Origin of the sequence: Saccharospirillum sp., assembly GCF_040881935.1 — a bacterium.
Lineage (GTDB): Bacteria > Pseudomonadota > Gammaproteobacteria > Pseudomonadales > Natronospirillaceae > Saccharospirillum.
Genome location: NZ_JBBECH010000030.1, coordinates 59,439 through 117,109 on the forward strand (window position 1 = coordinate 59,439; position 57,671 = coordinate 117,109).

The 57,671-nt window shown below is 56.9% G+C and carries 48 protein-coding genes and 1 tRNA gene (2 of these 49 cut by a window edge); 45 read left to right on the forward strand and 4 right to left on the reverse strand.

What is annotated here, in order from left to right; all coding sequences use genetic code 11:
* The 18 genes from WEB54_RS04695 to WEB54_RS04780 form a co-directional block, all read left to right on the forward strand.
* Nucleotides 1-314: the 3' end of an AMP-binding protein gene (locus tag WEB54_RS04695; protein ID WP_368053718.1), read on the forward strand. The gene continues 1,348 nt to the left of window position 1, outside the view; only the last 314 of its 1,662 coding nucleotides appear in the window; the start codon falls outside the window, past its left edge; it ends in the stop codon at nucleotides 312-314.
* 132 nt (nucleotides 315-446) lie between these two features.
* Complete coding sequence (gene hrpA, locus WEB54_RS04700; RefSeq protein WP_368053720.1) at nucleotides 447-4,373, forward strand: ATP-dependent RNA helicase HrpA; 3,927 nt, start codon at nucleotides 447-449, stop codon at nucleotides 4,371-4,373.
* Nucleotides 4,370-5,329 (forward strand): alpha/beta fold hydrolase, encoded by a 960-nt coding sequence (locus tag WEB54_RS04705; protein ID WP_368053531.1) that lies wholly within the window; start codon nucleotides 4,370-4,372, stop codon nucleotides 5,327-5,329. Before hrpA ends, WEB54_RS04705 begins: the two co-directional genes overlap by 4 nt.
* A 111-nt stretch (nucleotides 5,330-5,440) precedes the next feature.
* Nucleotides 5,441-6,076 (forward strand): cytochrome c biogenesis heme-transporting ATPase CcmA, encoded by a 636-nt coding sequence (ccmA, locus tag WEB54_RS04710; RefSeq protein WP_368053722.1) that lies wholly within the window; start codon nucleotides 5,441-5,443, stop codon nucleotides 6,074-6,076.
* Nucleotides 6,073-6,750 (forward strand): heme exporter protein CcmB, encoded by a 678-nt coding sequence (ccmB, locus tag WEB54_RS04715; protein WP_368053528.1) that lies wholly within the window; start codon nucleotides 6,073-6,075, stop codon nucleotides 6,748-6,750. The genes ccmA and ccmB overlap by 4 nt, the downstream gene beginning before the upstream one ends.
* 108 nt (nucleotides 6,751-6,858) lie before the next feature.
* Nucleotides 6,859-7,560 (forward strand): heme ABC transporter permease CcmC, encoded by a 702-nt coding sequence (gene ccmC / locus WEB54_RS04720; RefSeq protein WP_368053526.1) that lies wholly within the window; start codon nucleotides 6,859-6,861, stop codon nucleotides 7,558-7,560.
* Nucleotides 7,560-7,736, forward strand: a complete 177-nt coding sequence (ccmD, locus tag WEB54_RS04725) for a heme exporter protein CcmD (protein ID WP_368053524.1) — start codon at nucleotides 7,560-7,562, stop codon at nucleotides 7,734-7,736. Before ccmC ends, ccmD begins: the two co-directional genes overlap by 1 nt.
* Complete coding sequence (gene ccmE, locus WEB54_RS04730) at nucleotides 7,733-8,227, forward strand: cytochrome c maturation protein CcmE (RefSeq protein WP_368053522.1); 495 nt, start codon at nucleotides 7,733-7,735, stop codon at nucleotides 8,225-8,227. Before ccmD ends, ccmE begins: the two co-directional genes overlap by 4 nt.
* Before the next feature lie 8 nt (nucleotides 8,228-8,235).
* Nucleotides 8,236-10,188 carry a heme lyase CcmF/NrfE family subunit gene (locus tag WEB54_RS04735; protein WP_368053520.1) on the forward strand — a complete coding sequence of 651 codons (1,953 nt, stop codon included), beginning with the start codon at nucleotides 8,236-8,238 and terminating at the stop codon, nucleotides 10,186-10,188.
* Nucleotides 10,185-10,718, forward strand: coding sequence for a DsbE family thiol:disulfide interchange protein (locus WEB54_RS04740; RefSeq protein WP_368053518.1), 534 nt, complete (start codon nucleotides 10,185-10,187; stop codon nucleotides 10,716-10,718). The genes WEB54_RS04735 and WEB54_RS04740 overlap by 4 nt, the downstream gene beginning before the upstream one ends.
* Before the next feature lie 10 nt (nucleotides 10,719-10,728).
* Nucleotides 10,729-11,166, forward strand: a complete 438-nt coding sequence (locus WEB54_RS04745) for a cytochrome c-type biogenesis protein CcmH (RefSeq protein WP_368053516.1) — start codon at nucleotides 10,729-10,731, stop codon at nucleotides 11,164-11,166.
* Nucleotides 11,167-11,171: 5 nt separating this feature from the next.
* The gene (ccmI, locus tag WEB54_RS04750) at nucleotides 11,172-12,386 is read left to right on the forward strand and encodes a c-type cytochrome biogenesis protein CcmI (RefSeq protein ID WP_368053514.1); all 1,215 of its coding nucleotides are present in this window, start codon (nucleotides 11,172-11,174) and stop codon (nucleotides 12,384-12,386) included.
* 576 nt (nucleotides 12,387-12,962) lie between these two features.
* Nucleotides 12,963-16,466, forward strand: coding sequence for a chromosome segregation protein SMC (smc, locus tag WEB54_RS04755; protein ID WP_368053726.1), 3,504 nt, complete (start codon nucleotides 12,963-12,965; stop codon nucleotides 16,464-16,466).
* Nucleotides 16,467-16,480: 14 nt separating this feature from the next.
* A complete protein-coding gene (zipA, locus tag WEB54_RS04760) occupies nucleotides 16,481-17,671 on the forward strand; it encodes a cell division protein ZipA (RefSeq protein WP_368053728.1) in 1,191 nt (396 codons plus the stop codon).
* Nucleotides 17,664-19,712: an NAD-dependent DNA ligase LigA gene (gene ligA, locus WEB54_RS04765; protein WP_368053730.1), complete on the forward strand. Its 2,049-nt coding sequence runs from the start codon at nucleotides 17,664-17,666 to the stop codon at nucleotides 19,710-19,712. Before zipA ends, ligA begins: the two co-directional genes overlap by 8 nt.
* 51 nt (nucleotides 19,713-19,763) lie before the next feature.
* Nucleotides 19,764-20,201 (forward strand): hypothetical protein, encoded by a 438-nt coding sequence (locus WEB54_RS04770; RefSeq protein ID WP_368053732.1) that lies wholly within the window; start codon nucleotides 19,764-19,766, stop codon nucleotides 20,199-20,201.
* Nucleotides 20,198-20,506 (forward strand): YheU family protein, encoded by a 309-nt coding sequence (locus tag WEB54_RS04775; RefSeq protein WP_368053734.1) that lies wholly within the window; start codon nucleotides 20,198-20,200, stop codon nucleotides 20,504-20,506. The genes WEB54_RS04770 and WEB54_RS04775 overlap by 4 nt, the downstream gene beginning before the upstream one ends.
* Nucleotides 20,507-20,607: 101 nt before the next feature.
* The gene (locus WEB54_RS04780) at nucleotides 20,608-21,087 is read left to right on the forward strand and encodes a DUF2489 domain-containing protein (protein ID WP_368053736.1); all 480 of its coding nucleotides are present in this window, start codon (nucleotides 20,608-20,610) and stop codon (nucleotides 21,085-21,087) included.
* Between the two features lie 231 nt (nucleotides 21,088-21,318).
* On the opposite strand, the gene WEB54_RS04785 is transcribed toward WEB54_RS04780, so the two are convergent.
* Together WEB54_RS04785 and WEB54_RS04790 are read right to left on the reverse strand one after the other, a co-directional pair.
* On the reverse strand, nucleotides 21,319-21,795 hold the full coding sequence (locus WEB54_RS04785; protein ID WP_368053738.1) for a hypothetical protein: 477 nt from the start codon (nucleotides 21,793-21,795) through the stop codon (nucleotides 21,319-21,321).
* A gap of 95 nt (nucleotides 21,796-21,890) precedes the next feature.
* A complete protein-coding gene (locus WEB54_RS04790; protein ID WP_368053740.1) occupies nucleotides 21,891-22,778 on the reverse strand; it encodes a recombination-associated protein RdgC in 888 nt (295 codons plus the stop codon).
* 135 nt (nucleotides 22,779-22,913) lie between these two features.
* Between WEB54_RS04790 and rrtA the strand changes: the two genes are divergently transcribed.
* Entirely contained in the window at nucleotides 22,914-23,522 is a 609-nt protein-coding gene (gene rrtA / locus WEB54_RS04795; protein WP_368053742.1) for a rhombosortase, read from the forward strand.
* Here rrtA and WEB54_RS04800 read toward each other — a convergent pair.
* Nucleotides 23,457-24,365: a LysR family transcriptional regulator gene (locus WEB54_RS04800; protein WP_368053745.1), complete on the reverse strand. Its 909-nt coding sequence runs from the start codon at nucleotides 24,363-24,365 to the stop codon at nucleotides 23,457-23,459. The genes rrtA and WEB54_RS04800 overlap by 66 nt on opposite strands.
* Before the next feature lie 359 nt (nucleotides 24,366-24,724).
* On the opposite strand from WEB54_RS04800, the gene leuC reads away from it, so the two are divergent.
* The 21 genes from leuC to WEB54_RS04905 all read left to right on the forward strand — a co-directional run bounded on the left by leuC (nucleotide 24,725) and on the right by WEB54_RS04905 (nucleotide 50,108).
* Entirely contained in the window at nucleotides 24,725-26,158 is a 1,434-nt protein-coding gene (gene leuC, locus WEB54_RS04805) for a 3-isopropylmalate dehydratase large subunit (RefSeq protein WP_368053747.1), read from the forward strand.
* Nucleotides 26,155-26,802, forward strand: a complete 648-nt coding sequence (gene leuD, locus WEB54_RS04810; RefSeq protein ID WP_368053749.1) for a 3-isopropylmalate dehydratase small subunit — start codon at nucleotides 26,155-26,157, stop codon at nucleotides 26,800-26,802. Before leuC ends, leuD begins: the two co-directional genes overlap by 4 nt.
* Before the next feature lie 9 nt (nucleotides 26,803-26,811).
* Nucleotides 26,812-27,906, forward strand: a complete 1,095-nt coding sequence (gene leuB, locus WEB54_RS04815; RefSeq protein ID WP_368053751.1) for a 3-isopropylmalate dehydrogenase — start codon at nucleotides 26,812-26,814, stop codon at nucleotides 27,904-27,906.
* Nucleotides 27,907-28,031: 125 nt separating this feature from the next.
* The gene (gene asd, locus WEB54_RS04820; RefSeq protein ID WP_368053753.1) at nucleotides 28,032-29,144 is read left to right on the forward strand and encodes an aspartate-semialdehyde dehydrogenase; all 1,113 of its coding nucleotides are present in this window, start codon (nucleotides 28,032-28,034) and stop codon (nucleotides 29,142-29,144) included.
* A 371-nt stretch (nucleotides 29,145-29,515) separates the two neighbouring features.
* Nucleotides 29,516-32,284: a FimV/HubP family polar landmark protein gene (locus tag WEB54_RS04825; RefSeq protein ID WP_368053755.1), complete on the forward strand. Its 2,769-nt coding sequence runs from the start codon at nucleotides 29,516-29,518 to the stop codon at nucleotides 32,282-32,284.
* An 81-nt stretch (nucleotides 32,285-32,365) separates the two neighbouring features.
* Nucleotides 32,366-33,211, forward strand: coding sequence for a tRNA pseudouridine(38-40) synthase TruA (gene truA, locus WEB54_RS04830; protein WP_368053757.1), 846 nt, complete (start codon nucleotides 32,366-32,368; stop codon nucleotides 33,209-33,211).
* A 252-nt stretch (nucleotides 33,212-33,463) separates the two neighbouring features.
* Entirely contained in the window at nucleotides 33,464-34,138 is a 675-nt protein-coding gene (locus WEB54_RS04835) for a phosphoribosylanthranilate isomerase (protein WP_368053759.1), read from the forward strand.
* Complete coding sequence (trpB, locus tag WEB54_RS04840; RefSeq protein ID WP_368053761.1) at nucleotides 34,135-35,349, forward strand: tryptophan synthase subunit beta; 1,215 nt, start codon at nucleotides 34,135-34,137, stop codon at nucleotides 35,347-35,349. The genes WEB54_RS04835 and trpB overlap by 4 nt, the downstream gene beginning before the upstream one ends.
* Nucleotides 35,350-35,405: 56 nt before the next feature.
* Nucleotides 35,406-36,215 (forward strand): tryptophan synthase subunit alpha, encoded by an 810-nt coding sequence (gene trpA, locus WEB54_RS04845; protein WP_368053763.1) that lies wholly within the window; start codon nucleotides 35,406-35,408, stop codon nucleotides 36,213-36,215.
* Between the two features lie 33 nt (nucleotides 36,216-36,248).
* Nucleotides 36,249-37,112, forward strand: coding sequence for an acetyl-CoA carboxylase, carboxyltransferase subunit beta (accD, locus tag WEB54_RS04850; RefSeq protein WP_368053765.1), 864 nt, complete (start codon nucleotides 36,249-36,251; stop codon nucleotides 37,110-37,112).
* The gene (folC, locus tag WEB54_RS04855; RefSeq protein ID WP_368053767.1) at nucleotides 37,096-38,346 is read left to right on the forward strand and encodes a bifunctional tetrahydrofolate synthase/dihydrofolate synthase; all 1,251 of its coding nucleotides are present in this window, start codon (nucleotides 37,096-37,098) and stop codon (nucleotides 38,344-38,346) included. Before accD ends, folC begins: the two co-directional genes overlap by 17 nt.
* 49 nt (nucleotides 38,347-38,395) lie before the next feature.
* Nucleotides 38,396-38,959 (forward strand): SPOR domain-containing protein, encoded by a 564-nt coding sequence (locus tag WEB54_RS04860; protein ID WP_368053769.1) that lies wholly within the window; start codon nucleotides 38,396-38,398, stop codon nucleotides 38,957-38,959.
* Between the two features lie 90 nt (nucleotides 38,960-39,049).
* Complete coding sequence (locus WEB54_RS04865) at nucleotides 39,050-39,541, forward strand: CvpA family protein (protein ID WP_368053771.1); 492 nt, start codon at nucleotides 39,050-39,052, stop codon at nucleotides 39,539-39,541.
* Nucleotides 39,542-39,544: 3 nt separating this feature from the next.
* Entirely contained in the window at nucleotides 39,545-41,065 is a 1,521-nt protein-coding gene (gene purF, locus WEB54_RS04870; RefSeq protein WP_368053773.1) for an amidophosphoribosyltransferase, read from the forward strand.
* A 68-nt stretch (nucleotides 41,066-41,133) separates the two neighbouring features.
* Nucleotides 41,134-42,333 (forward strand): O-succinylhomoserine sulfhydrylase, encoded by a 1,200-nt coding sequence (locus WEB54_RS04875; RefSeq protein ID WP_368053775.1) that lies wholly within the window; start codon nucleotides 41,134-41,136, stop codon nucleotides 42,331-42,333.
* A 43-nt stretch (nucleotides 42,334-42,376) separates the two neighbouring features.
* Nucleotides 42,377-43,300: an AAA family ATPase gene (locus tag WEB54_RS04880; protein ID WP_368053777.1), complete on the forward strand. Its 924-nt coding sequence runs from the start codon at nucleotides 42,377-42,379 to the stop codon at nucleotides 43,298-43,300.
* Nucleotides 43,301-43,312: 12 nt separating this feature from the next.
* Nucleotides 43,313-44,272 carry a DUF58 domain-containing protein gene (locus WEB54_RS04885; RefSeq protein ID WP_368053779.1) on the forward strand — a complete coding sequence of 320 codons (960 nt, stop codon included), beginning with the start codon at nucleotides 43,313-43,315 and terminating at the stop codon, nucleotides 44,270-44,272.
* A complete protein-coding gene (locus WEB54_RS04890) occupies nucleotides 44,269-46,251 on the forward strand; it encodes a DUF3488 and DUF4129 domain-containing transglutaminase family protein (protein WP_368053781.1) in 1,983 nt (660 codons plus the stop codon). Before WEB54_RS04885 ends, WEB54_RS04890 begins: the two co-directional genes overlap by 4 nt.
* Before the next feature lie 466 nt (nucleotides 46,252-46,717).
* A complete protein-coding gene (locus tag WEB54_RS04895; protein ID WP_368053783.1) occupies nucleotides 46,718-48,178 on the forward strand; it encodes a glyceraldehyde-3-phosphate dehydrogenase in 1,461 nt (486 codons plus the stop codon).
* 230 nt (nucleotides 48,179-48,408) lie between these two features.
* Complete coding sequence (gene gltX / locus WEB54_RS04900; RefSeq protein ID WP_368053805.1) at nucleotides 48,409-49,890, forward strand: glutamate--tRNA ligase; 1,482 nt, start codon at nucleotides 48,409-48,411, stop codon at nucleotides 49,888-49,890.
* Nucleotides 49,891-50,032: 142 nt separating this feature from the next.
* Nucleotides 50,033-50,108: transfer RNA gene (locus tag WEB54_RS04905), tRNA-Ala, on the forward strand.
* 369 nt (nucleotides 50,109-50,477) lie between these two features.
* Here WEB54_RS04905 and WEB54_RS04910 read toward each other — a convergent pair.
* The gene (locus tag WEB54_RS04910) at nucleotides 50,478-52,283 is read right to left on the reverse strand and encodes a glycerophosphodiester phosphodiesterase family protein (RefSeq protein ID WP_368053785.1); all 1,806 of its coding nucleotides are present in this window, start codon (nucleotides 52,281-52,283) and stop codon (nucleotides 50,478-50,480) included.
* A 205-nt stretch (nucleotides 52,284-52,488) separates the two neighbouring features.
* On the opposite strand from WEB54_RS04910, the gene WEB54_RS04915 reads away from it, so the two are divergent.
* The 5 genes from WEB54_RS04915 to WEB54_RS04935 form a co-directional block, all read left to right on the forward strand.
* On the forward strand, nucleotides 52,489-53,277 hold the full coding sequence (locus tag WEB54_RS04915) for a hypothetical protein (RefSeq protein WP_368053787.1): 789 nt from the start codon (nucleotides 52,489-52,491) through the stop codon (nucleotides 53,275-53,277).
* A gap of 423 nt (nucleotides 53,278-53,700) precedes the next feature.
* Complete coding sequence (locus WEB54_RS04920) at nucleotides 53,701-54,813, forward strand: extracellular solute-binding protein (RefSeq protein ID WP_368053789.1); 1,113 nt, start codon at nucleotides 53,701-53,703, stop codon at nucleotides 54,811-54,813.
* A gap of 127 nt (nucleotides 54,814-54,940) precedes the next feature.
* Entirely contained in the window at nucleotides 54,941-56,041 is a 1,101-nt protein-coding gene (locus tag WEB54_RS04925) for an ABC transporter ATP-binding protein (RefSeq protein WP_368053791.1), read from the forward strand.
* A complete protein-coding gene (locus tag WEB54_RS04930) occupies nucleotides 56,034-56,921 on the forward strand; it encodes an ABC transporter permease (protein ID WP_368053793.1) in 888 nt (295 codons plus the stop codon). Before WEB54_RS04925 ends, WEB54_RS04930 begins: the two co-directional genes overlap by 8 nt.
* A protein-coding gene (locus WEB54_RS04935) for an ABC transporter permease (RefSeq protein WP_368053795.1) crosses the window boundary here: on the forward strand, nucleotides 56,918-57,671 show its 5' portion. It continues 59 nt past the right edge of the window; only the first 754 of its 813 coding nucleotides appear in the window; it begins with the start codon at nucleotides 56,918-56,920; its stop codon lies off the right edge, out of view. Before WEB54_RS04930 ends, WEB54_RS04935 begins: the two co-directional genes overlap by 4 nt.

Here is a 57,671-nt window from a genome sequence, read left to right on the forward strand (position 1 = left end):
AGATCGTCGACCGCAAGAAAGACATGATCGTGGTGTCCGGCTTCAACGTCTACCCGAACGAAATCGAAGACGTGCTGACACGCCACCCGAAAGTGGTTGAATGCGCCGCTGTCGGGGTGCCGAGCGAGAAAACCGGTGAAGCGGTCAAAGTCTTTGTGGTCACCAACGGCCCGGTCGAGGAAAAAGAACTGTCGGATTTCTGCCGTGAAGGCCTGACCGGCTACAAGATACCCAAGCAGTTTGTATTCCGTGACGAACTGCCCAAGACGAACGTGGGCAAGGTGCTGCGCCGCGAGTTGCGCGACGCCGAATAATAGCACTGGTCTGAGAGACGCAAGCCCCGGGCGTGCCGGGCTTGCGTCTTTTCTGTTTCTGCGCTGCTTGCTGTTTTACGTTCCCCATCCAGATGCCTATAATGCCGTCCCTTTTGGCTGACAGGTCTATACATGCCGTCCAGTGCAGTATCAACCGCGGAACTGACCCCCGATCTGGTTCAGCAGAACCTGTCGCAGTGTCTTGTCCGTGACCGGCATTACCTGATACAACGCTGCAAGACTTGGCGTCAGCAGCTAAAAAAAGGGGAGGTATCGCCTTCCCTGGTTGCCGCTATTGAAAAAGCATTTACCCGTTCCCGTGAGAGGTTTGATGCGCGCGTACTGCGTCTCCCTGAGATTCGCCTGAATGAGACCTTGCCGGTATCCGAGCGGGCCGAGGATATTCTTGCCGCCATCACTGAACACCAGGTGGTGGTGATTGCCGGTGAGACCGGCTCGGGCAAGACCACACAGATTCCCAAGCTGTGTTTGCGGGCAGGCCTGGGCCGGGCCGGGATGATTGGTCATACCCAGCCTCGCCGGCTGGCGGCGCGTTCGGTTGCAGACCGGCTATCTGAAGAGTTAAACGTTGAACTCGGTCAGCAGGTGGGGTATCAGGTTCGCTTTACTGATCAGTCCAACGACGACACCCTGATCAAGCTGATGACCGACGGTATTTTGCTGAACGAAATTCAGCAGGATCCGTTTCTCAATAAATACGACACCCTCATCATTGATGAAGCCCACGAGCGCAGTCTGAACATCGACTTTCTATTGGGTTATTTGAAGCAGTTGTTGCCGCGTCGGCCGGACCTGAAACTGATCATCACCTCGGCGACCATTGATGTTGAGCGTTTCTCGGAGCATTTCAGCCAGGCACCGGTGATCGAAGTAGCGGGGCGCAGCTATCCGGTTGAACATCTGTACCGGCCGATGAGCCCGGATGAAGATGACTACGCTTCAGACCTGCCCAGTGCCGTGCTTAATGCCATTGAAGAGATAGAGCAGCGTGAACGCGCTGGTAAAACAGCGCACAGCGGCGGTGATGTGCTGGTGTTTCTGCCGGGTGAGCGGGAGATTCGGGAGACGTTTAACATCCTGAAGCGCGCTCAGTTACGACACACCGAATTGCTGCCGCTGTACGCTCGTTTAAGTGCCAGTGAACAACAGCGGATCTTTGCCAGCCACAGTGGCCGACGCATTGTGTTGTCGACCAACGTCGCCGAAACCTCGCTGACGGTGCCGGGTATTCATTACGTCATCGACAGCGGCCTGGTGCGCATCAGTCGCTACAGCTACCGCTCCAAAATCCAGCGCCTGCCGATTGAGCCGATTTCCCAGGCCTCGGCCAATCAGCGGGCGGGGCGATGCGGTCGTATCGCGCCGGGCCTGTGCATTCGGCTCTATGACGAAGAGGAATTCCAGCAACGACCTGCCTTTACTGACCCGGAGATACTGCGCACCAATCTCGCGTCGGTGATACTGCAAATGCTGCATATGCGGCTCGGCCAGGTAGAGGATTTTCCGTTTCTGGAACCCCCCGATAGCCGGATGATCCGCGACGGTTATACGCTGCTGACTGAATTGGCGGCGGTGACCGACAAAGGCCATTTGACGCCACTTGGCAAAGAGCTGGCACGGCTGCCGGTCGACCCGCGCCTGGGCAGAATGGTGATTGAAGCCAACCGCCAGAAATCGCTGAGTGAAGTGTTGGTGATCGCAGCGGCGCTGTCGATCCCAGACCCGCGTGAGCGACCGCAGGACAAACAACAGGCGGCCACCGAAAAACACGCTCAGGATAAAGACAAAGACTCCGATTTTCTGGCGTTCTGGAACCTCTGGCAGCGCTACGAAGAACAGCGCCAGACACTCAGCCAGGGCCAGTTGCGCAAGTTCTGCAAAACGCAGTTTCTGAACTACCTGCGCATGCGCGAATGGCGTGATATTCACCGCCAGTTGCATCTGCTGGCCAAATCGCTCGGGTTTCGCTTGAATGATCAGGTAGCCAGTTACGAGCAGGTCCACAAGGCGCTGGCCTCGGGTTTGCTGTCGCAGATCGCGACCTACAAGGAAGAGAAACTCTACACCGCCGCCCGGGGGCGCCAGTGTCGAATTCATCCTTCATCCGCGTTGTCTCGCAAAGGGCCCAAATGGTTGGTTGCGGCTGAACTGGTAGAAACCACTCAGGTGTTCGCGCGCACCGTGGCGCGCATCGAACCGGCCTGGCTCGAACCGCTGGCCATGCATTTGATAAAACGCAACCACACCGACCCGCACTGGGAAAAGAAGCGTGGTCAGGTCGTCGCCAAAGAAACGCTGATGCTCTATGGCCTGCCCATCGTTGCCCAGCGCTCGGTGCATTTCGGGGCCATTGACCCGCCGTTGGCACGTGAGATTTTTATCCGCTCGGCCTTGGTAGAGGGTGAATTTCAGACTAACGCCCCCTTCTTCCAGCGCAACCGGGCCATGTTGGCGGAAGTGACCGGTCTGGAAGACAAGACCCGCCGCCGCGATATTCTGGTCGATGACGATCAACTGGTGGCTTTTTACGACCAGCGCATTCCGGCCGACATCGTCAATGCCGCCGGTTTTCACGCCTGGCTCAAACAGCAGCCCAAAGACGCGCTCGATCTAACCCCGGAAGCACTGATGCAGCATTCGGCGGATCAGGTTAACGAGCAGCAGTACCCGGATTTTATAACCGTCGGGCGCATGAAACTGCCCCTGAAATACCAGTTCGAACCGGGAACAGAAGCCGATGGTGTCACCATGACAGTACCGGCCGGTGCGCTTGCTCAGTTGCCAGCCGGTCGGTTGGAATGGCTGGTGCCGGGCATGCTGCGCGACAAAATCATTGCGTTGATCAAGGCATTGCCGAAATCTTACCGGCGCAATTTTGTGCCGGTTCCGGATTTTGCCGATGCGCTGATGAACAGCCTGGCACCGGATGACACCCCGCTGACCAGGGCCATCGCCGAGCGGTTGTTCCGTATGACCGGTATTCGCGTGCCGCAAGATGAATGGCAACCCGACAAACTCGAAGCCCATCACCGGTTCCGCTTCAACGTGGTTGATGACGCCGGTAAAGTCATCGCCTCGGGTCGCGATCTGGATGCCCTGAAATCCCCGGCCAATGTTCAGGCGGCCAAAGACCGGGCGAGCGCGACCAAAACCCGGGCGGAGGATTCAGGCCCGGCTCATTACACCGACTGGTCGTTTGCTGGTTTGCCCGAAGTAGAGCACCGCATTCAGGCGGGCATTCACATTGATGTGTTCCCGGCGCTGGTCGACAAAGTCAACGCAGTCGCGTTGGAGTCGTTCACGCAGCAACCCTGGGCCGAACAACAGCATCGCCAGGGTTTACGGCGCCTGGCCTGGTTTCAGCTGGAACAGCCACTGAGCTACCTGGCCAAACGTCTGCCAGCCTTCAAGGAAAGTGCCTTGCTGTTTGCGCCCTATGGCAAGGCAGAGCCACTGCGTCAGGACTTGCTGTGGGCCATACTGGCGCGAACGCTGGACCGTGGTAAACCCTTGCCGCGAACGCAGACGGAGTTTGCTGCCTGGGTCGAAGCCGGCCGTGGCGATCTGGTAGAGCAGGGCGAACAGCTGGCGCGTCAGGTGCATGAGGTGCTGCATCGTCACCACCAGATACGTAAACAATTGAAAGGACGCGTGACCTTTGCCACAGCCTTCATTTACGCTGACATCGCCGGGCAATTAAATCATCTGGTCTACCCCGGTTTTATCAGCGCAACACAGGCTGACTGGTTTGCCGAATTACCACGGTATCTGGACGGTGCCGATCGGCGTCTGAACCGGGCGGGCGGTGTACCTGCCCGGGAGCAGTTTTTGGTGGATGAACTCGCTGGCTTTTGGCAACGTTACCAGATCAAGCAGCGCACCTTGACAGAACAGCAAATGGTTAGCCCGGCGTTGACGGAGTTTCGCTGGTTGCTGGAAGAATATCGGGTCTCGCTGTTTGCGCAGACGCTGGGTACCAAGGTACCGATCTCGGCTAAACGACTGGAAAAACAATGGCAACAGGTACTCGCTGAATGAAACACGGCATCAAGGAATATCGACTGAAAGTGCCGACCTGGCAGGGCGGCCAGTTGTTTGTTCGTCAGTTTCTACCAGAGGCACCCCAGGCGATGGTCGTGCTCTTGCACGGCCTTGGTAATAAGGGCGATGTGTTTTGCCACCAGGGGCACGGGTTGGCACAGTTTCTGGCCGATATGGGCTTTCACTGCCTGGTACCCGACCTGATCGGCCACGGCCAAAGCTGGCCACATCTGAGCCGCAGACTCGACCACGACGCCAACCTGATTATCCGTGAAGACTTGCCCCGGCTCATGGCCGAAGCCCGTCGCCAGGCCGATGGCCTGCCGATTTTTCTGGTTGGCCAGGGCTTTGGCGGCGTACTGCTAGCCTCGGCTTATGCCCGTGAACCGGGCGTTCGCCCCGGTGTGCTGGGCATGATTCATCTGGGTACGCGGCGCAACGCTACTCTGGGTGGGGTTCACCATTCAGCGCTGGGCCGCCTGATCACCGAATCGATACTGCCAGCGTTAGGCGCGATAAAAGGCGCGGTTCCCATGCGGTGGCTGGGCAAAGGCACGGAACCGGAATACCTGGCGTTGTATCGGGATTTTTTGCGCTGGTCCAACGGCCCCTGGGTATCGAATGACGATACCGATTTCAATTATTCAGACGCCGCCAAACACCTCAACTGGCCACCCAGCCTTTACCTAGCCCGACGCAACGGGGGCTACACCGACCACGTAGCCGATGTACGCGAGTTCATGCGCGAACTGGGCACCCACAATGGCCGCCTCTGGGTACTGGGCCAACGCGACGGCAACCTGCGCAACTACAGCGCCCAATCCATGTTAATCCACGACGACGCCTGGGTAGACCACTTCCCAGTGCTGCTCGACTGGATCAACGAGCGTCTGCGCCAACTACCCAAGGGCGTACGAATCCGACATCTGGTGTCGGTGGATAGCTCCAGTTAGTAGACGCACCCGACAGCCCTCGCTGGTTCTGTGGTTAACTAACATAGTCAGGCTTTCGTATTCCGGCCCCCGAGTAGGTATAATCCCGCGACCTTTTTTCAGAGACAGACCATGGCCCGAGTGTTGTCCGCAGTGGGACTGGATTGCGAGCGTGATGACCGGCATCTTTTCAGGGATTTGTCGTTTGACGTGGCAAGTGGTGAGATTCTGCATCTAACCGGCCCGAACGGGTCGGGTAAGACGACTCTGTTGCGTCGTTTGGTGGGCATTAGTTCGGTGGTTGAGGGCGCTGTAAACTGGTTTCCGGATTCGTCGGAAGCCACCGCAGAACCCTGTGAAAAGATTTGGTATATCGCCCATAGGCCCGCAGTGACGTTGTTACAATCACCGCTCGAAAATATGGCGTATGCGCTCGCATTACATGGCATTCGGGTGCCCGAATCGGTCGTTTGGGACGCTCTGGGAGCCGTCGGTTTGCGAGGCTTTGAAGATGTGCCCAGTCATCAGTTGTCGGCCGGGCAGCAGCGGCGAGTGGCTCTGGCCAGGCTCTACTTGCCGCTGGAACCGGAACAAGTGCGTGCCTGGGTGTTGGACGAACCATTGACGGCGTTGGATGTTAACGCGGTCGATCGTCTGAAGGCTCGTATTCTGGCGTTCGCACAGAGTGGCGGCGCTGTCATTATGACCAGCCACCACGGCCTCGACAGCGCAACGGTGCGAACACTTGAACTGGGGGCTGCGTCATGACGTTCCTGCCATTGCTCAGGTCGGTGTTCCGGCGGGAAATGCAGCTTGCGTATCGGCGTCGCTCAGACCTCGCCAATCCCCTTCTGTTTTTCCTGATCGTCGTGGTGCTGTTTCCGCTGGGTGTGACGCCAGATATGTCGACATTGGCAGGCATGGCTCCCGGTGTGTTGTGGGTCGGTGCTCTGCTGGCCAATTTACTGTCACTCGATCTGTTGTTTCGCAGTGACTACGAAGACGGCTCGCTGGAACAGATGCTGTTGGCATCACTGCCACCAACGTCACTGGTGCTCTGTAAAGTCTGGGTACACTGGCTGGTGACTGGGCTGCCACTGACGATAATGGCACCACTGTTGTCGGTGATGCTGGGCTTGCCGGAGAGTGCCATACCGCTGTTGATGCTGACATTGGCGCTGGGAACCCTGAGTTTAAGCCTCATTGGCAGTATTGGCGCCGCTTTAACGGTAGGTTTGCAAAAGGGTGGCTTGTTGTTGACCCTGCTCATCATGCCGCTTTTTGTGCCTGTTATCATATTTGGAACCGGTGCCGTCCAGGCCCAGGTGGCCGGTTTGCCCTGGCTGGCGCAGCTCGCCATGCTGGCTGCGATGACGACCGGGTCGCTGGCCCTGGCACCACTGTTGACCGTTGTTGCTCTCCGCATTGCGGTGGGCGATTGAATTCGAACAGGCTGCCCGGTAGAGCCGGGCAGTGGGAGTACCTCTAGCATGTGGCAAGCCTTTGTCAGGTGGTTTCACAAATGGTCATCGCCGAAATGGTTTTACACCATGAGTCAGCCCTGGAGCTTCTGGCTGGGCTGGGCGGCAACGCTGATCATTGCCGTTGCTCTGGTCTGGGGGTTGATGTTCGCGCCGGTTGAACGCTTGCAGGGCAACAGCTACCGGATCATCTTCATTCATGTTCCTTCGGCGTTTCTGTCTCAGGCCATTTATGCCGCCATCGCGGTGTTGGGTCTGGTTGGCCTGGTCTGGAAGATGAAGCTGGCGTTTTTTGTCGCCAAACAATGCATACCTGTAGGCGCCAGTATGGCGTTGCTGGCGTTAGTCACCGGAGCTATTTGGGGCAAACCCACCTGGGGCACCTGGTGGGAGTGGGATGCGCGGCTTACCTCCATGCTGGTCCTGCTTTTGCTCTATTTCGGCCTCTGGGCACTGCACAACGCCATGGAACGCCCTGAAAGCGGCGACCGCGCCGCAGCGATTCTCGCTTTGGTGGGCGTGGTGAACTTGCCAATCATCAAGTTTTCAGTGGAGTGGTGGAATACCCTGCATCAGCCGGCCACCCTGAAGTTTACTGAAGCGCCACCCATGCACACGAGCATGCTGATTCCCTTTTTAATGGCCATTCTGGGGTTTTACCTTGCCAGTATGGCCTGGGTACTGATGCGTACCCGGCTCGAAATCCTGCAGCGCGAGCGCAAGTCGCGCTGGGTTGAAGAAGAGCTGAATCGATTTGCAGAGGGCCAGTAATGGGCGCTTTTGATTCTTTTACGGCCTTTCTGGCCATGGGTGAACATGGCTTTTACGTCTGGTCTGCCTATGCCGTGGGGGCGGCGGTGATGGCGTTCAATGTTATTAGCCCGCGCCTGCATCGCCAACGGTTGATTTCCGATCACAAACGCCGCTTGCGGCGGGAGCAACGATGAATCCAAAACGTAAACAACGACTGATGCTGATTTTACTCGGGACCGGGGGTGTTGCGGTCACTGTATTGCTGGTGTTGTTTGCTCTGGGGCAAAACATGAACTTCTTCTATTCACCTTCGGATATTGCCCGGGGTGAAGCGCCGCTGGATCGTCAGATTCGGGCCGGGGGCATGGTGCGTGAAGGGTCGGTACAGCGGCAAGGCGAAACCCTGAAAGTCCAGTTTGTGGTGACGGATTTTGCAGCTGACGTCACCGTCGAATACGACGGCATTCTGCCCGACCTGTTTCGCGAAGGTGACGGCGTCGTCGCCATTGGCCGACTGAACGATGCTGGCATCGTCGTCGCCAGTGAAGTGCTGGCCAAGCACGATGAAACCTATATGCCGGTAGAAATTACCGATGCTCTGGAGCGTGCCGAACAGGCATCGAACGCGACCGGCGGTGACGCTACTTCGCGCGATACCCAACCCACCAGCCGCTACGGTTACTGAGGAGTTTTATGTTACCGGAATTTGGACAGTTTGCGCTGATCCTGGCGTTTTTGATGGCCATTGGATTGGCTGTTATGCCGCTGTACGGCGTCGTTGCAGGACATCCTGGCTATCAGCGTACGGCGCCAGCCTGGACCTGGGGGCTCTTCGTGTTTCTCTGCCTGGGGTTTGGTCTGCTGGTCGCCAGTTTTGTTAACGATGACTTTTCCGTGCGCATTGTGTCTGAAAACTCCAATACCCGGCTGCCCTGGTTCTACAAGATCTCAGCCACCTGGGGCAACCACGAAGGCTCCATGTTGTTGTGGATTCTGATGCTCGCCGGTTGGGCCGTGGCCGTCAGTCTGTTTGCCCGCAGTCTATCGCTTGAACTGAAAAGCGCTGTGCTGGGGGTTATGGGCATCATCGCCGTTGCCTTCCTGCTGTTTTTGCTGCAAACCTCCAACCCCTTCGATCGTTTATTGCCGATACCCCCGGGTGACGGGGCTGACCTGAACCCCCTGCTGCAGGACATAGGGCTGATTCTGCATCCGCCAACACTTTACATGGGCTATGTGGGTTTTTCGGTGGCCTTTGCCTTTGCCATCGCCGCGCTGATTACCGGCCGCTTTGATGCGGGCTGGGTGCGCTGGTCGCGGCCCTGGACTAACGTCGCCTGGGCGTTTCTGACCGTCGGCATTGCGCTCGGCAGCTGGTGGGCTTATTACGAACTTGGCTGGGGCGGCTGGTGGTTCTGGGACCCGGTCGAGAATGCGTCCTTCATGCCATGGCTGATCGGCACTGCACTGATACATTCCCAGGCGGTGACCGAAAAACGCAATTTGTTCAAATCCTGGACGTTGTTGCTGGCTATTATGGCGTTCTCGTTCAGCTTGCTGGGGACTTTCCTGGTACGCAGTGGCGTGCTGACCAGTGTGCATTCCTTTGCCACTGACCCCGAGCGCGGCATTTTTATTCTGATGATTCTGCTGCTGACTGTTGGTGGTTCATTGCTGTTGTACGCCTTACGCGCTTCACAAATTCGGGTGGCGGGTGAATATCGCTTGCTGTCGCGGGAAACCTTCCTGCAGTTCAATAACATCATTCTGGTCGTCATCACCTTTATGGTATTGCTGGGGACGTTGTTTCCGCTGTTGTTTGACGCGCTGAATCTGCGCAAAATTTCAGTAGGTGCGCCGTATTTCAGCGCCATGTTCAATTTCTTTATGGTGTTTCTGCTGTCACTGGTGGCTGTCGGTCAGTTGTTGCGCTGGAAGCGACACCCCGCTCAGGATCTTTCTACGCTGCTGAAAACGGGTATTCCCATCGCCATTGTGGCCGGGTTGGTGTTGCCGCTGTTGGTGTCTGGACGCTTTCACTGGCAGGTCTGGCTTGGCCTGGCACTGGCGTTTTGGCTGCTGGCAGGTCTGGTGCGCTTGCTGATCGACCGGTCGCGTAATGCCAGTAACCCCTGGCGGGCCCTGGCACGTGCCGGAGGCGGTTTCTGGGGCATGTGGCTGGCGCATCTGGGGCTGGTATTTGCGGTGATTGGCGTGGTGCTGGTGTCCAACTACGAAGTCACTCGCGACTACCGCATGGGGCCGGGTGACCGGGTCAGCATGGGTGACTATCAATTCGAATTCCAGGGCACACGACAGGTCAGTGGGTCTAACTTCCAGGGTGATGAAGGCATTTTGAATGTGTTCAGGAATGACCGGCAGGTGGCGAGTCTTGCGCCAGAAAAACGGTTCTACACCGTTCAGTCGAGCACCATGACCGAGGCCGGTATCGACGGTGGCCTGTTCCGTGATCTCTATGCTTCCATGGCGGAGCCGTTGGATGACAGCCGTCAGGTCTGGTCGTTACGCTTGCAGGTGAAACCCTTTGTGCGCTGGATTTGGCTTGGGGCGCTATTGATGGCGCTGGGTGGTGTGGTCGCCGTGCTGGATCGGCGCTATCGCAGAAAACCGGGGGTGACACTATGAGCAAGCGGTTTGTCTTTTTTCTGCCTCTCGTAGCTATCGCCGTTATGATGGCACTGTTCGCATTTGCCTTGTTGACCGGGGTTAACCCCCAGGAAATGGATTCGGCCCTGGAAGGGCGGGCGATGCCTGAATTCAGGCTCACCGACGTCAACGACGACGATCGAACCCTGACCGAAGAAGACCTCGCTGGCGAACCTTATCTGATGAATTTCTGGGCGACCTGGTGCCCCTCGTGCAAATTTGAACACCCCTATCTGAACAGTCTGGCCAGTGAAGGGGTGCGCATCATTGGCGTCAATTATAAGGACGACCGGGAGCTGGCCGTTGACTGGCTGCGCGATTATGCAAACCCCTATGAGATTGATGTCTACGATCCCAACGGAGATCTGGGGTTTGAACTGGGCGTAACCGGTGCACCGGAAACCTTCTTTGTCGATTCATCCGGTACGATTCAGCACCGGTTTCAGGGCCCGATAGATTCGGCCCTGTGGGACAACAAATTAAAGGCCGTATACGATGCGATGGAGTAACCGACTGATAATGGCAGGCCTGCTGCTGGTGTCGCTGTTTGCCATGGCCGAGCAGCAAAGTTTGGTATTCGACAACGACACCTTGCGCGAACGGTACCAGGAACTGACTGAAAAATTGCGCTGCCCGAAATGTCAGAACCAGAGCATCGCCGGTTCTAACTCGCCCATTGCTGACGACATGCGCAACAAAACCTACGAATTGCTGCATCTGGGCTACAGCGACGATCAAATCGTGAATTACATGGTCGATCGTTACACCGAATTCGTTATTTATCAGCCACGCCTGAACTGGGGTACGGCCTGGCTCTGGGTTGGCCCGATTCTGGCGCTGTTGCTTGGCGCGATGTTGGTGACCTGGCTGGCCCGCCGCTCGGGAGCCGGGGAACCGGATAAACTCAGTGACGATGAACGAATGCGTCTTCAGGCCCTGCTGGAAAAGGATTCTTAACCCCTATGTCCCTCTTTGTATTTGGCGTATTGCTGGTGCTGGCTTTGGTGTTTGTTGCAACCCTGGGGCGGCGGCGGAGCGACGCTCTGGAACGGGATTCAGTTACCGAGTCGATTCAGATCCACAAAGCCCGGTTGCAGGCCCTGGATGAAGAACACCAGCGCGGTGACCTCGAAGTCACCGATTACCAGCAATTCAGGGCGGAAACCGAACGGGCTCTACTGGAAGATACCCGCAAAGCCGGTGATGCCGAACCCGGGCGAGCGGTACCGATGGCGGTGGTGGCCGTCACGGGCCTAATAATGAGCGGTGCTGCCTGGGGGTTGTATAGCTATTGGGGGGCTTCGGATGCGGTCGCCGTGCGGAAAAACTTTGTAGCCCTGGCAACGGACCCAAACCCGACCGAAGCCCAACTGATGGAAACGCTCGATGGCTATGAAGCCCTGCTGCAAAACCAGCCTGACGACATGGAAGGCTGGTTTCGGCTAGCCAACATGCAAATGGAACTGGGGCAGTACAGCCGGGCTCAGCCAACGCTGGAACGGGTGCTGACACTGCTGCGTGACGGTGCCCGCAATGCGGAAGACGAGTCGATGATACTGGCGTATCTCGGGCAGACACTGTGGGCGCAGCAGCAGGCCGAACCCGCCCTGGCTCGGTTTCGGGAGGCGCTGGAATACAACGCCCAGAATACCCTGGCACTGGGCTTTGCCGGTCGTCTGACGTTTGAATTGGAAAATTACCGAGATTCCATCAATTACTGGACCCGGCTTAAACGGCTGGCGGGTGAAACCGCAGACACACGCCTGATCGAAGAGTTTATTAGCCGTTCCCAGGCTGCCCTGGCGGCGCAAGGCATTGATTACGAAGCCGATTTGGGGCCCAGTATTGAAGTCAGCCTGACGCTGCCAGCTGCCTGGGAAGGGTTGCCGGAAAGCGCCGTATTGTTCGTGTTCGCACGACCCGTCGATAGCCGCATGCCGCTGGCGGTCAAACGCTTGCCGGTGTCTGCCCGGGAACTGACCGTGGTGTTAACCGATGCCGACGCCATGGGCGGCATGGGTGGGCTGAGCGGCCAGCAAAAAGTAGCGGTTTCGGCCCGGGTCTCCTTTGAGGGCGTTGCTGAACCGGCGGCTGGCGATTGGGTCGCCAACGACGTGACGCTGGACTTGGCCGATAAGACCACCATCGCCGTCAACCTGAACGTGCAGCAGCCCTGAGCGAGGCAGGCAGAGGTGCCGGGTGATTTTCGGGTGACCGGGATCACATTTTCAGGTGAAATCTAAGTCCTTGATCTGGCACTAAAAATCGCCGTCGGGAGACGGTTTCAACCGGCCGCGATTGACGCTAGAATCGAGCCTATTAACTCAAGTTTCGGAGTTCGGTTGTACATTGGTGCCATGAGTCCGTGTCAGGCACCGGGTGTACCTATCCGGGGTCGGCGTGAACCCATCTATGGGGCCTAGACTGCAGCATCCCTGCTGCAGACTACCCCGGATAGGTACCCCCAGCACCTGGCACTCAATTGGTTGCGAACTGTGAAACTCAGGCAGTAACCCAAGTTTCGGAGTTCGCGGAAGTGACAAGCAGCGGCTGCCGGGGGTGCCCCTGTGGGGTAGTCCGCAGCAGGGATGCTGCGGCCTAGGCTCCATGGACGGATTTACGCCGACCCCACAGGGGCGCCCCCGGTAGCCGTTGCGGACCAATGCCACCGAACCGACCCGAACTTGAGTATTAATTCGATCGTGGGGCCTGGCATGATGCCGGGCCCGCTAGCACTGGACTGACATCGCCCTATGCGATTGAAAAGCATTAAAATGGCCGGGTTCAAATCCTTTGTTGACCCGACCACCATTCCGTTCCCGACCAATTTGTCGGCCATTGTCGGCCCGAACGGCTGTGGTAAGTCCAACACCATCGACGCGGTGCGCTGGGTGATGGGTGAATCGTCCGCCAAGCACCTGCGTGGCGAGTCGATGACGGATGTCATCTTCAATGGCAGTAATGCCCGCAATCCGGTAGGCCAGTGCTCGGTCGAGCTGGTGTTCGATAATTCGGACCATTCCCTGACAGGCGAATATGCGGCCTTCAACGAAATCGCCATCCGTCGCCGGGTAACGCGAGACGGCCAGTCCACCTATTTCCTGAACGGCACCAAATGCCGCCGTAAAGACGTCACCGACCTGTTTCTCGGCACCGGTCTGGGTGCGCGCAGCTACGCCATTATTGAACAAGGCATGATTTCACGGCTGATTGAAGCCAAGCCGGAAGACCTGCGCAACACCATCGAAGAAGCGGCGGGCATTTCCCGGTACAAGGAGCGCCGCCGTGAAACCGAAAACCGGATGCGCCGCACCCGCGAGAATCTGGAACGCCTGACCGACATTCGCGAAGAGCTGGAACGCCAGCTGCAACACCTGCATCGCCAGGCCCAGTCAGCCGAGAAATACAAGGAATTCAAACAGGAAGAGCGCACCACCCGGGCCCAGCTGGCCGCCTTGCGCTGGCAAGGGCTCGACCGGGAAGTATCCGAACAGGACATGCGCATCGCCGAGTTTGAAACCCGGTATGAGAGCTTTGTCACTGAACAGCGTCGTATCGATGCCGACATTGAAGCACTGCGTGAGGCACACCACGCTGCTACCGAAGCCTTCAACGACGTTCAGGCGCAGTATTATCAGCTGGGTAACGAAATCGCCCGCTTCGAACAGACCATGCAGCATCGCCAGGAGCAGAGCCACCAGCTGGTGCAGGATATTCAGGACGCCGAGCGAACCCTGCAGGAGGCCACCCAGGCCAGCCAGTCTGACAGCGACCGGGTGGAAGAAGCCCGGGAATTGCTGGAAATGCTGGCGCCCGAGCTGGAAGCTGCAGAAGAACAGGTGGGCCTGGCCGCCGATGAACTGGCCGATCTGGAACGGCGCCAGCAAGATTGGCAGAGCCGCTGGGATCAATTCAACCAGAACGCCCAGGGCCCGAAACGCCAGGCAGAAGTCGCCCAATCCCGTATTCAGCACCTGGAACGCGTGATCGAGCAGTTGCACCGCCGCCAGGAAACCCTGTACCGCGAGCGCGATCAACTGGCCGCCGACCCGGAAGCCGAGAACCTGGAAGCCCTGATCGATCAGACCGATGAGCTGGAAATGCGGTCTGAGCAATTTCAGACGCGCATGGACGAACTGGCCGAACAGCAACAAAGCAGCCGCGAGCAAGCCGAGGCCAAACGACGCGAGCACGACACCGTGCGCCAGCAACTGCAGCAAAAGCAGGGCCGCCAGGCCACATTGCGGGCACTGATCAAAGCCGCCATAGGCGATGAAGCCCAGGGCGTGCGTGACTGGCTGGCCAGTAACCAGTTGCGCGAAGCGCGCCGTCTGGCGCAGGAACTGAGTGTCGAACCCGGCTGGGAAGCGGCAGTCGAGGCTGTATTGGGCGATCGCCTACAGGCCATCGCCATCGATTCACTGGACTCGGTCAGCGGCGCCATCAGCCGGTTTCAGGACGGCACTCTGACGTTACTGTCGACCGAACGAGCCCGCGATGTAGGCGAGGCTGGCCAGTCACTGTTACGCAAGGTTCAGTGTGATCGGGATCTGTCGCCCTGGCTCGCCCCGGTGTATACCGCGAACAGTCTGGAAGAAGCGCTGTCTCGCCGTGACAGCCTGGCTCCACACGAAAGTCTGATTACTCCGGATGGCGTGTGGATCAGCCACAATTGGCTGCGAATTCAGCGCGGGGAGGGCGGCTCCGACGGGTTGCTCAGCCAGCAACAGGAACTGGAAACGCTGGTCGGAGAGCTCGATGAACTCGAAGCCGTCGAGGAAGACCTGGACGTCAGTCTGAATATGGCGTTGATGCAACAGAAAGCCATTGAAGAAGAGCGAGAGCAGGTACAGCGTGATAACCAGCAGCTGTCACGGCAACTGGCCGAGGCCAAGTCGGAACTCAGCGGTCGCCGGGTGCAGGCGGAGCAAATGCGCGAGCGCCGGGCACGCCTTCACGAAGACATTCGGGAAGTTGAGACCCAGATGGCCGCTGAGCGCGAAACGCTGGCCATGGACCGTGAAGAACTGCAGCAGTCGCTGGATTTAATGGAAGAGGATGTGGATGAACGAGAAGCGCTGATGGCCGAGCGCGAGGAACACCGCATCACCCTGGATGAAAAACGGGATGCTGTGCGTCAGGCACGGGATGCCCAGCATCAATTGCAATTGAAATACCAGACATTACAGACGGAAGTAAACTCGTTAACCGGGGCACTGGAGCGCGCCGCTCAGCAGAAGGAGCGGGCAGAGGAGCGGCTGGAGCGTCTGAAAGCGCAAATGGATGATCGCCAGGACCCACTGGATGATCTGCGCGAGACGCTGGAGATCAAGCTTGAAGCCCGGCTGGAACTGGAAGAATCGTTGCAGGAAAAGCGCTCGGCGATGGAGAGCTCAGATGCCGACATGCGCTCACTGGAGCAACAGAGAGTGGTCGCCGATCAGCAAGCCATGGCGGTGCGTACCGAGCTTGAACAGCATAAGATGGCGGCTCAAACACAGATTACCCGGCGTGCGACGCTCGCCGAGCAACTGGCTGAACAGCAGTTTGATCTCGATACGGTGATCGCCAATCTGCCCGAAGAGGCCAACGAGACACAATGGGAAGAGGCTTTGGAGCGACTGGCCGCCAAAATTCAGCGCCTTGGGCCGATCAATCTGGCCGCCATTGAAGAGTACCAGACGCAAAGTGAACGTAAACGTTACCTGGATGAGCAGGATCAGGACTTGCAGCGAGCGCTGGAGACACTGGAGAATGCCATTCGTAAGATTGATCGTGAAACCCGGACCCGGTTCAAGGAAACCTTCGACCGAGTAAACCAGGGGTTGCAGGAGCTGTTTCCCAAGGTGTTCGGCGGTGGCCATGCTTATCTGGAACTGACCGGCGACGACCTGCTTGATACCGGTGTAGCCATCATGGCGCGGCCACCGGGTAAGCGGAACAGCACGATTCATTTGTTATCCGGGGGTGAAAAGGCGTTGACCGCCATTGCCCTGGTGTTCAGTATTTTCCGGCTGAATCCGGCGCCGTTCTGTATGCTGGATGAAGTCGATGCGCCGTTGGATGACGCCAACGTCGGACGCTACGCAAAATTGGTGGAGGCCATGGCCGAACACGTACAGTTTATCTACATCACTCACAACAAGATCGCGATGGAAATGGCCCACCAGTTGATGGGTGTAACCATGAATGAGCCGGGCGTGTCGCGCCTGGTATCCGTGAACGTCGAGGAGGCTGCCGAACTGGCAGCCTTATAACCGGGGGCAGGCGAATGGAATTGCGTGAAGTACTGATTATTCTGGGCATCGTGCTGATTGCCGTGATCGTCTGGGACGGGCTGCGCCGCATGAAACTGCGCATACCCAAGACCCGCCGCCCGATCACAGACCTTGGGCCGGACCCGGAAGAAGAAAAGAAAAAGGCCGAACTGGCGCGTGAATTGCCCAATGGCGGCGCCCGGGTGCGCGACATGACCGAGCAGGAACGCGAGGTCATCAGCTCGAAACTGAATTTGCGGGAACGAGTGCCGATGCTGATGGATTCGGTGGACGCTGAGCCCGAGCCTGACGCAGGTGTTCCTCCAGCGGCCAGCCAACGGGCTGAACAGCAACCTCTGGATTTCGATCGGGAGCCCGACCCGAAAGAGCGCGCCGCGACCAAAGTGCCCGGGTCGGGTGCTGCCGATGGTGATGATTCGCACCGGCCAATTTCTGCAAAAGACGACGCCGAGCAGTGGGACACCAGCTGGCATTTCAGCGCTGTCGATGATGAAGACGAACCCGACCGGGATGCAGTGGCGAAAGCTGAACACGACACTGAGAAAGATGACGCGGTTGACGAACCCCGTCCCGACGACACCTATCGCGAAGCAGCGCAACAGACTTCTGACGACGAAGACGAGGCTGATACCGGCTACCGGCAGCCTGAACCGACTGAGTCAGGTGTTGACACTGTTGAGGAGAACCCTGAGCCCGCTCAGGCTGCGACAACACGGGAAACGCAGCAAGAACCCGAATACAGGGAAGACACCCGTCCGGTCGAAGCACTGGTGATCATGCATGTCATGGCGCGCGACAAAGGTGAGATTGCCGGTGATGTCTTGCTGGAACTGCTGCTGCGGGCCGGGTTGCGCTTTGGCCCGCTGGATATTTTCCATTATCGCAATCCTCAGGGGCAGATGGAGTTCAGCCTGGCCAATAGTGTACAGCCAGGCACGCTGAACCCGGATGCCATGGACCAGATGGCTACGCCGGGTGTTACCCTCTTTATGCAGCTGCCATTGCGCGCCGACATGATGACCTCGTTCGATCACATGTACGAAATGGCGGTGTACCTCAGTAAGAACCTGGATGCGGATTTGCTCGATGAGGAACACAGCACGGTCACGCCGCAACGGGTTGAACACTACCGCGAACGGCTGCGCAACTTTGCCCGGTCGCAACTGATTCAGGCCCATGAATGATCAAGTTTCCAGCATGACTGACAGCGCTATTCCGGACAATCTCCGCGAACTTCTTGAAAAAATTCGACGGCTTGACTACGAGTACTATGTGCTCAACGAGTCCAGCTTGCCTGATTCTGAATACGACCGGATGATGCAGCTGTTGATCGAATTGGAAGCGAAGCATCCTGAGTGGGTGCTTCCGGATTCCCCCACACAACGTGTAGGTGGGCAGCCCCAGGCGGGTTTTACCCAGGTGCAGCACGAAGTGCCCATGCTGTCGCTCGACAATGCCTTCAGCGACGACGATATGGCCGCCTTCTACAAACGGCTTCAAGACCGAATGAACACCACCGGGTCGCTGGAGCTGGCCTGTGAACCCAAACTCGATGGCATTGCGGTTAGTCTGTTGTATGAAGACGGTCGACTGGTACGCGGCGCGACGCGTGGCGATGGCACCACCGGCGAAGACATCACCGCCAACGTGCGTACCATTCGCAGCATTCCGCTAACCCTGCGTGGAGATGACTGGCCCAAGGTGCTGGAAGTGCGCGGTGAAATCTATATGCCCCGGGCCGGGTTTGAACGCATGAATGATCAGGCGCGGGAGCAGGGCGACAAGGTGTTTGTTAACCCGCGCAATGCGGCCTCGGGCAGTTTGCGTCAGCTCGACCCGCAGTTGACGGCGAAGCGGCCGCTGGAAATGTGTTGCTATTCAGTGGGCCGCGTCGACGGCGGCACCTTGGCTGACACCCATTTTGATACCCTCAACGCCCTGGCGGGCTGGGGTTTGAAAATCAACCCGGAAAGTCGTGTGGTCACCGGGCTCGATGAGATGCTGGCCTTTTACCAGTACTTACTGGCACGGCGGGATGAGCTGCCCTACGAGATAGATGGCATCGTCTTCAAGATCAACAGCTTTCAGTTGCAGCAGCGGCTGGGCTTTGTTTCGCGCGCACCACGCTGGGCCATCGCCCGCAAATTTCCGGCCCAGGAAGAAATGACCCGGTTGCTGGATGTCGAGTTTCAGGTAGGCCGCACCGGTGCGCTGACCCCGGTCGCCCGCTTGGAACCAGTCTTTGTTGGCGGCGTGACGGTCAGCAATGCCACCTTGCACAACATGGACGAAGTCGAACGGATAGGCGTTCATATTGGCGATACCGTCATCGTACGCCGTGCCGGGGATGTGATCCCGCAGGTAGTGCGGGTGATAGAAGATCAACGCCCGGCAGACGCCCGGCCGGTACAACTGCCTGAGGCCTGTCCGGTCTGTGGCTCGGCGGTTGAGCGGGTAGAAGGTGAAGCGGTATCCCGCTGCACCGGCGGCATTCACTGCGACGCCCAGCGCCGCGAAGCGCTGAAGCATTTTGTATCGCGCCGCGCATTGGACATTGAAGGCCTGGGCGAGAAACTGATCGATACGCTGCTTGAAAAAGGGCTGCTGCACACACCGGGTGACATCTTCGAACTGACCGCCGACCAACTGGTTGAGCTGGATCGCATGGGCGAAAAATCGGCCAGTAAGGTGATTGCCGCCATCGAAGCTGCCAAGCAGACCACATTGCCGCGCTTTCTCTATGCGCTGGGTATCCGAGAAGTCGGTGTAACAACGGCCGCTAACCTGGCCCAGCATTTCGGGACACTTGAAAAACTCTGGAGTGCCAGCGAAGAGGATTTGCTCGAGGTCGACGATGTCGGCCCCAAGGTCGCCGCGCATGTAGAGCATTTTTTTGCAGAACCCAATAATCGCCTTGAAATCGAGCGTCTGGTGGCGCTGGGCCTGACCTGGCCAGACCCCAAACCGGTGTCCGCTTCGATGCCGTTGTCGGGCCAGACCTGGGTGGTGACCGGCAAGTTGGAAGCGCTAAGTCGCGATGAGGCTAAGGATTATCTGCAGCGTCTCGGCGCAAAAGTAGCTGGCAGCGTTTCAGCCAAAACTCACCAGTTGGTGGCCGGGCCGGGCGCGGGCAGCAAATTGAAAAAAGCCACCGACCTGGATGTACCGGTGATGGATGAAGCGGAATTTCTTGAGGTTTTAAGGGAGCACCAATTATGGCAATAACGGCCGGCGTACACGCCGCATCGAACCGGTTGCCGCGGGGGAGCTGCTGATATGGATCAGGAAACCCTGGTGTATGGCGTTATTCGCGATGTAGCGTCCAACGACGCCCGGTTTTTGTTGAGCAGCCGGCTGGTCAATTGCGACGCCATCCTGAGCTTAACCGATCTCGACAGCTTTCCGTACCTGACCACCAGTATGTTCTCGATTCCCACCGAAGAGCTGGAGCAAGGCACTTACCAGACCCAGGTGATTCACTTTGCGGCCTCTTACCAGGCGGTGGAATATCACTGGGAAGCCTGGATCGCCAAATTTGAACAACTGCTTAAGCGCATGTATTGGGTGTCGGCCACTGTGTACCTTGAAACAGAGCTGTCTGGCAACCATACCTTTCAATGGGACAGCCCGGGTGCTTACCACGCACCCAGTGATGATCTGTCTGTGCACTGTGAATGGGAGCATGAAGTGGCTTTTGGGCACGCCCGACTATGATTATTCCGGCTGAACAACTGGCACCGGAAACACTGGATTCCATCGTTCGCGACTGGCTGATGCGCCAGGGGGAAGACTGGGGCCTGGTTGACGGTGGCTTGGACGATGCCATTCCACTGGCCCGGGCACGGGTGCTTGATGGTGATCTGGTAATTCTGTGGAGCGAGACCGAAGAAACATTGAACATCATGCCACGCGACGAAATCCGCCGCAGTGATCAGAAAGAGGCCTGGGAAGACCAGGCCACAACCGGTTCGGATGAGCGCGATGTCGATCAAACCGGCGATTACAGTCAGGAAGGTTAGCCGTTCTATCTCGACTGAACTGACCTTTAGAGCATGCCGATACGTACTCGCGCTAAAGCCTTCATCCACCACTCATACACCCTGAATTAGAGAGCATTCCGATGAATTCCTGGATACTGTACAGCCTGGCCCTGGCCGCCATCGCTATCATCACCGTTCTGGCCATTGTCGCCTGGCGCTTGCAGCGACAGGTTCGCCAGAAGGAGCAGGAGCGGGCCCAAGTGAAGGCGGCCTACGAGCAAAAAACCGAAGCTCGCAGAGCCTTTGTGCTGCAAAGTCTGGAAATTATTTCCACCAACGCGCTGGAAGAAGACCTGAATCTCACGGAAGCGACGATTCGCTGTAAAATTTTGCTCGATTCACTGGAAATGCCAGAGACAGAACGACAATCGTATCAGATACTGGATCAGGTGTTCGAGCAGGTACAGGGATTCGATACACACCAGGCCAGAAAGGACCTGACCCCGGCAGAACGCCACAAACAGGATCAACAACGGGGAAAAATCGAGTCGGAGTTTGAAGCCGCACTGAAAGACTGCTTCACCCGACTAAAACAAATTAATCGCGCGACACTTCAGTAATTGGCGGGTCCAGCTTTGGAGTTAAGTTTTACTTAATTGCCACAGATTCCGTGCCGGGCACCGGTTATGCCTGTCCGGGGTCGGCGTGAACCCGTCCATGGGGCCTAGACCGCAGCATCCCTGCTGCGGACTACCCCGGACAGGCATAACCGGCACCCGACGCTCAATTGGTAGTAACTCCGAAACCTGAGTTCTACGGCGCTGTCTTCACAACGTCAGCCAGTTGGCGGGTTATTCCCCCGCTCTGGGCACCCGCAAGCGATAGCTAAGAACAGTGCGCTCCCCCGCGGGCAAGCTGTAAATCAGCCATTGAATATACCCAATTTCAGCAGCAGGCATCTCCACCCCGGCGGGGAAAAACGTATTGCCATTGCGTGACAGGCGGAACTCACCGACGTGGCCGTCCAGTTTGAACGAGCCTTCAATCAATTGGGCACCACCGCTGGGTACGGTGTTTACCAGCAGTAAGTCAGTGAGGGTCTGGGTGCCGATGTTGACGGCTTCAACTTCCAGCTCCAGCAAGTCACCGGGGCGGGCTTCGGTAATTTCTGTGCGACTGAAATTGGTGTCACCTTCAGCCTTGGTTAAACGATAAAAGGTTTCTTTCACTTCGATCTGGCTTTCTGCCGCGGCACCAATACTGAGCAGGCATAGCACCGATGCGAGCCAGAGGCGGGTGTGTTTAGTCCATTTTAGTGTCCGGTTCATGACTCCCTCCCGAGATTATCCACAATTCATCTTAAAGCATAGTATCCATATATGAGCTCTTTACTCCGTTTGCCAGAGCCACCCTCCCTGGAGCGTCAGACCCCGGTATCACGCCATTGAGGGGCCAGTTTGACCAGCCAGTCGGTCAGGGCATCGGACATCAGTAGCGCATCGGTGCGTGGGTCGTCGGAATCGCCGCTTTGCTCGATCAGGGTATCGGTGAACTTCAGGCGTTTTAAGGTGAAGCTGTCGTCAATGACAGCCTGGCAGTTATCGTTCAGTACGATGCCCATTTGGCGGATGCGCATGCCGCTGTCGAGCGAGTGGGCAATTTCCGGAGCTTCCAGATCAAGGTTGCGGTAACGGGCCTTGATGGTCGGGTCTTCGGCCATTACCAGTTCCAGGTCTTCCAGCAATTCAGTGCCTTCGGGGCGACGTTCCGGTTGTTGGAACCATTCAGTCAAAATGGCACTGCCAGCGACCGACTTGCCCACCGGGATGACCGGTAACGAGCCAATGCTCTCGCGCAGTTTGGCGGTCACGTCATCCGCCGCTTTCTCGCTGGCGGCGTTGATCACCAGCCATTGCTGTTTCAGATCGATCCAGGCGCTGGTGCGGCGAGTCTTGTGAAAAGCGCGGGGCAATAGTTCGGCCCGCAGTTGCTCCTTCAGAGCGTCTTTTTCCTTGCGACCCGGGCGGCGGCCTTCGGCTTCCTCAACGGCGTCGATCTTTTCCGCCAATTGCTCGGTCAATACGCTGGCCGGCAGAATTTTTTCCTGAATCTGGGCGGTGATGAACAGCCGGTCGCCGACTTTCTCGCACAGCATCTGGCTGTCCTTAAAGGGGGCAACCCAGCCAAAAGCGGATTCCTGCAGCGCCGTCAGGCCGGTAAAGGGCGTTTGCGCAAGTTGTTCATTGAGTTGGTCTTCAGAGCCGGACCAGGTGTCGGTGAAACGATACACGCGTGCGTTTTTAAACCACATTAAGCCAGCTTCCCATCGGCAGTAAATCGAAAGGAGGGCAGTGTACTGGGTTCGCCCGGCCAGCAAAACCACTTTGCCGCATCGTGTCGACGGTTTACTCTGAACCTGTGATCCACAGCAAGATAGGGAACTTGAATGACCGCAATGCCATGGCAGGGGTGGCCGCAGAGGGTCCCGGTAACGATACGGGTGCTGCTGTCGATCTCTGTGCTGTGCCTGTTAGGCTCTTTGGCCGGGGTGACCGACTGGCTGGACTATCAGCGCCTGGCGGTAGCCGCCGGGGAGGTTTGGCGACCGCTAACCGCCTGGGTAGCCCAGCTAAACCCGTCTCACTGGCTGGTGAACCAGGGCGGGCTGGTGTTGTTGGCACTGTTGTTACCGGGCCGCTGGCAATGCCAGGACACCCTGGCGTTCGGCGGGGTCTGGTTGCTGTGCAGCATCTGGCTGGCGCTCGGGCCCTACCAGCAATATGCGGGCCTCTCCGGCTTGCTCTATGGCTGGCTGATCTGGGCGCTGTGGCGCAGCCCGCATTACAGCGGGCTTATTAGGCTGGCGGTTGCCGTGGTTCTGGTCGTCAAGGTGATCACCGAAAACCTGTCCGGGCCCTACAGCGGCGGCGCCAGCGGAGTGTCGATGTTTATACGGGGCGACATCGCCGTGCAATCGCATCTGGCCGGGCTAGTCGCTGGCCTGCTGGCGGTGCTGGTCGCCTGGGGCTGGGGCAGAGCGCGCAATCGCCATTAGTGCCTCAGCGCCCCGGCTCAGTGTCCGGCCCTGATGCCAGATAACCCCCAAATGACGTTTCAATTGCACCTGATCTACCGACAGCACGCGCACGCTGTCGTCGATCAGTCGATGAGGCAGCAGGCTCCAGCCCAGGCCGCTGGCAACCAATGCGCGTATGGTTTCCAGGTAATTGACCGCCAGCGTGCGTGACAACGGCAGGTGATGGCGTTGAAAGGTTTGCTCAATCAGCCGGTAGGTGGTGGTCTGGGAGTCCGGCAGAATCGCCCTGAAGTGCACCAGTTCGTTGAGGCGTATCTTGCCTTTGCGCTGGGTCAGCGGATGATCCGGGCTGACGACAAATTCCAGTACATCGGTCCACAGGGTCTCTTTGCGCAGTTCGCGTGGCAGAGTGGTGGGTAGAGTAATGAACGCCAGCTCAAGATCGCGCCGGGCGATGGCCTGTAACGTCTGTTCAGATTCCAGAAACTGCACGTCCAGATGGGCCTCGGGGAACTGATCGGTCAGAGACCGCAGTAGCGGGCCCAGGTAATGCAAACCAATGTGGTGACTGCTCGCAATGCTCAGTTTGCCGACCTGATCACTACCAACCTGGCTAACAGCCAGACGGGCATCGCGAATGTCTTCCAGAATGCGACTGGCCCGGTCAACCAATAATCGGCCACTCTCGGTGAGATATACATCTCGTCCAATCCGGTCGAAAAGCTTCACCCTGAGCGATTGTTCCAGATTGGCAACCCGTTTGGAAATGGCCGGTTGAGTCAGAAACAGGCGTTCGGCGGCCCGGCTGAAAGAGCCGGTCTCGGCCACGGCCAGAAAGGCTTCCAGGGAGGTGTGATCCATATGTATTCCAGTTGGTTATGGAAAATATAAAAATAATAAATTTGTATTATTCGTCAGTCTACATAGACTGTGCAGTACAGACAAATACCGTGATAAAAACTAAGAATCACCCGGCGTTAAGACTTTTAAATTACTTAAGTTTTGGAGTTTGCTACCAGGTAAGTATCAGCCGCCGGTCACGCCTCTCCGGGGTAGTTTGCAGCATGGATGCTGCGATCTAGGCCCATGGATGGGTTTACGCCGACCCCGTAGAGGTGTGACCGGTGGCTGATACGGATTGCTGGCAATATAACGAGACCGAACTCCGAAACAGGGGTAAACAAAGGCGTCAACGGTGGTTTCCCGCAGGAGGGGACGGCATGGCCAGCAAGACCTTATACGATAAGTTATGGGACGCCCATAAAGTATCCGAGCGTGATGACGGCACCGCGTTGCTCTATATAGATCGGCATCTGATACACGAAGTAACCTCACCTCAGGCCTTTGAAGGCCTGCGCCTGGCGAATCGTAAACCTTGGCGTCTGGATACCAACCTGGCTACGCCGGATCATAACGTTTCAACCGATCTGGCTGAGCGCCAGGCTGGTGTGTCCGGCATCCGCGATGAGATCTCACGCATTCAGGTCACCACGCTCGACGACAACTGCGCCGCCTTTGGCGTCCGTGAGTTCAGCATGAACGACGTGAATCAGGGCATTGTGCATGTCGTTGGCCCGGAACAGGGTGCGACCTTGCCGGGTATGACCATCGTCTGTGGCGATTCGCATACCTCCACTCACGGGGCCATGGGCTCGCTGGCGTTTGGCATCGGCACGTCGGAAGTTGAACATGTATTGGCGACCCAGTGCCTGATCCAAAGCAAGATGAAGAACATGTGCATCCGGGTTGAGGGCGACCTGGCACCGGGTATCACCGCCAAAGATGTGGTGTTGTATATCATCGGTCAAATCGGCACCGCCGGAGGCACCGGATACGCCATCGAATTTGCGGGTTCCGCATTGCGTTCGCTGTCAATGGAAGGCCGAATGACCGTCTGCAACATGGCGATTGAGGCCGGTGCCCGTGCAGGCATGGTCGCGGTAGATGAGACCACCATTGACTACTTTAAAGGCCGCCCCTTTGCCCCCAAAGGCGAGATGTGGGATCGCGCCGCAGACTACTGGCGTACTCTGGTCAGCGATGACGACGCCGTATTCGATAAAGAAGTGGTGTTGCAGGCGGCCGATATTGAACCCCAGGTCTCCTGGGGAACTTCACCGGAAATGGTGGCGGGCGTGACTGGCAAAGTGCCAAACCCGCAGGGCGTTGCCGATGAAGACAGTCGCAAAGGCGTGGTTCGAGCGCTAGAGTATATGGGCCTGCAGGCAGACCAGTCGATCGAATCAATTCGTCTCGACCGGGTGTTTATCGGATCCTGCACCAATTCGCGGATCGAAGATCTGCGTGCCGCTGCAGCCGTGGTGAAAGGCCACAGTGTCGCCAGTAGCGTCAAGCAGGCGATGGTCGTGCCCGGTTCCGGGCTGGTGAAGCAACAAGCCGAAGCTGAAGGCCTGGATGCTATTTTCAAAGCCGCTGGTTTCCAGTGGCGCGAGCCCGGTTGCTCCATGTGCCTGGCGATGAATGCCGATAAGCTGGGGCAGGGCGAGCATTGTGCCTCGACCTCGAACCGCAATTTTGAAGGTCGTCAGGGTTTTGGTGGCCGGACGCACCTGGTCAGTCCGGCCATGGCCGCCGCCGCCGCCATCAAGGGGCATTTTGTCGATATCCGCACCTGGCAGGAGGGCGCCGCATGAAACCATTCACCACCGTAACCGGTGTTGTAGCACCTATGGACCGCAGCAATGTCGATACCGACATGATTATTCCCAAGCAGTTTTTGAAGTCGATCAAGCGCAGTGGTTTTGGCCCTAACTTGTTCGACGAGCTGCGCTATCTGGATGAAGGGCAACCCGGCATGGACAGCAGCCAGCGCCCGCTGAATCCGGAGTTCGAACTGAATAGACCGCGCTATGCCGGTGCCCAGGTGCTGCTGGCACGTAAGAATTTCGGTTGCGGTTCAAGCCGTGAGCATGCGCCCTGGGCGCTCGAAGACTATGGTTTTCGGGCGATTATTGCGCCGAGTTTTGCCGATATTTTCTACAACAACTGCTTCAAGAACGGCCTGTTGCCGATTGTGTTGGCGGATGACATTGTCGATCGACTGTTTCAGTCGGTCGCAAGCATCGTAGGCTACAAACTGACCATCGATCTTGAAAATCAGCAGGTGGTCACGCCCGAGGGTGAGGCCTTCGACTTTGAAGTGAACTCATTTCGCAAACATTGCCTGATCAACGGCCTGGATGACATTGGCCTGACCCTGCAGGATGCTGACGCCATTCGCGCCTATGAAACACGCCGCGAACAGGAAACGCCCTGGGTATTTGGACACATTCGTTAAGGAAACGACATGACTGCAAACAACAACGCTTCCATTCTTATATTGCCCGGTGATGGCATCGGCCCGGAGATTGTTACCCAGGCCGAGCGGGTCCTGAACGCTGTGGCTGAGCGGGCAGGGCTGAACCTGACGCTCGATCACGCCCTGGTGGGTGGTGCGGCCATCGAGGCGACCGGTAAACCCTTGCCGGATGAAACGCTGGCCAAGGCCCGGGCCGCCGATGCCATTTTGCTCGGTGCCGTGGGTGGGCCGCAGTGGGATAGCCTCGACATGGCAATTCGTCCCGAAAAGGGGTTGTTGGGGCTGCGGTCAGAGCTGGCCCTGTTCGGCAACCTGCGACCGGCGATTCTGTACCCGCAACTGGCCAGCGCCAGCTCGCTCAAGCCTGAGATCGTATCCGGGCTGGACATCCTGATCGTGCGCGAGTTGACCGGTGGCATTTATTTCGGGCAGCCGCGCGGCGAGCATATCAATGACCGGGGCGAGCGCGAAGGCTTTAACACCTACCGCTACAACGAGACTGAAATCCGGCGGATTGGCCGGGTTGCCTTCGAAGCAGCACGCAAGCGTGGCAAGAAGCTGTGCTCGGTTGATAAGGCGAATGTCCTTGAAGTTACGGTGTTGTGGCGCAATATTATGAAGGAACTGTCAGCCGAATACCCCGATGTTGAGTTGACGCACATGTATGTCGACAACGCGGCGATGCAGCTGGTGCGGGCGCCCAAGCAGTTTGACGTGATGGTGACCGGCAATATGTTTGGCGATATTTTATCCGATTGCGCCGCCATGCTGACCGGGTCTATTGGCATGCTGCCCTCGGCATCGCTCGATGCAAACGGTAAGGGCATGTACGAGCCGATTCACGGTAGCGCACCGGACATCGCCGGGAAAGGTGTTGCCAACCCGCTGGCAACGATTCTGTCGGTCGCCATGATGCTGCGTTACTCGCTCGGTCAGTCAGCCGCGGCCGATGCCATTGAGCAGGCGGTCAGCGATGTACTTGATCAGGGCCTGCGTACCGCAGATATCGCTGCGCAAGGCGAAACTGCCGTATCGACCGATGCCATGGGCGATGCGGTCGTAGCAGCCCTAACAGCGCGATAGTCGCGCAATTCGGTTGAGGAATGGCCCGGATGAGCCGGGCCTCGCTGGCTCCGCAGACAAGCGGCCAGCGCAAATACAGGTGACGTCTGGTCTGAGAGCCGGGCGTGAACACTGAGAGGAATAGTATGAAAGTCGGTTTTGTAGGTTGGCGTGGCATGGTGGGCTCGGTCCTGATGCAGCGCATGCGCGAAGAAAACGATTTTGCAGGCATTGAGCCGGTATTTTTCACCACCAGCCAGGCTGGCCAGGCGGCGCCCGATGTCGGGCAGGGCCCGGCTTTACTGGAACAAGCAACTGACGTTGACGCTCTGGCAGCCTGTGATGTCATCGTCACCTGTCAGGGTGGTGATTATACCTCCGAAGTGTATGAGCCGCTGCGTAAGACCGGCTGGCAGGGATACTGGCTGGATGCGGCTTCGACCCTGCGCATGGCAGACGATTCGGTGATCGTACTCGACCCGGTCAACCGTGATGTCATCGACCGCGCGGTTGATGCTGGCACCAAGACTTTTGTTGGCGGTAACTGCACTGTCAGCCTTATGCTGATGGGTCTGGGCGGCTTGTTCCGTGAAAACCTGATCGAGTGGGTTTCACCGATGACCTACCAGGCGGCATCCGGGTCCGGTGCGAAGCACATGCGTGAGCTACTGCAACAAATGGGCGCAGTGCACAAAATTGCCGAGCCGTTTCTGGCCGATCCGGCGTCGGCGATTCTGGAGCTGGATAAAACCGTCTCTGAATTTACTCGCAGCGATGATTACCCCTGCGATCAGTTCGGTGTGCCGCTGGCAGGCAGTTTGATTCCCTGGATCGACTCGGCCCTGGCCTCCGGTCAAAGCAAGGAAGAGTGGAAAGCCCAGGTTGAGGCCAATAAGATTCTGGGTCGAAGCAACTCTCCGATTCCGATCGATGGTCTCTGTGTGCGGGTAGGCGCGATGCGCTCGCACAGCCAGGCGATGACTATTAAATTGCGCAGTGATGTGCCCCTGGCTGATGTTGAATCGATCCTCGCCGGTGCTAACGACTGGGTTAAAGTGGTTCCGAATGAACGCGAAGCAACCATGCAGGAGCTAACTCCAGCTAAGGTGACTGGCACCATGTCAGTGCCCGTGGGTCGACTGAGAAAATTGGCGATGGGCAGTGAGTATTTAGGTGCCTTTACCGTGGGTGACCAGCTGTTGTGGGGGGCTGCAGAGCCGATTCGGCGTATGCTGGCCATTCTCAACCATAAAATTTAAGCGCATTGGAAAACAGGGCGGCGACGCCGACTTTAGCGGCTCGCCAACCGTATTTTTCTTTTAATTTCAAGTGCTTAATTATGATAAAGTGAGGTGCCAACGTCATTTTTTGGCTTTTGACCGATAAAAAAGTGTGAACGAAGCGATAACAAAAAACCCCTTGTGTTGCGAAAAATCCTTTTATCAATAATACTTAGCGCAAGGTTTGAAAGTCCTTTCTAGTTTTCAAAGCCGTTAATTTGGGTGTGCAATAAAAATTGGGAGCCAGTTCTCGAATTAATGCGCCCTGACCATACAATAGCGAACTCCTTTTCAATATATTGGTGCCAAATGTGGTATTGATATCAGGGTTGAGGGAAGGGAAAAGGACGATGTTCAAAAAACAAGCGCTTGTATTTGCTATTTCTGCGCTGGCGTTTACACATGTAGCGCAGGCGCTTGGATTGGGTGATATTGAGCTCAATTCGAACTTGAATGAACCGCTCGATGCGGACATAGAGCTGACGCAATTGCGTGGCCTGACGGCGGGTGAAATCATTCCCACCCTGGCCAGCAATGCTGCCTTCGTGCGCGCGGGCATTGAGCGTAGTTTTTTCTTGTCCAATATTCGGTTTTCCCTTGAGGAAAACGAAGCGGGCGACCTGATCATCGCACTGGAAACTCGTCAGCCAGTACGCGAGCCCTTTCTTAATTTTCTGGTTGAAGTGAACTGGCCCGGGGGCCGTTTGCTGAAAGAATATACTCTGCTGCTCGACCCGCCGGTGTTCGATACCGGTGTGGTTGGCGAATCCCTGCTAATTGACCCTGCCGCCCAGCAAGCACCGGCACCCAGCCGTGAAATCAGCACCACGACGACCGTAGCCCAGAGCAGTAGCGAGACCACGCCGGTACCCGCCGCCACCGAACCGCGCGTAGATAATCTCGCCGGTGACGAATATCGGGTGCAGCGCAACGATACCCTGTGGGAAATAGCCATGCGGTTGCCGGGCCGCGAAGGTTACAGCATGCAGCAGGTGATGCTGGCCCTACAGGACGTCAATCCCGACGCCTTTTTGAACGACAATATCAATCGCCTCAAAGCGGGCAGTGTGCTGAGATTCCCGACAGCTGATCAGTTGGCTAGTCGCAGCGTTCAGGAAGCCATTCAGGAGGTTCAAAGCCAGAATCAGGGTCGTCCCGCATCGTCCCGTACTGCGATGACTACCTCGCCGGAAACAGCCGAAGTCCAGTTGTCAGCTACCGAGTCAACCAGTTCTGCATTACCTGATCAGGATGGCGAACGCGACCCCGATGGTTACCTGGAAGTATCTGCCGATGGAGAAGACGGCACCAGTGCAGGCGGGGAGTCGGTTGATCAGGGCGAACTGGAACGTCTGGAAAATGAATTGGCCATCGCCGGTGAGTTGAACGACCAGTTTGAACGCGAGCGTGATGAGTTGCAGGGTCGTGTCACTGAACTGGAAGAGCAACTTGCCATCTTGGAGCGGATGATTAATCTGCAAAGTGGCGACGCAGCGGCTTTCCAGGCCGAATTGGCAGAACAGGCTGCAGCTGCCGAACCGGCAGATCCGATTGATTCAGCGGCTGACGCGCAAACCGACGGCTCTGAAGAGACCGCCAGCGCACCGGCAAATCAGGAAGACGGAAGCGAATCCGCTCAGACTCAAACTGAGCCTGAGGTTGTGGCAGAACCTGAGCCACAGCCGGTCGCTACACCAACACCCGAGCCGGGTGTGATGGGCTTCTTCCAGCCAGCCATTAATTGGGTAATGGCCAGCTTGGCCAATATGGTAGCTGCAGTTGCTGCTCTGTTGGTTGCATTGTTGTTGCCGTTCTATCTGCGCAGTCGTCGTGACAAGGATGAAGAAGAGAATCTGGTTGATCCCGACGATGCCGATGTTGTTGAGGGTGATCCGGACTTCTATGAAAGCTTCGAAGATGACATGCTCGATTCTGTTGACAGTGAAGATGATTTTGAAGAACCCGGTGCCGAGAATAGCGACGCAACCAGCGATGCCGTCATGGAAGCTGAAATGTACATGGCCTATCAAAAGTATGATCAGGCCGAAGAAAAACTGAAATCGGCCTTCGCCGAGCAACCGCATCGGTCTGATATTGGCCTGAAATTGCTCGAGGTTTATGCCGAAACCGGTAACAGTTCAGCCTTCTCCGAGCTTGAGAATAAGCTGACCTTGTCGGCGGAGCAAAAAGCTCAGGCAGACGAGTTTAGCAATCGGATGCCGCTTTTAGGCAGTAACGGGTCGATGAGCGCCGAACTCGACGACGACGATCTTGATTTCGGTAATTTCAGTGCGGACAGCGATGAAATGCCGTCACTGGATGACCTGGAAGACGAAGCTGAGTCAAACAACCCTGACTACTCCGCCGACACTGACGATACCCCAGCATCACGCGAGCCCGCCTCCGGCCTGACTCCGGATTCTCCGGGCAGTGAATCCAGTAGCGATCTGGATTTCAGCCTCGATCTCGATGACCTCGAGTTGCCTGACAGTGACGGCGACGACGATGAAGGTCTTGATTTTGATCTGCAGGAACTTGGGCTCGACGATGATGAACCAGCCGCTGATAAGCCGACCACTGATGAGCCGAATCTTTCGTCTTCTGAGCTCGATTTTGATTTTGAAGACACAGACGACGGTGAGCTGCCTTCCGATCTGAATTTCAGTCTGGATGAGGCAACGGCTGAGAGCGAACTGGAATTGCCAACACTGGAAAACAATGATTATGACGATATCGATATCGATTTCGATGCCGAACTCGCTGCACTGAATGACGGCGACACCCTCGAGCTGACAGAACCCGACGAACGGCCAGCCGATGACAGTCTTAATCTCGACGACAGCGATGCTGATGACCTCTCGGTTGATGTACCGGAGCGTTCAAAAGGCTCCGATGCACTGCAGGACCTGGCAGATGCGTTACCAGGAGAAGCAGAACTGGACGACGACGAGTTTGATTTCCTATCTGGTAATGATGAAGCCAGCACCAAGCTCGACCTGGCAAGGGCCTACATCGAGATGGACGACAAGGATGGCGCACGCGATATCCTTGAAGAAGTCGCCCATGAAGGCACCGACGAGCAGAAACATCAGGCCAAGGAATTGATGGATCAGCTCTGATCCGGGCACAGAACGGGTCTTTCAAACAGACCCGATTCCTGTAAACTGCGCCGCTCTCTGAGCGGCGTTTTTTTTGGACCCATGATAGAAGACTTTCCTTTTTTACGGCCCGAGCACCAATTCCGGGTCGCCATGTGCGTGGAATATCGGGGTTCCGGCTATTACGGTTGGCAAATCCAGAAAACGGGCGTGAAAACCGTACAGGCTGAACTGACGGAGGCCATTTCCAGGGTTGCCAATGAGCCGGTTGACCTGATTGTCGCCGGTCGCACCGACGCAGGCGTACATGCCAGCAATCAGATCCTGCATTTTGATACGTCCAGTTACCGAAAGGAATACGGCTGGACTTCCGGCGTGAACACTCTGCTGCCCAATGACATCAGCGTGCAATGGACTCACCCGGTGGACACCGGTTTTCACGCCCGCTTTTCCGCACGCGAACGCGCCTACCGCTATATTGTCTACAACGCGCCGATGCCCAGCGGCATCCTGCGTGATGGTTTGACCTGGGAGCGACGCGACCTGAATCTGGAGCGCATGCAGGCCGCGGCGGAACGGCTGCTCGGCGAACATGATTTTTCCGCCTTTCGCGCCTCCAATTGCCAGGCTCACTCACCGGTCAAAGATGTGCGTGAGCTAAGGTTGGTTCGACAGGGGCGTTTGATTGTTCTGCAGGCACGTGCCAACGGCTTCCTTTATCACATGGTGCGCAACATCATGGGCGTGTTGTTGGCCATAGGCCGAGGCGACAAACCGGTTGAGTGGGCCCGGGAAGTGCTGGAGGGGCGGGACCGGAATCTGGGTGGTATTACCGCGCCAGCCGCCGGGTTATATTTTGTGCGCGCGCGCTATGACCGGAAAGACCTGCCCGAACGTGAAGCCGGACCGGCCATCCTCGACGGATTCTCAGGCCTCGGCGAGGTTTAGACCCAAGGTTCGAAGGCTGGGTTGGCTTTAGTGCCATGAGCCCGCATCGGGTACCGGGTATGCCTCTGTGGGGTCGGCGTGAATCCGTCCGTGGAGCCTAGGCCGCAGCATCCATGCTGCGGACTTCCCCACAGAGGCACACCCGGCACCCGGTGCTAGTCACCTGAGCGACTCCGAAACTTGAGGTGTTCAGGGCATTGGGACTGGCCCCCGGCTTTGGTAGACTGGGGTTATTAATGTCAGGATCGGACCATGAACCCGGAAAATACGCCCAACCAGGAACCGCACTCGCGGACCCGAGTCAAATATTGCGGTATGACGCGCCTCAGTGATGTTGAATTCGCCGACCGGCTTGGCGTCGATGCCATTGGGCTGGTGTTTTATCCGCCCAGCCCCAGGGCCATCACACCGGAACAGGCCGCACCGTTGGCCAAAGCGGCTGGGGTTTTCTGCAGCCGGGTGGGTTTGTTTGTTAACCCTACTGCAGATCAGGTCCGTGACACCTTGCGCCAGGTATCGCTCGATCTTCTGCAGTTTCATGGCGATGAATCACCTGAGTTCTGTGCCGGGTTCGACCGTCCGTGGATCAAGGCGCTGCGGGTGCAGGACACTGCTTCCCTGTTGCAGTCGTTGGGACACTACCAGCAGGCCGATGGCGTGATTCTCGACGCCTACAAACCCGGGGTGCCGGGCGGGACCGGGGAAACCTTTCAATGGACGCTCATCCCTGAACAATGGAGACGCCGTATAGTCTTGGCCGGAGGGCTCACGCCGGCCAACGTGAATGAAGCAGTCTGTACCATCAGACCGCAGGGCGTAGACGTCAGTGGCGGCATTGAGGCTGAAAAAGGCCTGAAATCGCCGCAGAAGATGACTGAATTTATGCGCCAGGTAACCCTGGCCGATGCAGGAAGAAATCACCCATGACAACGAATACCGAAGATTATCATGCGCATCCTGATGCGACGGGCCACTTTGGCCCCTACGGCGGGCGTTTTGCCTCCGAAACCCTGATGGACGCGTTGGACGAACTGTCTGCCATGTACACCAAGCTGAAAGACGATCCGGATTTTCGTCGCCAGTTTGATCAGGATCTGGCCCAGTACGTGGGTCGCCCGTCGCCACTGTATCTGGCAGAGCGTCTGACCGAAAAATGGGGTGGGGCGGATATCTACCTGAAACGTGAAGATCTGAACCACACCGGTGCCCATAAGATCAACAACACCATTGGTCAGGCCTTACTGGCTAAGTACAGCGGCAAGCCACGGGTGATCGCCGAAACCGGCGCTGGCCAGCACGGCGTGGCAACGGCCACCGTGGCGGCCCGTTTGGGCCTGAAATGCGTGGTTTACATGGGCGCCGAAGATGTAGAGCGTCAGAAGCTGAACGTTTATCGGATGCGTTTGTTGGGCGCTGAGGTGGTGTCGGTTACGTCCGGTTCGCGCACCCTGAAAGACGCCATGAACGAAGCCATGCGCGACTGGGTCACCAATGTCGATGATACTTATTACATCATTGGCACTGCGGCCGGTCCGCACCCCTATCCGACGCTGGTGCGTGACTTCAATTCAATTATCGGCCGTGAGGCGCGGCGCCAGATACTGGAGCAGACCGGTGAACTACCGGATGCACTGGTCGCTTGCGTCGGTGGCGGGTCAAATGCCATTGGTCTGTTCTGGGAATTTTTGAACGACAAGGATGTTAAAATATACGGTGTTGAGGCCGGGGGTCTCGGCCTGGACGGTGATCAGCATGCCGCCCCGCTGAGTAAGGGCCGCCCGGGTGTTCTGCATGGTAACCGGACCTACATCATGGCCAACGACGATGGCCAGATCAGTGCAACCCATTCGGTTTCTGCCGGTCTGGATTACCCGGGTGTCGGGCCCGAGCACGCCTGGTTGAAAGATTCGAATCGAGCGCAATATGTTGCCATTACTGACGATGAAGCTCTGGCTGCGTTTCGCGAACTGACCCGCACCGAAGGCATTATGCCCGCGCTCGAAAGTGCCCATGCAGTTGCCTATGCCAAGAAACTCGCTACCCAGTTGGGCAAAGGCAAGCGCATAATTGTGAATCTGTCCGGCCGGGGTGATAAAGACGTGCACACCGTGGCGGCACTGGATGGTTTGTCTATTTAAGGATCGGTGAGGGCCTGTTACCTGGCCCGTTTCCGCTATCCCATCAAGGAATTGTTATGAGTCGTATTGCTGCTACGTTTGAGCGCCTCAAGTCAGAAGGCCGCAAGGCCCTGATTCCCTTCGTCACCGCCGGAGATCCGCGCCCCGACGTGACCCTGCCACTGATGCATGCGCTGGTGGAGCAGGGCGCCAATATTATTGAGCTGGGCATGCCCTTTTCCGACCCCATGGCTGATGGCCCGGCGATCCAACGGGCCAATGAGCGGGCGCTGGCCAGCGGTATGTCGCTGCGCAAAACGCTGGATATTGTTGCTGAATTTCGCAAAACCGATCAGGATACGCCGGTTGTGTTAATGGGCTACCTGAACCCGGTTGAATGGATGGGCTATGACATTTTTGTCAACGCAGCGCATAACGCCGGTGTAGACGGTTTGCTGATGGTTGATATGCCGCCGGAAGAGGGCGGTGGTATCGTTGCTCACGCCCAGGCCGTCGGCCTGGATCTGATATATCTGGTCACCCCGACGACGACCAATGAACGCTTCGACATTATCTGCAAGCGCAGCACCGGGTGGATCTATTATGTATCACTTAAAGGCATTACCGGTGCCAATACCCTGAATATCGACGAAGTTGCTGAGCGTATGAGCTGGATCGAGCAGCATACCGAGGTGCCAGTCTGTGTTGGTTTTGGTATCCGGGACGGCGAGACAGCGGCTAAGGTAGCAAGCGTATGCGACGGCGTGATCGTCGGTTCGGTGCTGGTGAACGCGATAGAAAGGCTGGAATCTGAATCGGCCATTGAAATTTCGTCACAAGTGTCTAAGTTGTTGGGTGATATGCGCGCCGCCATGGATCGCGCATAATTCTTAATTCGAACATCGAATGATGAGGAAACGATGAGTAGCTGGCTGGACAAAATTGTACCGTCACTGATTCGGTCGGGCGCGAGTCAACGCTCGAGCGTGCCGGAAGGGTTGTGGAAAAAATGCCCGAAATGCAGCGCCGTTCTGTACCGTCCGGAACTGGAACGCAATCAGGACGTCTGTCCAAAATGTGAACATCACATGCGCATCAGTGCGCGGCGGCGTATTGATCTGTTTCTGGATGAAGCCGAACGCGAAGAATTGGCCAATGACGTAATGCCGCGCGACCGCCTTAAATTCCGCGACGGCAAGCGCTACAAGGACCGCCTGGTCGCAGCGCAGAAGGCGACGGGTGAAAACGACGCCATGGTGACGGTTAAGGGCACCCTGGAAGGTCTCCCGGTCGTGATCGCCGCGTTTGATTTCAATTTTATGGGTGGTTCCATGGGGGCCGTGGTTGGCGAGAAATTCGCTCGCGCTGCCCGGGTTGCACTCGAAGAGCGTCGGCCGCTGATCTGTTTCGCCACCTCCGGGGGTGCCCGAATGCAGGAAGCCCTGTTTTCACTGATGCAAATGGCCAAGACCAGCGCCGCCATCGAAAAACTGCGTGAAGCGGGGGTGCCCTACATTTCTGTGATGCTGGATCCCTGTTTTGGTGGTGTGTCGGCCTCGCTGGCTTTGCTGGGCGATGTCAATATCGCGGAGCCTAATGCCCTGATCGGTTTTGCGGGTCCCCGGGTCATTGAACAGACCGTACGTGAGCAGTTGCCGGAAGGCTTTCAGCGCAGTGAGTTTCTGCTTGAGAAAGGCGCGATCGATATGATTCTGCATCGCCACGAGCAACGCGCGCGACTGGCTAGCCTGCTCAAGAAACTGACGCATGTGTCCGCAGCCTGACGCCTCGCTTGATGACTGGTTGAGGTACCTGGAGCACCTGCACAGCCAGGCCATTGATATGGGACTCGACCGCCTCCTGGCGGTCGCGTTACGTCTGGACCTGCCATTGGGGTCAACCGGTCGCCGGCGACCCTTCGTGTTTACCGTGGCCGGCACCAATGGCAAAGGGTCCACCTGCGAGACGCTGCGCCAACTCAGCCTGGCGGCAGGTTGCCGTGTCGGGCTCTATACCTCTCCGCATTTGCATCTGTTCAACGAGCGCGTGCAGATCGATGCCAGCCCAGTGACCGATGCGTGCCTGATCGCCGCCTTCAAGCAGGTTGAACTGGCCCGGGGCGACATCACCCTGACGTATTTTGAGTTTACCACCCTGGCTGCTTTTGTGGTGTTTCAGGCCGCCGATCTTGATGTTTGGGTGTTGGAAGTGGGCCTGGGTGGGCGCCTGGATGCGGTCAATCTGGTGGATCCTGACGTTGCAGTGGTGACCACGGTTGATCTGGATCATGCGGCGTTTCTGGGAACCGATCGTGATCAGATTGGTGTTGAAAAAGCCGGTATTTTCCGCAGCGGTACTGACGCGGTACTCGGCAGTGATGATTTGCCGGAAACAGTCGCTTCCCGTGCGGACGCTCTTGGTGCTCCGGTCTGGTCGCTGGGCATTAGCCATGGCGCCGATGAGTCGGGGCTCTGGTGGACAGAATCGACTGGTATACATCGACTGGATGCCGCTGCGCTGACAACGACGGTGCCGCCCGACAATCTGGTGTCGGCCCGTCAGGCCTTCGCACGGTCGCCGTTTCAGGTAACCGATGCCCAGACATTGGTCGCCTTCAACGCGGTAATTCCGGCTGGCCGATTGCAGAAAATACAGGCGCTGAACTGCGACTGGATTCTGGACGTTGGGCACAATCCACATGCGGCTCGTTATCTGGCGCGCCGCCTGGGCGACCGTCGCTGGCATGTTCTGTTGGGCATGTTGGCAGACAAGGATGTCGAGGCCGTAACCCGGGCGCTGGCACCGATGGCCGCAAGCTGGTCGCTGGCGACCTTGTCGGTACCACGGGGCCTGACCGCAACTGAACTGAACGCCAGGGCGACAGTCAGCCCGGCCCGGTGCTATGATTCCGTTGCCGCAGCGGTGGCAGCCGCCCCGGCCGAGGCTGAGGGGCTGCCCATTTTGGTCTGTGGTTCCTTTTTTACCGTCGCCGAGGCGTTAACTGCACTGACGCAATAACCGGATACAGACGGCGTCTGATCCATCGTGGTGTTAACTGGAGCAAGGTTTGGACGTTCGAATTCAACAGCGCCTTGTCGGGGCGCTGGTCATAGTGGCACTGGTGTTTCTGATTGTTCCTGTCGTACTCGACGGGGATGGTCGCATCCCGGAAAAAATTACCCAGATCCCTCCCAAGCCCAAGCGACCGGATGTGTCTCATATTCGAGTGGCGGAACCGGTGGCCGATGTGTTGCCCGCCCTGCCTGATCCGCCGGCAGAAACTGATTCGGAACCGGCTGGGAACAACCCGGCGGCGGCTGATTCCGCTGCGGATGACGCCGAAGTGCCAGATACCACGGCAGACGTGGCACCGGCGGTTGAGCCTGGCAGTCGTGCCTGGAGTGTTCAGGTGGCAAGTTTTCGCGACAGTACCAAGGCAGCTGAATTACGCGATCAACTGCGTGAGCGATCTTACGATACCTACGTGAACGAGGTGTTATTGTCGGATGGCTCTGTCTTTACCCAGGTGCTGGTAGGGCCAGACGGCGATCTGGAACGGGTGCGCCATCTGCAGGAGCGCATTCTGCAGCAGACCGGTCTTCAGGGTCTGGTGGTGCGGTATCAACCCTGAGTCGGGCAGAGGTCCGTCGCGCGATGACGAGTGCAGTTCACAATCGAAGCGGGTCTGTTAGAATGCCCGCGATTTCAGATTAGGATCACTATGACCGCCATCGACTGGACCATTCTGGTCATCCTCATTGTTTCCTCCCTGATCAGCCTTAAACGCGGCTTTACCAAGGAGGCGTTATCGCTGGCAACCTGGATCGTGGCGCTGGTCATTGCCCGGTTATTCAGTGACAAGCTCGCGGTGGTCATGGTCGGGCTGATTCAATCTGACGCCTGGCGCTATACGGCCGCTTTCGCGATTCTTTTTGTCGCCACCCTGATTGTTGGCGCCCTGATCAACCATTTGCTCGGTGAATTCGTCCGTATCACCGGCCTAACCGGAACCGACCGGGTGCTGGGTATGGTGTTTGGCCTGTTACGTGGACTGGTCGTTGTCGTTGCATTGCTGGCATTGGGGCGGTTGTTTGCACTCGATCAATTCTGGCAGGATTCGCTGCTGGTACCCTTCTTCGAACCGGTGATCAGTTGGACCGGTGAATACATCAATAAAGCATCCAATGCCATTTTGTCGGTCGGAGGTGAGTAAGCCATGTGCGGTATAGTGGGCATTGTCAGTGATTCTGCCGTTAATCAACAGCTGTATGATGCCTTGACGGTATTGCAGCACCGGGGGCAGGATGCCGCAGGTATCGTAACCGAAGACGCGGGGCGGTTTTACCTGCGCAAGAGCAATGGGCTGGTGCGTGATGTGTTTCGCATCAACCACATGCAACGACTGACTGGCAGCATCGGCATCGGCCATGTGCGTTACCCGACAGCCGGGTCATCCAGCACAGCGGAAAGCCAGCCATTTTACGTCAATTCACCCTACGGCATCGTACTGGCCCATAACGGCAACCTGACCAACTCGGCCGAACTCAATACCGCGCTCTACCAGTCTGATTTGCGCCACGTGAACACCACCTCGGATTCCGAGGTACTGCTCAACGTCTTCGCGCACGAGTTGCAGTTGCAGGGCAAGCTGCAGCCGGGGGCAGACGATATTTTTGCCGCCGTGGCGGCGGTGCATAGACGCTGCCGGGGTGGGTACGCGGCGGTTGCGATGATTTCCGGTTATGGCCTGGTGGCATTTCGCGACCCCTTTGGCATTCGCCCGCTGGTGATTGGCCAGCGTACCCGCGAAGCTGGTGGTACCGATTATATGATCGCTTCCGAGAGTGTGGCGCTGGATGTGCTGGGCTATAAGCTCATGCGCGATGTGCACCCCGGCGAGGCCGTTTACATCGATCCCAACGGACAGTTGCATACACGCCAGTGTGCGGACAACCCGCAGTTGTCACCCTGCATGTTTGAGTTTGTCTACTTCGCCCGTCCGGACTCGATCATCGACGGAATTTCGGTCTACAAAGCCCGGCTGCGCATGGGCGATGCCCTGGCCGACAAGATCAGCCGGGACTGGCCAGACCATGATATTGATGTGGTTATCCCGATTCCGGACACCAGCCGCACCAGCGCTTTGCAACTGGCGAACCGGCTCGGTGTGCATTACCGGGAAGGCTTTATGAAGAACCGGTACATCGGCAGAACCTTTATCATGCCGGGGCAGAAACAACGCCAGAAATCCGTGCGCCAGAAGCTTAATGCCATTGGCCTGGAGTTCAAGGGCAAGAACGTTTTATTGGTCGACGATTCCATTGTGCGGGGCACCACCTGTAATGAAATCATCGAAATGGCCCGCGATGCCGGTGCCAAGAAGGTGTATTTCGCCTCTGCGGCCCCTGAGGTGCGCTATCCCAATGTGTACGGAATCGATATGCCGGCCGCTGATGAGCTGATCGCGCATGGTCGCGACAATGAGCAGATTCGAAAAATGATTGGAGCCGACAAGCTGATCTATCAGGAGCTTGAAGATTTACGTCAGGCCGTGCAATCTCATAAGGCGGACGTGCGTTCATTTGATTGCTCCGTATTCGACGGAAAATACGTAACGGGTGACATCGACAGTGACTATCTGGCCGCACTGGAAGCCCTGCGCAATGATGCTTCCCAGGGTGAGCGGCGCAGCACCGATGATGAAACACCCATGGTCGATTTACACAACGATAACTGAACGGCACCACGCGCAGGGCCGCTACCGGCGTGGCAGGTCACAATCACTTTTAAGCACTGGGGACTCAGATGACCGATTCGCGCGAAGACGCCATCAACAAGGCCCGGCCAGCTACCCGTGCTGTGCGCGGTGGCTATCGACATACGGCTGAAATGGAGCATTCCGAAGCGCTGTTCATGACGTCGTCTTATGTGTTTGATAGCGCCGCCGACGCAGCTGCGACCTTTTCGGGTGACAGGGAAGGTAACGTATATACACGCTATACCAATCCGACGGTTCAGTCGTTCGAAGCACGTCTGGCCCTGCTTGAAGGTGGTGAGGCCTGTGCGGCGACCAGCTCGGGCATGGCCGCCATTTTCAGTGTATGCATGGCGTTCCTGAAAAGCGGAGACCACTTAGTCTCTTCGCGCAGTATTTTTGGTTCGACCAATGTGGTGTTCAACCGCTATCTGGAGCGGTTTGGTGTGTCCACTACCTACGTTGACCCTAAAGATGTCGATGCCTGGCAGGCGGCGATACAGCCCAATACCCGGTTATTGTTTCTGGAAACACCGTCGAACCCCCTATCTGAAGTAACCGATCTTGAAGCCGTGGCGGCCATCGCCCGCAAGGCCAATGCACTGCTGATTGTAGATAACTGCTTCTGCACACCGGCGTTGCAACGCCCGCTCGAGCTGGGTGCCGATATGGTGATTCACTCGGCCACCAAGTTTATCGACGGGCAGGGCCGTGCTCTGGGAGGCGCCGTCGTGGGTCGTCAGGAACAGATCAGTGAGATCATTGGCTTTTTGCGCAGCGCAGGCCCGAGCATGAGCCCTTTCAACGCCTGGATCTTCCTGAAAGGTCTGGAGACGCTCGATCTGCGTATGAAACAGCATTGCGCCAATGCACAAGCACTGGCGGAGTGGTTGGAACGCCAGCCCGCGGTGACCCAAGTGCATTACCTGGGATTGCCGTCACACCCGCAGCACGCTCTGGCCAGGCGCCAGCAATCCGGATTTGGCGGCGTACTTAGTTTCGTGGTTCAGGGCGGGCAGGAGGCCGCCTGGTCGGTCATCGATGCGACGCGCATCCTGTCGATCACCGCGAACCTGGGCGATACCAAGACCACCATCACTCACCCCTATACCACCACTCATGGTCGGGTGGATGAAGCCACCAAACTGGCAGCGGGTATTGTGCCCGGTTTGATTCGTATCGCGGTGGGGCTGGAAGACGTTGAAGACATGAAAGACGATCTTGCTCGCGGCTTGAAGGCACTGGGCTGATACTCGACCGACACTTAAGCAATTAATATAAGGAATGCACTGCATGACCGATATCGCCACGGTAACCCAACAGCTGCTGGCTCAGGCTGGCAAGGTGGTGTCCGGTAAGGATGAGGTGGTGCGTCTGGCCTGGGTGGCGATTCTGAGTGACGGTCATGTGTTGCTAGAAGACTTGCCCGGCGTTGGCAAGACTTCTCTGGCTCAGACTCTGGGCCGGTTGTTGTCTCTGGATTATCAGCGGGTGCAATTCACGTCGGATTTGCTGCCGGCTGATGTTATCGGTGCCCAGGTGTATCGGCGCGAGCAGGAGGCGTTTCAGTTTCATCCTGGCCCGGTGTTTACCCAGTTGTTGTTGGCTGACGAGCTGAACCGGGCTACGCCCAAGGCTCAAAGCGCCTTGCTGGAGGCGATGGAAGAAGGGCAGGTCAGCTCCGATGGAGTGACTCATGCCTTGCCGGTGCCGTTTCATGTGATCGCTACGCAGAACCCGCAAAGCCAGGCCGGTACCTATCCGTTACCGGAATCCCAGCTAGACCGCTTTTTTATGCGACTGAGTCTTGGCTATCCCGATCTCGAATCTGAGAAAGGCCTGCTCAGCGGCACACGCGGGCGATCCCAACTGGCGGATCTCAAACCCATACTGACCACTGAACGGCTGCAAACGTTTAAAACTGAGGTTGAGGCCGTGAAAGCCTCCGATGCGGTGTTGAATTATGTCATGCGCCTGGTTCATAGCTCGCGAGAATCTGGCCTGTGTCGGCTTGGGTTGTCGCCACGCGGTGCTCTGGCACTGATGACCGCTGCGCGGGCCATGGCATTGGTGGAAGGGCGCCGGTATGTGATGCCCGACGACGTACAGCGCGTTTTTCCGGCCGTGGCCGGGCATCGGATTCAGGGTCAGCGTGAACACGACACAGCTGTGCTGGTGCAGCGGATTCTGGACGAAGTGGATGTTATCGCAGCCTGAGGCCGCTTTGTGATGCGCTGGCCAACCCCGGTACAGCGTCGCCTGGATGCCTGGGTGCAGCGTCGACTGCCTCCAGGTCGTGAAGTGACGCTCAAGCAATCCCGTATCTTCATCGTACCGACCCGCCAGGGTCTGCTGATGCTGGGTCTGGCATTGGTTGTTTTGCTGCTGGCGATCAATTTTGAAAGTTCTCTCAATTATGCCCTGGGTTTTTGGCTGATCGCCATGCTCTGGGCGGCCGTGCACCTGACCTATCGCAATCTGTCCGGGCTGGTGGTGCGGGCGGAGCAGGCCAGTCTGGTCGAAGCAGGGGAGAACGCCACCTACTCATTATTGCTGAGCTCTTTCCGGACACGGTACCGGGGGCCGCTCGAATTTCATCATGATGACTGGGGGCAGATCGGTGTGGAAATGGACGGGCGTGATACCCCGGTCACCCTGAGCCGTCCGACGACCCGGCGCGGACGCCAGCCACTGCCAAGATTCAGACTGGAAAGCCGTTATCCCTTTGGCCTGATAGTAGCCTGGTCGCACATCAAAATGGATCTGGACGCCTGGGCCTATCCCGAACCTGTTGAACAGCCACTTCAGCCCGTCGGCACCGAGCCGGATGGCGAGGTCAGCAACGATCATTTCATCAAGACCGGAACCGAAGACTTTCACTCGTTACGTGAGTATCAGGCGGGCGATTCAGTACACCGAATGCATTGGCCTTCCTTTTCACGGGGTGAACTGGTGGTAAAACATTTTGTTGATTACCAGGCGGCGGATCAGTGGCTGGACTGGGATGCATTCCCGGGTATTGCGATCGAACTGCGGTTGTCGGCGCTGGCCTGGCACATGAACCGCTGTCATCAACAGGATCGGCCTTTTGGTTTGCGTCTGCCAGACCATGAGATAGCTCCAGACAAGGGTCAGCGACATCTGGAGCGATGCCAGCGTGCACTGGCGGAATTTGGAGAGGTGATATGACCCAGTATGTGCCCGTCATGCGTCGGGTGATGCCGCTGTCTGTATTATGGGTGTTACTGTTGGTGCAGGGCATTATGGTGTTGCCATTCCTGTTCTATTTACCGCTCTGGCTGGGGGCAGTATTTGGGTTGGTGCTCATGTGGCGCTGGCGCGTGACACACGGGGAGATGCGTCAGGCACCGCGCAGCCTGATCATTCTGGCCATTCTGGTGGGCATTGGTGGTCTGTTGCTCAGTGGGCTGAGAGCCTACAACCTGGACAGCGCCGTTGCCCTGTGTGTATTGGGCTACTTGCTTAAATCGCTGGAAGTCATGCGTCGTCGTGACGGTATTTTCCAGGTGTATCTCGGGTATTTTCTGACCGGTATTTTCCTACTGTACAACTACACGCCAGACGGGGCTCTGCTCGCCGTTATCATGGTGCTCGCCAATACCCTGGCACTGCACGCGATTACCGCAGACCATACATTTCGCTGGAAGCGCGGAACGAAGCTGAGCCTGGCGCTGATGGTCGCGGCGATACCTATCATGATCGTGGGTTTTCTGTTTTTTCCGCGTTTGCCGCCGCTGTGGTCCATCCCCAATGATGAGCGTGGCGTTCAGACCGGCATGTCCGATCAGGTTGACCCTGGCAGTATCGCCTCGCTGGCCCAGAGCACGGCGCCAGCCTTTCGGGTCCAGTTCGAGGGTGAGCTGCCACCACGCCAACAATGGTACTGGCGGGGCACGACACTGGGTGATTTTGATGGCCGTAGCTGGCGTGCCCATTTTCGTGATCGAAATCGTTTTCAGTGGCCACGCGGTCAGTTACCCTTGGCAACACCGGATGCAGAGCGTTATGACTACTCGGTGGTGCTTGAGGCCACGCAGCAACACTGGCTGTATTTTCTGGACTGGCCCACGCAAATACGCGGTGAGGATGTTTTTGTCTTGCCCGATGGTCGTGCCGCTCGCCGCAATAGCCTGAGCCAGACCTACCGCTACGAGGCGCAATCAGCATCGGATGTTGACTGGTTCGATGAAGTTGGCTTGCAGTATTATCAGCGCTTGCCAAATCAGGGGAATGAGGCGTTGCGACAGTGGGGGCTCGCGCAGCGCGACGCAGCGGGGTCTGATGTGGCTTACCTGGAGGCCATTCTGGCGCATATTCGAAATGAGCCGTTTCGATATACTTTGCGGCCACCGTTGTATCCGTCGGCCGACAGTCTGAGTGACTTCTGGTTCGATGGCCGGGCTGGTTTTTGCTCGCATTACGCCAGTGCGGTGGCCTATTTGGCCCGTGTAGCTGACATTCCATCGCGTCTGGTGGGCGGCTACCTGGGTGGCAGCTATAATGAAAATGGTAATTATATTCAGGTTCGTCAAATGGAAGCCCACGTCTGGGTTGAAGTCTGGCTCAACGGCCGGTGGCAGCGTATCGACCCTACAGCCGCAGTAGCGCCGGGCCGGACTGATACCAACCTGGACGATTGGCTCAGTGCAGACAACCCGTCGGATTTGCCCTTTGGGGTGCGTGTTGGTCGAAACCTGGGGCCGGTCAATGAATTACGGTTTTGGTGGGATTCGGTGCAGTACCAATGGCAGGTATCGGTGTTGAATTACCAGCAAAGCAACGCCCTGGGATTGCTGGAAGCGCGTTTCGGTCGCATAAACCCCTGGCATGCAGCCGTGTTTATGACCATTTTTCTTGGCGTTCTGGGAGTATTAATGGCCTGGTTTACCGGTCTGTTACACCTTCCCAGGCGTCAGGCCGAACCCTGGGCCAGCCTGGGTAAGTTAGAACGACAATTAGGCGCAAGACGCACCGGTGAGACGGTTGCCGATTTTATGGCCCGACTTGCCCTTGAGCATCCGGGTCAGCGGGAAGCGTTGGCACGATTGGCACAACTGATAGATACTTTGGCCTATGATCCTCAGGCTAACCTGGATGCGTCACGACGCCGCGAGCTCAATCAGCGAGTTGAAGCTTGCCTGAAATGAGTCGCCGAAACTCGGATAGGGCGGTGATTTCGAATCTCCATATATAGCGTTTAAAATCACTCTCTGTGAAAAATATTATTCGAATCCCGCAGTACTAAAATTCCGTAACTCCCTTTCAAGTTCTTTGGTCGCATTCGCGGGTTTTGTTACCGGATATTTCGGGACAGGCTGATGCTGGCTGCTTTCCAGTCCATTTTTTGCTGGCCTTTGTGATTCAGCACCGGATAAATATTTCAGTTTCCAGATCACTTTGTGGTAATTAACTTTCAATCCGCCATGGTCTCTGTATAAGCTGTCAAATAATGACAATTATTTCCTGACAAAGCATCTCGTACCACAGGCTCACCTGCTCTAGAATCCGTCCCAACCCGGATGATATCGGGATTTGAAACTACCAATTATTCTGTGACAACCCGCTCTGGTTGTCCGGACTCAACGACCCAATCACCTGGAAAGAGGACTGAGTGTGAATCAAGCCGCCGTCGATCAGACCCTGCTGCGCTGGCAGGAAAAGGAAGCCCTGGCCGAAGCCATGATCCCGATCATCGGGCGTCTGTACCGTAAGAACAACGTGATTACGTCGATCTATGGTCGTCAGATCATCAATCAGTCCGTTATACAATTGTTAAAAACCCATCGCTTTGTTCGCCAGGTGGAAGGCCATGAATTGTCGGTCAATGAGACTCTGGGGGTGCTGGAAATTATTGACGAAATGAAGCTGGCGCCGGCGCACATCGACATCGGTAAACTGGCGCTCAAACACAAGTCCCAGGCCATGGGTACGCCGTTACGGCATTTTCTGGAAGGCGAGCTGGCCGACCTGAAAGACGGCTACGACGCGAATGCGCGCTACCAGGCGCCGGCGAAAGACGTTGTATTGTACGGCTTTGGCCGTATCGGCCGGCTGCTGGCTCGGATTTTGATTGAAAAAGCGGGCGGTTCACCTCTGCGCCTCAGGGCCATTGTTGTTCGCCCGGGGGGTACCGATGATGATCTGGTAAAGCGTGCCAGTCTGCTGCGTCGCGATTCGGTTCATGGCAGTTTTGAAGGCACTATCACCGTCGATGCAGAGCACAACACCCTGGTGGTGAACGGCACTGCCATTCAGGTTATCTATGCCAAATCGCCAGCCGATGTTGATTACACCCAATACGGCATACGCGATGCCATTGTGGTCGATAACACCGGCATGTGGCGCGACCGCGACGGGCTTGGTCAGCACTTGAACTGCCCGGGTGCCAGCCGGGTTCTGCTGACTGCGCCGGGCAAGGGTGACATTAAAAACATCGTTCATGGCATCAACGATGCGTCGCTGACTGAGGCCGATACCATTGTCTCCGCCGCGTCCTGTACCACCAACGCCATTACGCCGGTTCTGAAAGCACTGAACGATGAATTCGGCATCGAAAACGGCCACGTTGAAACAGTTCACAGCTACACCAACGATCAAAACCTGATCGACAACTTCCACAAAGGTGAGCGCCGTGGCCGCAGTGCACCACTGAACATGGTGCTGACTGAGACTGGCGCCGCCAAAGCCGTTGCCAAAGCCTTGCCGGTGCTGGAAGGCAAACTGACCGGCAATGCCATTCGGGTGCCGACACCGAATGTGTCGATGGCGATTTTGAACCTGAATCTTGAGCGGGAAACCACGCGAGACGATCTGAACGATTATCTGCGTCATGTGGCCCTGTATTCAGACCTGAACAAACAGATCGACTACACCAATTCGCCCGAAGCAGTGTCGTCGGATTTTGTCGGCAATCGTAAAACCGGCATCGTCGACAGTGGTGCGACCATCGTGACCGGCAAGCGGGCAGTGGTCTACGTCTGGTACGACAACGAAGCAGGCTACAGCGCCCAGGTCGTGCGCACCATTCACGACATGGCCGGCATTCATTACCAGATATACCCGAAAACGGTTTAGAAAATAGAACCAATGGTCTCCACCCTTCGGTCGATTGCCCTCGACCGGAATACAAACCCTGCTGTTGGCAGGGTTTTTTTTGGGGGCCTTGTAATGGCGGGGTGTTCATTGAACGGCAGGGTGCTCAAACGAATAACACGGTAAACCCGGATTCACTGTGGCTCTTGGTGCCGGAGGGCCGGAACCGGTATACTGCCGCCCTTTCTCAAGGCATAAGAGACACCATGGCTATGACTAAGATCCGCACCCGTATCGCTCCGTCGCCGACCGGCGACCCGCACGTTGGCACGGCCTACATTGCCCTGTTTAATCGTGCTTTTGCCAAGAGCCAGGGCGGTGATTTCATTCTACGCATTGAAGACACAGACCAGGTGCGATCAACGCCAGAGTCCGAAGCCGCGATCCTCAATTCGTTGAACTGGCTGGGGTTAAGCTGGGACGAAGGTCCCGATTGCGGTGGTCCACACGGGCCCTATCGCCAAAGCGACCGCAAAGCGATATACCAGGATCACGCCGAAACCCTGCTTGAGAACGGTCATGCTTTCCATTGTTTTTGCACCGCTGAACGCCTCAACGAGATGCGCAAACACCAGCAGGAGCAGGGACTGTCGGGCTACGATGGTCACTGCCTGAACCTCGGTGAGGAAGCGGTCAACACTCGTCTGCAAGCCGGTGAGCCTTCGGTCGTACGAATGAAAGTGCCGCAGACTGGTCAGTGCGAAGTCGCAGATTTGCTGCGCGACCCGATTGCCATCGAATGGTCGCAGATCGACATGCAGGTATTGCTCAAATCAGACGGTATGCCAACCTACCACCTGGCCTGTGTGGTCGATGACCACCTGATGGAAATCAGCCACGTATTGCGTGGCGAGGAGTGGATTTCCTCAACACCGAAGCAGATTCTGTTGTATCAGTACTTCGGCTGGGAACCACCGGTGTTTTGTCATTTGCCGCTGTTGCGCAATGCTGATAAATCGAAACTGAGCAAGCGCAAGAACCCAACATCGATCGATTACTACCACAGCCTCGGCATTCTGCCGGAAGCGCTGATCAACTTCCTCGGCATGATGGGCTGGACCATGCCCAACGGCGAAGAAAAGTTCACCCTGGATGACATGATTGCCAACTTTGACGTGAAACGTATTTCGCTAGGCGGACCAGTGTTTGACCCGGAAAAACTAGACTGGTTGAACGGTCGCTACCTGCGCGAAGACCTCACGCCGGAGCAACTGCTGCAGCGTCTGCTCGACTGGAAATTCAATGCCGACTACGTCAGCCGTTTTATGCCGCTGGTTCAGCAACGCATTGAGCGCCTGAGTGATGTAGCGCCACTGGCCCAGTTTTTCTTCCAGGGCATGCCAACACTGACACCGGCGAGTTTTGAATCCGTAAAACTGGATGAAGACACGCTGAAGAAAACCCTGCAGCTGATTCTCTGGAAGCTGGAAGCCCAGCGTCACTGGGGCAAAGATAACATCATGGCCGATGTAAAAGCCGTAGCCGACCACCTTGAGCTGAAAATGCGCGATGTCATGGCGCCGCTGTTCATCGCCATCACCGGATCGGCAGCCTCGGTCTCGGTATTGGACGCCATGAACATCCTCGGTCCGGACATGACCCGGGGACGCTTGCGCCACGCCATCGAGGTTCTGGGCGGTCTGGGCAAGAAGAAACTGAAAAGCCTGGAAAAGGAACTGTCTGCCATCGGCTAAGGCCGACGGTGCCCGGGTGCAAGTTGTTGAATTAAAAGCAAAAACAGCTTGACACCCGGCGGGGCGATTCCTATTATTGCGCGCAATTCGAGGTGATGCCTTAGAGGCTGTCTGAGAATTACCTGGAAAACACCGAGAAATCGGGGCTATAGCTCAGCTGGGAGAGCGCCTGCATGGCATGCAGGAGGTCTGCGGTTCGATCCCGCATAGCTCCACCAAATTCTTTAAAAAAACCGGTCCTCGCGACCGGTTTTTTTATGGGTGCGGCGTCGAGGATCAGTTCCTGGCAGTGGCGTCGGCGCCGAACTGGGTATGCCTCTGCCAGGGTCGGCGTAAACCCGTCCGTGGGGCCAAGGCTTCGGCATCCATGCCTCAGACTACCCTGGCAGAGGCATACCCAGCCCGGAGCCTAAAACTGTGCCATAGCTGTGAGTGTGCTAATTTGCATCTGGATCATCATCCATAAAGCCTTTGGTATTCTCCCTGCAGTAGCACATAAGGTCTGCTTGGGCCGGCAAAGGCGTAGAGGTGACTCACCTGCAACCTCCCCAGATAACTCATGGTAGGCCAACCACTGGCACCAAAACTCACCACATCCAATTCCGCAACCTAAGCAACAACCGTTCGGGTTCTGACAGCTCGGCGCGCTCGGCCAGTAATTCGGCGAGCAGCTCAGGTCGGTCGGTGATGATGTTGTCGACGCCCTGATCGATCATTCTCGACATGCTGCGACGGTCGTTGACCGTCCAGACGTGAATCTCCTGGTGTTGCTGGCGTACGTTGCTGATGCGGGCGGGGCTGATCAGCGCATCTCGCAGTGCCAGTACATCAAAGGGTTGTCCATCGATCGAACCGATTACTGAATGGACCAGCAGGCTGGTGCGTAATTCGGGAGCCAGTAGTTGTGCCTGGCGCAGCACGGCGGGTTCGAGCGCGGCGAACAAGGTCTGATCGATCATGTCTTCCTGTTCTAGCGTTTCTATTACCTTGCGCACCAGCCCCGGGCTTTGTGGGCTGGCTTTCACTTCCAGATAGAGAGTTGCGCGGCCGCGCATCAGGTCAATGGCCTCGACGAGGGTGGGGATTCGGGTGCCCTCAAACGCCGGGCTAAACCAGCTGCCCGCATCCATTGCCTGTATTTCGGCAAGGGTGAGGTTCCAAACATCTCTCGGGTCACCGGCGACGCGCAACAGGTCTTTGTCGTGCAATAGTACCAGATGGCCATCGGCGGTCTGCCGTACGTCCAGTTCGACATAGTCGGCGCCGTCATCAATGGCATACTCAATAGCCGCCAGTGAATTGTCCGGAGCTTTCAGCGAGCTGCCTCTGTGGGCGGTAATCGCGATATCTTCCGGTGTATTCCAGCTATTGAACACAAACCCGACTTGTATCAGCGCCAACAGCACGACGATAAGTTCGATCCCCCAGGCCAGCACGCCTACCTGCCTGGGTTCCGGATCCGGTGGCAGGCCAACATGGCGGCCCTGGCCGCGTTGATACAACTTCAGAATTACCAGACTGTTCAGGCTGACGCCAATGAAGCCTGCCGCTACCGCGAGCACGGCATAGATGATAATCAACAGGATCATGACCGGGATCAGCAGGCTGTAAAACTCGGGCAGAATGGCCAGCAACCCCTTGGCCATCCCTTCGAACACCAGTGCCAGAATCACCGGCAGCAGGGCAACACCGCCGCCTGCTGTCAGTAACAGGGCAGCAATGTTGAGTCGTGCACCCCGGCTGAGTTGCGCACTGCGCTTCAGAGCCTGGCGCGGCGGTAATTCTTCCAGCAGCAGGATCGGCAATGCCAGCACCCAGCGCAGATAGAGACTGCCATTAACCACCGCCATAATTGCAAACATCGCGCCCATGATCGCCAGAAAGCCCCAGTAGGCGGGTGGCTTTTCGGTGATCACGTAATACAAATCGTAATCGGTCAGCAGGGTGTTGAACGACAGAATGATGATGAGCAGAAAGGGGGCGGCCACCAGCAATTGCACGAACACCTGAATACCGGCCAGACGAAGCAGTCTGGGCAGTCGGTGGGCAACCCGCCAGAGCGCACTGGCGGAGGTGTGAAAGCGATTGTCACGACCGTGCGAGACAATCAGCATCATGCCCGCGTGCTGCAGAAACACGGCCACAATTGCCAGTGTGCCAGACACCAGGATCCACAACAGGCCCGCCGGTGATATCAGAAACCTGGCCAGATCAACATTGCTGATCAGCGAGGCGTCGGCAAGGTTGACCAAAACCGATAACAGCCAGCCTGAAACAGGCGACAACAGACTGAAGGCCAGGATGGTAAAATAAACGTGAAACGCCAGCAGGGGACGCCGGTGATAACGCAGGCTGGCTAGCGCATGACGAAACAGATGTCGGTTGGTAACCATAGCCTCCCGGCAAAATACAGTCGATATAGCGGTTGATTCAGCAATAAAATCAGCGATTTTAGAACCCAAACTATACCTGATCGGGATGAAAACGTCTCCGCTTCGGTGGGTAGGTGGTATCGTTGCATTCGTCAGTTGAAAAAACCGCAAACAGGAGAATACCGCTTTGGTAATGCAGGGCTCATTTCAGGTAAGGCGGGTGCTGGTGAGCGTTATTCTGGCGATTGTGATCGTGCCTCTGGCCGTTGCCGATCGCTTCGGCCTGGCACTTTCACCGGCACAGCTGGATTGGGTTGGGGCCCGAATATACCAGAACGAATGTGCCAGTAGAGCGGAATGTCTGGTGCACTGGAACGAAGGCGAGGCCTTTCCGTCCCTGGGTATCGGGCACTTTATCTGGTATCCCACCGGTGTGGACGAGCCTTTTGTGGAAAGTTTTCCCGCCTGGGTTCAGTTTGCGCTGGACGCGGTAGATCCGGTACCTCAGTGGCTGACAGAGCTAACCCCGATGGACGCTCCCTGGCCGAACCGAAACCAGTTTCTGGCGGTTGAAAACGATGCGCGCCTGGCGACATTGCGTGACTGGCTGGTCGACTCCCAAGGCCTACAAGTGGCCTTTATTCTGGCTCGGGCACAGGCATCACTGGAGCGAGTGATTGAGGCGGCGCCTGTTGAACAGCAAGCTCGGTTGTCGGGCTATCTGGCCGCCCTCACCGCCACGCCCGGAGGCAGCTACGCACTGATCGATTATGTGAATTTCAAAGGCGAGGGGTTGGCACCCGGCGAGGCCTATCAGGGTGAGGGGTGGGGCGTGTTGCAGGTGTTGCAGCAGATGACTTGGTACCCGGAGCACAGGGCCCTGGACGCCTTTCGCCAGGCCGCCGCCGATGTGCTGACCCGAAGAGCGGCCAATGCGCCCCGGGCTATCGAACGGGATCGCTGGTTACCTGGCTGGCTAAACCGTCTTGAGACGTATAGGGAACCTCCTTCATAGCGTTTGCCAGAAAATGGTCGACCAAGCCCACCTTTTGACTGAGGCGCCTAGACCTAACCGGGTGTTCGAGTTACCTCTGCATTCTGCCTGTATTTTTCAAAATGCCTTCTATACTGAGGTTCGGTTCAGTCACGTCCGTTTTTACGGTTGGCAGAGCTGTGTCTAAAACGACGTCGTAGGCCAGGTTGATGATCAATAGAAGGTGAAGAATCCAAAAAAATGACATAAAAACATCACATTCTTGTCATATTTATATTAGATTCTATATTGAACGCTTGTTCAACAAAGCGCGTTCAGTCAACTTCGTGCCATACATGCACTGATTCCATGCACTGATTCAAAGATACAGCGTGCAAAGACTGCTTGATAGAACGACTACTCAGAGAACGACAACCGTTATAGAAAAACAACAGGAGTGGGACCATGACCTTTACAAGACGGAAGTTTATAAAAACATCCATGGCCGCTGGCGCGATTGCCGCCAGTCCCTTCTACATCAATCGGGCCCTGGCCGAGAGCCAGGAGCTGCGGATCTACGCCTGGGCCGGCTACATCACCGATGAAATGCTGAACGATTTTCGTGAGAAGACCGGCATCAACGCAACCTTCACACCCTACGGCACCAACGATGAACTGATGAACAGCCTGCGCGCCACCGACGGGTCGGGTTTCGACATCATTATGCCGACGGTTGACCGGGTACCGGGCTATGTGGATTTTGACCTGGTGCAGGCGCTGGACACCAGCCGCATCAACTGGGACGGCGCTCTGGAAAGCTCGATCGAAGGCTCAGAAGTAGGTGGCGTGGTCAATGGTGAGCGTTATTTCGCACCGTCCGACTGGGGCACCGAGGCCATTGCTTACCACACCGATTATTCCAGTATCAACCGTAACAATCTGAGCTATGGCGATTTGTGGAATCCCGACCACGGCACCGGTGTTACTGTGCGCGGCCACTCGGCGCTGATCGGTATCGGCCTGTGGCTGGAGCAGCAGGGCCGTCTGCCGTTCCCATTGCTGGATATGTTCCAGGGTGAAGCGGCTGCCCGTGCCAACTTTGACGAAATTCTGAAGGTGGCCGTTGAGCACAAAGGTATGATCGCCCAGTTCTGGAACACTGAAAACGAAGCTCAGGGTGCATTCCGCACCAACGGCGCCGTCGTTGGACAAACCTGGGACAGTACTGCGTTTAACCTGATCCAGGAAGGTCAGCCGATCGCTTACGCGGCGCCCAAAGAAGGGGCGTTGGCGTGGATGGAAGGTTTCGTTATTCCGAAGAATGCGCAGAACGTCGATGCGGTGTACGAGTTCATTAACTGGTATTACACCCCTGAAGCGGGTGCCATGTTTGTGAAGGCCACCGGTTACAACTCGACGGCTCGCGGTGCAGAAGCCCTGCTGCCGCAGGCAACCAAAGATTTCTTCACCAACTCCTACACAGCGCAGGATCTGGCGAACTTGTGGTGGTGGCCCATCCAGGAACCCTGGTATGTGTCGATCCGCAACGAGTATCAGGACCGGTACTTGTCAGCCTGATCGATCTGAACAGACCCGCTCATGTCAGCGGATTTATAACAGCCCCGCCCAGCGGGGCTTTGGTCGTTCCGGGATGGAAGACCTGACTATTGTAGGTATCAGGGATGCTTAGATAGGAAGTACTGCTATGGACAGTCGAGTCCATCTTGACAACATTTCCATGAAATTCGGCGACTTCACGGCCGTTCAGCCGCTGGATCTGGACATTCAATCCGGTGAGTTTTTCAGTTTTCTGGGCCCGTCGGGCTGCGGTAAAACCACTTTGCTGAACATTGTCAGCGGTTTTCTCACCCCGACCACCGGGGCCGTTAATATTGGTACCGAACCCATGGCCGCGGTGCCTGCCAACAAGCGGCCCACCTCGATGATTTTTCAGAATCTGGCCTTGTTCCCGCTGATGAGCGTGGCGGAAAACATCGAATTCGGTTTGGAAGTGAGAGGCGTTAGTAAGCCTGAACGCCGCAAGGTATCGGACCGGTTGCTGGAACTGGTGGACTTGCGCGGCAGTGGCCAATACCGGATCGACGATCTGTCCGGTGGACAGAAACAACGGGTGGCTATTGCCCGGGCTCTGGCCGTGGAACCTAAAGTCTTGCTGCTGGATGAACCCCTCTCGGCGCTCGACCTGAAACTGCGTCAGCACATGCGTACGGAACTGAAAGAAATTCAGCGGCGCACCGAAATTACCTTCATCTACATTACCCACGATCAGGGTGAAGCCCTGACCATGTCGGACCGGGTCGCGGTTATGTCGGCGGGTCGGTTGCAGCAGGTCGATACCCCGATTGAACTGTATCGCCAGCCAAAAACCGCCTTTGTGGCCGAGTTTGTCGGTGAAAATAACCGTTTATCGGGTAAAGTGGTCTCGGTTGACGGTGAAGAGGTGCTGGTCGACTGTGGCGAAGCAGGGCAGTTCAGAGGTCGGGTCGGGGCAAAGCTTGAGCCGGGCCAGCCTTGTGGACTTTATGTTCGTCCCGAAAGTCTTCAGGCAGCGACAGCACAGGATGTGAACCGCGTGGATGTCAGTGTCGAAACCGTTAATTTTGAAGGCGCACACTTAACGCTGGAAACCCGTCATGCCCAGTTGCCGGCAATGATTCACGTTCAGGCCGACCAGCGTGCCTATGGCGGCCAGGTCCAGCAGGGCGCGTCGCTGTCACTGGGCTTCCAGGTTGCCGAGACCGTGGTATTGCCTGAATACGGCCCCCTGGAGGCAGCGCATGATTAAGCAACTGACCGCTCGTTTCGGCGGGCCGATGACGCTGGTCGTGCTGCTGTTGTTGTGGTTCTGGCTGATTGTACTGGTGTTGTTGCCGCAACTGATCATGATCGACTACTCGTTCAAACCCAACCTGATTCCCAGCCAGTACGGTGGCCCTGAAGATGTTTATACGCTGGGCAACTATCAGACCCTGATCAACAACGACATTCACCGCACCATCTTTTTCAAGACGATCTGGTCCAGCATTCTGGTGACGGTACTGACCTTGATGGTGTCTTATCCGGTGGCGTATTTTCTGGCGCAACTGGCAACTGCCAAACAGGTGATGCTGATCGCGCTGTTGCTGGTGATTCCGTATTGGATCAATGAAATCCTGCGCACTTTTTCCTGGTATCTGATTCTGTCGTTTCAGGGGCCACTGAACGCCTTGCTGCTGGGGTTGGGGTTTATTGACCGGCCCATTCGGTTTTTGTCCGGTGATGGCGGCGTGTTGATCGGTATGGTTTACGCCTACATCTTGTTTATGGTGTTCCCGTTGTACAACGCCATCGAAAGTCTCGATAACAACCAGGTGCGGGCCGCCCGTAACCTTGGGGCCGGGCTGATTCGCATTCACTGGCGCATTGTTATTCCACATGCGAAACCCGGCATAGCCACTGGTTGCATTATGGTGTTTATGCTGGCTGCGGGCAGTTACGCGGTACCCGCACTCTTAGGCTCGCCGGGCAGCCGCTGGTTCACCCAGATCATCTACAACTGGTTCTTTGAAGGAGGCGACTGGAACATGGGGGCGGCCTACGCCTTTGTTCTGCTGATTCTCTGTATTGGCTTCATCTCAGCCGTGATGAAGGTGTTCCGCATCGGCCTTGGGGATATCGGAAAATGACCTCGCAACGACTTATGTATTGGAGCATTCGTTTTTATCTGGTGGTGTTCTTCATCTATTTGTTTACGCCGCTGGTGATCATGTCGGTGGCGACCTTTAACGATAGTCGTTTTCCAACCATCTGGCCCTGGCGGGACACTACCTGGCGCTGGTTTGGTGAACTGGCCAACGATACCGCTATGTGGGGGGCATTGCTGAACAGCTTTATCGTGGGCCTTGGGGTGCTGGCACTGGCAGTACCGATCGGTGTTTCAGCCGGGTTGTTTTTGTCGACCTATGAAGGCAAAGGGAAGAATTTCTACTACAGCCTGATGCTGTCCCCCCTACTGACGCCGGGGGTTATCATCGGTATTTCGACACTGATATTCTGGCGAAACCTGGGTGTCAGTGGCGGCATTGGTTTAACGGTTATCGCACAGGCAACGTTCATCTCCGCCTACGTCATGTTGATGGTTCTGGCACGATTGCAACGCTTCGACAGGACCCTGGAGCGTGCTGCCTACAGTCTGGGCGCGACTCACTCTCAGGTCGTTCGACGGGTACTGCTGCCGTATCTGAAACCGGCTATTCTGACCGCGGCTGTTATCGCCTTTCTGCAGTCGTTCGAAAACTACAACACAACGCTCTTTGTGCGCGGTTTCGATACCACTCTGACGGTTTATATTGCCACCAAGGTGCGGACTGGCCTGACCCCGGCGGTTAACGCGCTCGGTTTGATTATGATTCTGGTGACGCTGGTGCTGGCCGTGG

What these genes read in the sequence shown, in the direction of transcription:
- hrpA (WP_368053720.1), top strand. Translation starts at nt 447, where the DNA reads ATGCCGTCCAGTGCAGTATCAACCGCGGAACTGACCCCCGATCTGGTT.
- WEB54_RS04705 (WP_368053531.1), top strand. Translation starts at nt 4,370, where the DNA reads ATGAAACACGGCATCAAGGAATATCGACTGAAAGTGCCGACCTGGCAG.
- ccmA (WP_368053722.1), top strand. Translation starts at nt 5,441, where the DNA reads ATGGCCCGAGTGTTGTCCGCAGTGGGACTGGATTGCGAGCGTGATGAC.
- ccmB (WP_368053528.1), top strand. Translation starts at nt 6,073, where the DNA reads ATGACGTTCCTGCCATTGCTCAGGTCGGTGTTCCGGCGGGAAATGCAG.
- ccmC (WP_368053526.1), top strand. Translation starts at nt 6,859, where the DNA reads ATGAGTCAGCCCTGGAGCTTCTGGCTGGGCTGGGCGGCAACGCTGATC.
- ccmD (WP_368053524.1), top strand. Translation starts at nt 7,560, where the DNA reads ATGGGCGCTTTTGATTCTTTTACGGCCTTTCTGGCCATGGGTGAACAT.
- ccmE (WP_368053522.1), top strand. Translation starts at nt 7,733, where the DNA reads ATGAATCCAAAACGTAAACAACGACTGATGCTGATTTTACTCGGGACC.
- WEB54_RS04735 (WP_368053520.1), top strand. Translation starts at nt 8,236, where the DNA reads ATGTTACCGGAATTTGGACAGTTTGCGCTGATCCTGGCGTTTTTGATG.
- WEB54_RS04740 (WP_368053518.1), top strand. Translation starts at nt 10,185, where the DNA reads ATGAGCAAGCGGTTTGTCTTTTTTCTGCCTCTCGTAGCTATCGCCGTT.
- WEB54_RS04745 (WP_368053516.1), top strand. Translation starts at nt 10,729, where the DNA reads ATGGCAGGCCTGCTGCTGGTGTCGCTGTTTGCCATGGCCGAGCAGCAA.
- ccmI (WP_368053514.1), top strand. Translation starts at nt 11,172, where the DNA reads ATGTCCCTCTTTGTATTTGGCGTATTGCTGGTGCTGGCTTTGGTGTTT.
- smc (WP_368053726.1), top strand. Translation starts at nt 12,963, where the DNA reads ATGCGATTGAAAAGCATTAAAATGGCCGGGTTCAAATCCTTTGTTGAC.
- zipA (WP_368053728.1), top strand. Translation starts at nt 16,481, where the DNA reads ATGGAATTGCGTGAAGTACTGATTATTCTGGGCATCGTGCTGATTGCC.
- ligA (WP_368053730.1), top strand. Translation starts at nt 17,664, where the DNA reads ATGAATGATCAAGTTTCCAGCATGACTGACAGCGCTATTCCGGACAAT.
- WEB54_RS04770 (WP_368053732.1), top strand. Translation starts at nt 19,764, where the DNA reads ATGGATCAGGAAACCCTGGTGTATGGCGTTATTCGCGATGTAGCGTCC.
- WEB54_RS04775 (WP_368053734.1), top strand. Translation starts at nt 20,198, where the DNA reads ATGATTATTCCGGCTGAACAACTGGCACCGGAAACACTGGATTCCATC.
- WEB54_RS04780 (WP_368053736.1), top strand. Translation starts at nt 20,608, where the DNA reads ATGAATTCCTGGATACTGTACAGCCTGGCCCTGGCCGCCATCGCTATC.
- WEB54_RS04785 (WP_368053738.1), bottom strand. Translation starts at nt 21,795, where the DNA reads ATGAACCGGACACTAAAATGGACTAAACACACCCGCCTCTGGCTCGCA.
- WEB54_RS04790 (WP_368053740.1), bottom strand. Translation starts at nt 22,778, where the DNA reads ATGTGGTTTAAAAACGCACGCGTGTATCGTTTCACCGACACCTGGTCC.
- rrtA (WP_368053742.1), top strand. Translation starts at nt 22,914, where the DNA reads ATGACCGCAATGCCATGGCAGGGGTGGCCGCAGAGGGTCCCGGTAACG.
- WEB54_RS04800 (WP_368053745.1), bottom strand. Translation starts at nt 24,365, where the DNA reads ATGGATCACACCTCCCTGGAAGCCTTTCTGGCCGTGGCCGAGACCGGC.
- leuC (WP_368053747.1), top strand. Translation starts at nt 24,725, where the DNA reads ATGGCCAGCAAGACCTTATACGATAAGTTATGGGACGCCCATAAAGTA.
- leuD (WP_368053749.1), top strand. Translation starts at nt 26,155, where the DNA reads ATGAAACCATTCACCACCGTAACCGGTGTTGTAGCACCTATGGACCGC.
- leuB (WP_368053751.1), top strand. Translation starts at nt 26,812, where the DNA reads ATGACTGCAAACAACAACGCTTCCATTCTTATATTGCCCGGTGATGGC.
- asd (WP_368053753.1), top strand. Translation starts at nt 28,032, where the DNA reads ATGAAAGTCGGTTTTGTAGGTTGGCGTGGCATGGTGGGCTCGGTCCTG.
- WEB54_RS04825 (WP_368053755.1), top strand. Translation starts at nt 29,516, where the DNA reads ATGTTCAAAAAACAAGCGCTTGTATTTGCTATTTCTGCGCTGGCGTTT.
- truA (WP_368053757.1), top strand. Translation starts at nt 32,366, where the DNA reads ATGATAGAAGACTTTCCTTTTTTACGGCCCGAGCACCAATTCCGGGTC.
- WEB54_RS04835 (WP_368053759.1), top strand. Translation starts at nt 33,464, where the DNA reads ATGAACCCGGAAAATACGCCCAACCAGGAACCGCACTCGCGGACCCGA.
- trpB (WP_368053761.1), top strand. Translation starts at nt 34,135, where the DNA reads ATGACAACGAATACCGAAGATTATCATGCGCATCCTGATGCGACGGGC.
- trpA (WP_368053763.1), top strand. Translation starts at nt 35,406, where the DNA reads ATGAGTCGTATTGCTGCTACGTTTGAGCGCCTCAAGTCAGAAGGCCGC.
- accD (WP_368053765.1), top strand. Translation starts at nt 36,249, where the DNA reads ATGAGTAGCTGGCTGGACAAAATTGTACCGTCACTGATTCGGTCGGGC.
- folC (WP_368053767.1), top strand. Translation starts at nt 37,096, where the DNA reads ATGTGTCCGCAGCCTGACGCCTCGCTTGATGACTGGTTGAGGTACCTG.
- WEB54_RS04865 (WP_368053771.1), top strand. Translation starts at nt 39,050, where the DNA reads ATGACCGCCATCGACTGGACCATTCTGGTCATCCTCATTGTTTCCTCC.
- purF (WP_368053773.1), top strand. Translation starts at nt 39,545, where the DNA reads ATGTGCGGTATAGTGGGCATTGTCAGTGATTCTGCCGTTAATCAACAG.
- WEB54_RS04875 (WP_368053775.1), top strand. Translation starts at nt 41,134, where the DNA reads ATGACCGATTCGCGCGAAGACGCCATCAACAAGGCCCGGCCAGCTACC.
- WEB54_RS04880 (WP_368053777.1), top strand. Translation starts at nt 42,377, where the DNA reads ATGACCGATATCGCCACGGTAACCCAACAGCTGCTGGCTCAGGCTGGC.
- WEB54_RS04885 (WP_368053779.1), top strand. Translation starts at nt 43,313, where the DNA reads ATGCGCTGGCCAACCCCGGTACAGCGTCGCCTGGATGCCTGGGTGCAG.
- WEB54_RS04890 (WP_368053781.1), top strand. Translation starts at nt 44,269, where the DNA reads ATGACCCAGTATGTGCCCGTCATGCGTCGGGTGATGCCGCTGTCTGTA.
- gltX (WP_368053805.1), top strand. Translation starts at nt 48,409, where the DNA reads ATGACTAAGATCCGCACCCGTATCGCTCCGTCGCCGACCGGCGACCCG.
- WEB54_RS04910 (WP_368053785.1), bottom strand. Translation starts at nt 52,283, where the DNA reads ATGGTTACCAACCGACATCTGTTTCGTCATGCGCTAGCCAGCCTGCGT.
- WEB54_RS04920 (WP_368053789.1), top strand. Translation starts at nt 53,701, where the DNA reads ATGACCTTTACAAGACGGAAGTTTATAAAAACATCCATGGCCGCTGGC.
- WEB54_RS04925 (WP_368053791.1), top strand. Translation starts at nt 54,941, where the DNA reads ATGGACAGTCGAGTCCATCTTGACAACATTTCCATGAAATTCGGCGAC.
- WEB54_RS04930 (WP_368053793.1), top strand. Translation starts at nt 56,034, where the DNA reads ATGATTAAGCAACTGACCGCTCGTTTCGGCGGGCCGATGACGCTGGTC.